The following is a 57,671-nucleotide window of genomic DNA, read 5'->3' on the forward strand; positions in this document are numbered from 1 at the left end:
CCTTCGTTAAGTAACACCTCAGCAATACCACCCATGCCAGCACCACCGATGCCAACAAAATGGATAACTTTTACGCGACGCATTTCAGGAATTTTCATAGTTATTTCATTCATTATTTCACCAATGCCTTACAAATATTTGCAACCGTTTCGGTAGCATCGGGAGTTGAAGCTGATTTACTGGCTTTTGCCATATTGCGTAGCGCCATATCGGAGCTAAACAACAAATTTAATTTTTGCGCCAATACCGTGGCATTAAACTGATCTTGCGGCAGTAATTTAGCACCGCCTTGTTTAACCAAATACTCGGCATTTTTTGTTTGATGGTCATCTACCGCATGTGGCAGTGGAACAAAAATAGCTGGCTTACCTGCCATTGCTAATTCAGAAACCGTTAACGCACCCGCACGACAAATCACTAGGTCTGCCCAATCATAAGCAGCCGACATATCCTCGATAAAATCTGCTACTTTTACTTTGTCTTTATTAACACCATATTGTTCATAAGACTCAGTTATGGCAGCACTATTGCCACTACCTGTTTGATGCCATACATCAATGTCTTGTAACTTAATTTGGCTTATCGCTTGTGGTACGGTATCGTTTAAAATTTTTGCGCCAAGACTACCGCCAACCACTAACACTTTTTTTGTGATTACACGCTCATCGCAGGTATATAATTTACTAATATCACTACGCACCGGGTTACCGACAACTTTACTGGTAATAGGCGCGGCAAATGCATTTGGAAACGCGCTTAATACCTGTGTCGCTATTTTGGCTAAATAGCGGTTCGTCATTCCAGCAACAGCATTTTGCTCATGCAAAACCAATGGCACACGTTTTAACCAGGCGGCAACACCACCAGGCGCGCTTGCGTAGCCGCCCATACCAAGGACAACATCAGGTTGTACTTGTTTTAATACTTTCAGCGATTGAAAAATAGATTGCAGTACTTTAAATGGCATAGTTAGCCAAGATTTAATACCTTTACCTCTTAAGCCCGCAATATTGATAAATGAAATATCAATGCCATTTGCAGGAATCACCTGTGCTTCCATACGATCACTCGTACCAAGCCAATGCACATGCCAACCTTGTGCTTGTAAACTTTCGGCAACAGCAAGCCCAGGAAAGATATGACCTCCAGTTCCACCTGCCATCACTAAAATAGTAGGACGTTTAGACACTACTTACGCCCTCCATTAAAAACTTGTATATTTTCGGCGATGAAAAACGCTGGGAAGATATGACCTACCCAATCGCCACCTGCCATCACTAAAATTGTAGGACGTTTAGACACTACTTACGCCCTCCATTAAAAACTTGTAAATTTTCGGCGATGAAAAGCGCTGGGAAGATATGACCTACCCAATCGCCACCTGCCATTACTAATATAGTTGGACGTTTAGACACTACTTACGCCCTCCTTTTGAGGTTGCTTGAATCGACTGCAACCGTAACTCATGATCGATGCGAATTAATACCACTATCGCCAAAGTCATGACTATCATTGAGCTTCCACCATAACTAATTAACGGCATGGTTAACCCTTTCGTTGGTAAAACACCTGCACTGGCACCAACATTAACTGCCGTTTGAAAGCTCATCCAAATGCCAATGGAATAGGCAAAGAAACCTTCAAAATACTTCTCTTTTTCTAATGCTCGTCTGCCTAACAGTAATGCTTTAATCACCAACGTTAAACAAAGGCCTAATAAAATAACAATACCAATAAAGCCAAATTCTTCACCGACAACAGCCATAACAAAGTCAGTATGTGCTTCTGGTAAATAATCCAGTTTCTGTACGCTGTTACCTAGGCCTTGACCAAAAAATTCGCCGCGACTGTATGCCATTAATGATTGGGTTAATTGATAACCTGTCCCAAACTCATCTGCCCAAGGATTCAAAAACGATAGAAGCCTTGCTAATCTGTAGGGTTCGAAAACGATCAACATCACAATTGCACTTAATACTGCAGCAACAATTGCAATAAATTGCCATAATTTTGCACCTGCTAAAAACAACAAACCAAGTGCAGTAGCTGCCATCACAATTACTGTGCCTAAATCTGGCTCTAATAATAACAAAAATGCCAACAAAAATAACACTAATAATGGTTTAAAAAAGCCTTTAAAATTCTCTCTAACTTCATCACGCCGTCTCACCAGGTAAGCTGACAAATAACAGAAGAAAAATAGCTTAGCGGGCTCTGCTGCTTGAATGTTTATCGGGCCGACCATAATCCAACGTGTTGAGCCATTTACGGTGCGACCAACAATGAGTACAGCAACCAATAAAAACATTGCCAATAGTAGTAAAACCCAGCTCGACTTTTGCCAATGGTGCATTTCTATCCTGAGGGCAATGGCGGCAATAAATAAGCTCATGACAATGTAAATGGCATGACGAATAACGAAGTGAAAAGGGTTATTAAACAATTTTTCACCAATCGGCATCGAAGAACTGGCCACCATAATCAAACCAATCAGGTACATTGACATTGCAATAACAATGAAACCTCGATCAAAGGTTACTTGGTTTTTCGCCGTTTGACTTTCAAACAACCAAGAAGGTAACTCAGGAAGCCTAATTGAAGGCATTGAAATAGCCATTAACTTGCCCCCCTGATTGCTTCAATAAACATATCACCGCGTTGCATATAATTATTAAACATATCTATGCTGGCACACGCTGGCGAAAGCAAAACCATATCACCTGCATTGGCAAGTTTGCGACTTGAGCTTACCGCCTCTTGAATGGTAGCAACTTCAATACTATCCGCTTTTAATGCCGCTATTTGACCGCCATCTTTACCCAGAGTAACTAAGTGGTCTACCTTGGCAAGTGCCGGTTTAAGTTCATTAAAATCAGCTCCTTTACCATCGCCGCCGGCAATAAGAATTAACTTGTGGTGGCTACTTGCTAGCCCTTCTATGGCCGCTAACGTTGCGCCAATATTGGTTGCTTTTGAGTCATTAACCCAAATAATGTCGTCACCACTATCAACTTGTTTACAGCGGTGGTCTAACCCTTCAAATGATGCCAAGCCATTCACCATTCGATCTAAAGGCCAGCCGGCACAATAGCCTAATGCTAAAGCGGCAAGACAATTCAATTCGTTATGTTTGCCAACTATAGGCAATTGATTACAAGCGACTAAATTTGTGGCACCAAAACATAAGTAGCGGACACCTGAAACGCTGGCAATACCAAAGTGACCATCCGCAGGACTATCTAAACCAAAACTAACATCTGTTTTGCATTGGTCAATTGGCTGAGATAAATTTTGTTCACGAGTTATAACTCGACGCTTACTTTGGTCAAAGATTTTATGCTTGATTTGTGCATAATTTTCGATCGTTTGATGTCTGTCTAAATGATCATCGCTAATATTTAAAATTGTTGCCGCAACTGCCTGCATTGACGTCATCGTTTCAAGTTGGAAACTCGACAACTCTAAAATAACAAAATCTTTTTGTTGGTTTACAACGTCTAGTGCTGGCAAACCAATATTACCGGCAAGAGCTGCATCTATTTCACAGTACTCAGCTAAATGGGCAAGTAATGAGACAACAGTTGATTTGCCGTTAGAGCCTGTAACTGCAATGACATTGCTGTTACTCAACTGGCAAAACAATTCAACGTCGCCAATCAATTCACTGCCTGCTTTGCGATTTCCCGCTATTTCAGGCAAGTTAATATCAACGCCAGGGCTCGCGATAATTAAATCGGCATTCGCTATGGCATTGCTATCCCACTGGCCACTGATAAGTTTAACGTTGCTATTTATTTGATTTAACTGCTCAACACCAGGCGGTTTTGCTCGAGAGTCATTTACGACAAAACTAACATGTTGAGATGTCAAAAAGCGCGCACAGGATAAACCCGTGGCGCCTAAGCCAAGCACTAAAATGTTTTTATTTTGCAGTAATGCCAATGTTATCATTTAGCGGTTAAAACCTTTTTATTTTTGTTTGTTAACGTAATTTCAGTGTTGCTAAACCAATTAGCACTAATACCACTGATATGATCCAAAAGCGCACGATTACCCGCGGCTCTGGCCAACCTTTTAATTCATAATGATGATGTATAGGCGCCATTCTAAATATGCGCTTTGCTCTTAATTTGTAAGAGCCTACTTGCAAAATTACCGACAATGTTTCCACTACGAAAATACCGCCCATAATAAATAGTACTAATTCTTGTTTAACCAGCACGGCAATTACACCAAGTAATGCGCCTAGCGCAAGCGAGCCAACATCGCCCATAAATACTTGTGCTGGGTATGTGTTAAACCATAAAAATCCGAGACCGGCCCCGACAATAGAGGTACACACCACCACAATTTCACTTACCTCACGAATATGAGGCAAATTCAAATAAGCAGAAAAATTAACGTTACCGGTTACGTAAGCAAATACTGCAAATGCACCAGCAACCAAAATTGTCGGTACGATTGCCAAACCGTCTAAACCATCGGTTAAGTTCACCGCATTTGATGTTCCGACAATGACAAAATAAGTGAGCACGATATAAAACAAACCAAGTTGTGGCATCACTTCTTTAACAAAAGGAATTAATAATGTGGTATCGGCCGGTGCCGAAATCGAATATAGGTAAAACGCGGTACCTAAACCGGCAACGGTCTGCCAAAAGTACTTCCAACGGGCAATTAAACCATTGGCATCTTTGCGGATCACTTTCCGGTAATCATCAACAAAGCCAATCAAACCAAAACTTACCGTTACAAATATAACTATCTGTACGTAACTGTTGGTTAAGTCTGTCCACAATAAAACACTTAATAAAATTGTACCTAAAATCAGAATGCCGCCCATTGTCGGCGTACCTGATTTCGATAAATGGCTTTCAGGACCATCATCACGAACGGTTTGTCCTATTTGCATATTTTGCAAATAACGAATCAATTTTGGGCCAAGATATAACGACGCTATAAGCGCAGTTAGCGTGGCAAAAATAGCTCTAAAGGTTAAATATTGAAATACATTAAACCCAGAATAAAACTCAGTAAGGTACTGACCTAACCAAACTAACATGGTGAAACCTCATCTTTTGTTGACTTTTCGCGCCAATCTTTTATGTCTTTAACCACTAATTCCATGCGGGCACTTCGAGACCCTTTTACTAATACGGTAATAGCTTGATTTTCCTGTTCTAATAAATGTGCTAAATGTTCAACTAATAAATCACGAGATGAAAAATGCTTTCCATCCTGTTCAAATACGGCAGATGTACTTTGGCTAAGTACGCCAAGCGTTAAAATATTATCGATATGTTGTTCTAAAGCATGCTCACCAATTTCTTGATGATAATTACGCGCATCTTCGCCAAGCTCGGCCATATCACCCAACACTAATACAGTACGTCCCGGATAACTTGCCAGTAACTCAACCGCTGCTTTCGTTGATTCAACATTGGCGTTATAGGTGTCATCAATTAATGTAAAATTGTTTGGTAAATTAATTAAATTTAATCGGCCTTTAACAGGCGCCATATCGCGTAAGCCAAGTTTTATATCTTCAAGTGTCGCGCCAAACTCCAGTGCTATTGCAGCTGCAGCAACGGCATTACACACATTATGTCTGCCTGGTACAGGCACTTCGATATCAATAACACCTTTATGGGTATTCAAAGTAAAACTTGTACAACCCTTAATATTCATTCGAATATCTGTGCAATACGCGTCAGCTGGGTTTATGCACGAAAACTTACGAACATTTTTGCCCTCTAAACGCCATTGCCATTTATGCGCATAAGGTGTGTCCTGGTTGTACAATGCAACCCCTTGCTCACCCAAGCCTTCAAAAATTTCACCTTTTGCTCGAGCTACACCGCACAAATCGCCAAACCCCTCTAAATGGGCTGCAGCAATATTATTAATTACCGCAACATCGGGTTTAGTTAATCCTGTGGTATAGGCTATTTCGCCAATATGATTTGCACCAAGTTCTATAACGGCATATTCGTGGTGTGCTTCTAAACGTAATAAGGTTAATGGCACACCAATTTCATTATTAAAATTGCCATTTGTCGCAAGTACGGTACCTAAACGAGATAAAATGGCCGCGACCATTTCTTTTACCGTGGTTTTGCCGCTGCTACCTGTTATAGCAACAGTTTTAGGTGCAACTTGCGCTTTAACATAAGCGGCTAAATCACCAAGGGCTTTATAGCAGTCGCCAACAACAATTTGCGGTAGATTTCCATCTTGTTTCTCAGTCACTAATGCTGCAACACAGCCTATAGTCGCCGCTTGTTCAACAAAGCGATGGCCATCGAAATTTGGGCCTTTCAAGGCAATAAATAAATCACCTTGTTGCAATTGTCTTGAGTCAGAGCAAACGCTTTCAACAATAATTTCAGAATGTTTGTTAACGATTTCACCGTTAACAACGCCAGCTATTTCAGTTAAGGATAATGGGATCATGATTTTGCCCCTCCCTGGTAAAATTGACGAACAACTTCTCGCTCATGGTAATCGATGGTTTCATCGCCAATAATTAAATAGTCTTCATGACCCTTACCTGCACACAGGACCATATCTTTTTCTTTTGCACGGCTTAATGCAGAAATAACCGCTTGTTGTCTATCAATAATTACATCTACTTTATTTTTGGCTTTGATGCCCTGCTTAATATCAGCAGTAATTTGTGACGGCTCTTCACTTCTGGGGTTATCATTGGTTAATACAATATGATCCGCGTATTGATCGGCGATACTGCCCATCATTGGACGTTTGCCTTTATCTCGATCACCACCACAGCCAAAGACTAACCAAAGCTCACCCTGACAATGTGCTTTAGCCGATTCCAATGCTTTTTCTAAGCCATCAGGTGTATGTGCATAATCAACAACAGCCGTTGCTTTATCAGGAGCAAAGTATGTTTCCATTCGCCCAGTTACTGGCACTAGATGTTCAGTACATTTAGCAATATCACTAAGTTCAACACCCTTTACTAATAGTACTGCCATTGCTGCTAATAAGTTTGCAACATTAAACTCACCTAATAAGGCGCTGTTTATGTCACAGTTACCCCAACTAGAAGCTAACTTAAAGCTCACGCCTTGGTTATGACAAACAACGTTACTTGCTGATAGAAATTCGCTATTTTCCAATAAGTGTTGGTTTGCTTCATTAACGCTATACATTACCCGACGATTTTCTTTAGGTAACTCACCAAGCCAAGATTGGCAGTATTGATCATCAACATTTAATACCAACACTTGTTCTGAAGAACCTAAGAACAATTGCTTTTTAACATCGGCATATGTACCCATATCACCATGATAATCGAGATGGTCTCGACTTAAATTGGTAAAAACGGCAATATCAATCATATTAACGTCAATACGATTTTGACTTAATGCGTGCGACGAAACTTCCATAGCAACATTTTCAATGCCATCTGCACTGAATTGTGCTAATAATTGCTGTAATTTAGTCGGCCCTGGTGTGGTGTTATTTATATTTTCTAAGTCGTCTAATGTACCCGCACCCAAGGTGCCAATAATAGCGCTTTTATGATTATTTTTTGTGAATAATTGTGCGAGCAATTGGCAGCAACTTGTTTTGCCATTTGTACCGGTAACACCAATCAAACTCATATTTTTATGTGGTTCGTTATAATAGTAAGCACTAACCAACGACAACTGTTTATTCAATTCAAAAAAGTTAACAACTGTAGCCGTATTGCTCTGTTCGGTTACACTATATATAGTGCCGTGCTCGTTGCTATTTTTACATTGGGCAATGACTAAACTAGCGCCCTTGGCGACAGCTGATTTTATATACTCATTACCTTCAGAAAATGTCCCCGTAACTGCGGCAAAAATATCGCCTGCTTCGACGAACCTTGAGTCATTTACCAAATGTTTTGATTCAATATCATCGATATTAATATCAAACTTGGCTAACGCATTGGCAATTGAAAAAGCAGCAAAATAGCTAGGCATCATTTGCTCCTTTTGATTGTTTCTCACTAAACGTATTGCTCCATCGACTGATTTGCGTTTCGTCATCAGGCGCAATATTTAAATATTGTAATGAGCCAGCCATAACTCTTGAAAATACAGGCGCGGCAACTTCACCACCATGGTACAAATCTCCGCCTGGTTCATTGATAACGACCACAATGGCAAGGCGAGGGTCTGACACTGGCGCAACGCCGGCAAACAAACCTACATAATCATTACCGTAACCACCACCCGCAGCAGCTTTAATCGCCGTACCAGTTTTACCTGCAACGCGATAACCTTCAACTTTTGCTTTTTTACCACCGCCTTCGGTGACTACTTTTTCAAGCATTTCTAACACGGCTTGGGTATTACTTGAGTCAAGTACTTGCTCACCTTCATAAAAGCTAGGGTCTTTTAATACAGTTAATGGCATTTTAACTCCGCCATTGCCTACAGCAGAGTAGAACCTTGCTAACTGTAATGGGCTAATTGCTAAGCCGTAACCCCAAGATAATGTCGCCAACTCAAATTTTGACCAACGACTTCTATCTGACAACATACCTGAGCTTTCGCCGACAAGCCCTGTACCGGTATCTTCAGAGAACCCCATTTCAAAAAACTTGCCTAACAAAAAGTCCTTTGGCACATCAAGAGCCAGCTTTGTCGTGCCCATGTTTGATGACTTTTTAAGTATTTCGGTAAGACTCAGCTTGCCATAATTACGCGGGTCTGAAACCCGACGTCCACCGATTCGCATTGAGCCGGGAGACGTATTAATCACCGTATCAGTTTGCGCTGTACCAAACTCCAATGCCGTTAATACTGTTAACGGTTTCATGGTAGACCCAGGTTCAAAAATATCGGTAATAGCGCGATTACGAAAACGATGCGTTGCCGTGCCTTTGCGATTATTCGGGTTGTACGAAGGGCCATTCACCATAGCTAAAATTTCACCGGTTTTAACATCCACAACCACTACTGAGCCTGATGTGGCTTTAAACGACTTTATTGCCGCTTTTAATTCGCGATATGCCAGTGCCTGAATTCTTTGATCAATCGATAACACAACATCTTGAGGGTCCGTTGCATCTTGATTTTCAAGAATTTCAATCTTTCTACCTTTTGCATCTTTTATATATTTTTTCTTGCCAGCTTCGCCAGTTAAGCGATCGTTATATAAACGCTCTAATCCTTCAATCCCTTTATCATCAACATTGGTAAAGCCAACCAAATGGGCACTAATTTCACCCGCAGGGTAAAATCGTTTCGATTCTTTTCTTAAATAAATACCCGGTATTTTCAATTCTTTTACGTAGTTAGCCATCGAAGGCGACACTTGTCTGGCAAGATAAACAAAACGTTTTTTAGGGTTAGTGCCAATGCGAGATTTTAATTTATCAACATCTTTGTTTAACACTTGGCTCAGGGCATTCCAACGGCGAGTCATTTCTAAGCCGTTTTGTTCAATCACAATTTTAGGATCGGCGTAAATCGTTTGCACTGGTACTGAAATGGCTAATTCGATGCCGTTCCTGTCAACAATAGCACCACGGTGAGTATCATTAAGCATGTTACGATGAATGCGATTATCGCCTTTCGCAATTAACGAGCCTGGCTCGATAACTTGAATGTAAGCCGCGCGGGCAACCAAACCGGTATACACTAAACAAATTAAACCCAAGACAACATAAAACCGCCACGCGATGGTGGTCGGTTTGTAGTTATCTTGATTGCGTTTAGCTTTTTTAACCGTCATGGTATCTTTATTATTATTTCGTTTGTTGGTTTCGGCCGGTGCATATGCAACATCCTGTCGGCCTTGTATTCTATTTCACTATGTTCTGCTAAAGAGTTTTGCTCTAATTGCAGGTTACGCCATTCAATATCTAACTCATCTCTTTCGGTATATAGTCGTTCTACCGCTATCGTTGTTTGCCTATTTAAATGCGTTAAATAGATCACCGAAAACGCAGAAAGCAGCACCAACAACACTAAGCTATAGGTACCGCCAAATCGACGTATGTCTTGCCAAATTTCTTGGGTTAATACAAATTTACCCAACGCCATTGTTTATTCCTTGGCCAAACGTACCGCTACTCGTAATACTGAACTGCGCGAACGTACATTTTCGCTAACTTCAGTTTTACTTGGTTTAAGCTTTTTACCTACTAAGGCAAGTTTTTTACCTTTTTGAATTTCGTCTTCTGTGATCGGCATACCACGAGGTACTTTTTTACCTGTGCTATGTTTTTTCATAAATTGTTTTACTAAGCGGTCTTCTAATGAGTGAAAACTGATCACCACTAATCGACCACCTTCTTTTAATACATCAAGCGCGGCAACAAGCACATTCTCAATTTGCTCAAGCTCTGAATTGATGTACATTCGAATTGCTTGAAAACTTCTCGTTGCAGGATGCTTTTTAATTTCACGTTGCGGCGCAGCCGTTTTAATAATTTTGGCTAACTGACTCGTGGTCGTTAACTCTTCTTCTTCACGGGCATCTACAATGGCATTGGCAATACGCCAAGCATGCTTTTCTTCGCCGAAAGTTCTTAACACCCAAGTAATATCTTCTACATCAGCATGCATTAACCACTCGCTGGCAGTTTGTCCTTTCGTAGTATCCATACGCATATCTAATGGACCGTCTTTCATAAAGCTAAAACCACGACTTGCATCGTCAAGTTGCGGTGATGACACGCCAAGGTCTAATAAGATACCGTCGACTTTATCGGTAACATCCAAGTCACTTGCTATATCAGCTAAATTAGAAAAACCGTTATGTACTATTGAAAAGCGGGGGTCGTCAGCAAATCTTTGCGCAGACTCTATTGCTGACGGATCCCTGTCGACCGCTATCAATCGGCCATTGTCACCTAAGGTGTTCAGGATCAAACCTGAATGACCGCCTCGGCCAAAGGTACAGTCAATGTAAGTACCGTCTGGTTTTATATCTAAACCATCAACGGACTCTTGTAATAAAACTGAAATGTGTGAAAATTCTGTCGTCATATGTTTTCTTATAATGAAAAATCTTGTAGTCGTTCAGTTAATTCCAATGTGCCAGATTGAATATCATCAATGCCCGTTTGCATTTCAGACTGCCAATCTGCTTCATTCCAAATTTCAAACTTATTAAATAAACCAACCAACATTACACTCTTGTCTAAGTTGGCATGTTGACGAAGTACGCCGTTTAACAATAAACGACCATTTTTGTCGAGTTCACATTCAGTAGCGTTACCAAGTAATATACGTTTAATTGCACGTTCACTTTTGTTCATGTCTGATAAACGACTTAATTTCAGCTCTAATTCTTCCCACTCGGGTAAAGGGTAAAGTAGTAAGCAACGATTTTCTGTATGCAGGGTGCAAATCATTTTACCGTCGAAGTCAGCATACAAAGTCTCACGATACTTGGTTGGTATCGTGATACGATTCTTACTGTCTAAGGTTATGTTGCTTGCGCCTCTAAACATAATATTTGCTACTATCTGGATCTTATTTTTAACTGTTCATTTTTTAAACAATAGTTGAATGATCCACATTTCTCCACTTTTTCCCACTTATGTACAGTTTAGTGATAACAGTCAATCATTGTCAAGTAAAGAAAACGCAATAAAATGCGGAGCAAGATCTATAAAAAATAAGGGTTAGCGCTAAGTTGCTTATTATGTGGAACTTTGTGGAACCTGAGGGTAAATATATCCCAAAAATTAATTTCAAATCGGCATGAATTATGACAAAAACATAGATGAATTGTGAACCCGGTGTAGCTTAGTGGGTTTTATCGGTTGAAAGGGTATTGATAATAAACGGCGCTACAAACAAACTAAACTGAATTGTTATATAATTCTAAGCCATAACAAAAACCTATCAAAGAGTTATTGTATGTCTGTTCAATTGCTACAATAATAGACAATTCATTTATCAGCATAAAAATTTTAGGGTATATCATGACCACTCGTAAACAATTAGCCAACGCTATTCGCGTGTTATCTATGGATGCAGTCCAACAAGCAAACTCTGGTCACCCGGGAGCGCCAATGGGCATGGCAGATATTGCCGAGGTATTGTGGAATGATTTTTTAAAACATAATCCCGAAAACCCTAATTGGCCAGACCGAGACAGATTTATATTATCGAACGGTCATGGCTCTATGCTGATCTATTCTTTGTTACATTTATCAGGTTACGACCTGGCACTTGATGAATTGAAAAATTTCCGCCAATTGCATTCTAAAACCCCGGGACATCCAGAATATGGTTATACCCCAGGTGTTGAAACAACGACTGGCCCGTTAGGCGCAGGTATTTCAAATGCTGTCGGTATGGCCATTGCTGAAAAAACCTTAGCCGCACAATTTAATAAACCAGATCATGAAATTGTCGATCATTTCACTTATTGTTTCTTAGGCGACGGCTGTTTAATGGAAGGTATCTCGCATGAGGCTTGTTCGTTAGCCGGCACATTAGGCTTGGGTAAACTTATAGCTTTTTGGGATGATAACGGCATTTCAATTGATGGCCATGTTGAAGGTTGGTTTACTGATAATACCCCTGCCCGTTTTGAAGCTTACGGTTGGCATGTAATCAGCGATGTTGATGGACATGACCCAGTTGCCATAAGTAATGCGATAAAAGCCGCGCAAGCAGAATCGAACAAGCCAACAATGATTTGCTGTAAAACAGTGATCGGTTTTGGCTCACCAAACAAGTCAGGTAGCCACGACTGCCACGGTGCACCGCTAGGCCATGATGAAGTTGCAGCTGTTCGTGAGTTTTTGAACTGGGACGAGAAAGAAGCCTTTGTTGTGCCTGATGAAGTTTATGCTGGCTGGGACAAGAAACAACAAGGTGTTGACAGTCAAAGTCAATGGGAAGCAGCATTTGTTGAATATAAAAATGCTCACCCTGAACTAGCTAGCGAGTTTGAACGAAGAGTAATCGCCAAAGACTTACCAAGCGATTTTGCCGAAAAAGCTGATAACTTTATTAAAGAAACGCAAGCAAGTATGCCTAACGTTGCTTCACGAAAGGCATCACAAAATACCATTGAAGCCTTTGGTGCATTATTACCAGAGTTACTGGGTGGCTCTGCCGACTTGGCCGGTTCAAATTTAACCTTATGGTCAGGTTCAAAAGGCATCACCAGCGATGACGCCTCAGGTAACTACTTGTTTTACGGCGTACGTGAGTTTGGTATGAGCGGCATCATGAATGGTATTTCACTGCATGATGGCTTTATTAATTATGGCGCAACTTTCTTAATGTTTATGGAGTATGCACGTAATGCTGTACGTATGTCGGCATTAATGGGCATTCAAAATATTTTTGTTTATACCCATGACTCTATTGGCCAAGGTGAAGATGGCCCAACTCATCAACCGGTTGAACAAGTACCAAATTTACGCTTAACACCTAATATGACCACTTGGCGTCCATGTGACGCAACTGAAAGTGCGGTTGCTTGGAAACATGCCGTGATGAAACAAAATGGCCCTTCAGCATTAGTGTTTTCTCGTCAAGGGTTAACGCATCAAATTCGCACAGCAGACCAAGTTGAGAATATTTCTAAGGGTGGTTACATCTTGCAAGATTGTGTTGGCACGCCAGATGCCATTTTAATTGCAACTGGCTCAGAAATGACTATTACCATTGAAGCTGCCAATAAATTAACTGAGCAAGGCCATAACATTCGTGTAGTTTCAATGCCAAGTACCAATGTGTTTGATGCTCAAGATGACGTTTATCAAGAATGGGTATTGCCAAGTACTGTTAATAATATTGTTGCAGTAGAAGCTGCACATAAAGATTTTTGGTACAAATATGTTGGCCGAAAAGGAGCAGTAATAGGTATGGAAACATTTGGTGAATCTGCGCCAGGTAACGTACTGCTTGAACATTTTGGCTTTACCAGCGAAAACGTTGTAAATACAGTGCTATCACTATTAAACAAATAGGACTTAATTAATGTCTGCAAGAACCAATTTACCCAGTTGGAAGTTTTTACAGGATCACGCAAAAAGCATGAAACTGCATCATATGCGAGATCTGTTTAAAAATAGCGATTATCGCTTTAATGATTTTAATTTAAAGTTACCGGCATTTTTGTTCGACTATTCAAAAAACTTAATCACTAAAGAAACGATGCAAGGACTATTCACCTTGGCACGAGATTGTGAACTTGAGCTGTGGCGTGAAAAAATGTTTAAAGGCGATCGTATTAACAGTACCGAAGATCGCAGTGTTTTACATGTTGCGTTACGTGATCGTTCAGGTACTCCGTTAATTGTTGATGGTGAGAACCTAACCGAGAAAGTTAATAATGCGCTTGAGCAAATTAACGAATTTTCAGAAAAAGTTCGTACCGGACAGTGGAAGGGATATTCAGGCAAACGTATAAAAGATGTGGTTAATATTGGCGTTGGTGGTTCAAATTTAGGCCCGCAAATGGTGACGGAAGCACTTAAGCATTACAGCGACAACAGTGTCCGTGTACATTATGTGTCTAACGTTGATGGCACTCAAATAGCCGACATATTAAGACCGCTCGATCCTGAAAACACGTTATTTATTGTCTCAAGTAAAACCTTTACCACCACAGAAACAATGACCAACGCGCAAACCGCGATGAAATGGTTAGTAACCTCAGCATTTGATGAATCAGCTATTGGTAAGCACTTTGTTGCAGTTTCTTCTAACAAAGTGAACGCTTGTGAGTTTGGTATTAAAGAAGAAAATATCTTTGATATGTGGGACTGGGTTGGTGGCCGCTTTTCTTTATGGTCAGCAATTGGATTGCCTATTGCTATCGACCTAGGTTTTGACAAGTTTATCGAATTGCTCGAGGGCGCTCATGAAATGGATATGCATTTTAAAAATGCACCATTAGAGCAAAATGCACCAGTGATCATGGCATTATTAAGTGTATGGAATTGCACCTTTTTAGGTTCTCAATCTCAAGCTATTCTGCCTTACGACCAACCTCTGCATAAACTCACCGCTTATTTGCAACAAGCAGAAATGGAAAGCAACGGTAAATCGGTAAACTGGCAAGGCAAAGAAGTCGATTACGCTACTGTCCCCTCTATTTGGGGTGAAATAGGTATTAATGGTCAACATGCTTTTTACCAGTACTTACACCAAAGTAATAATGTGGTACCTGCTGACTTTATCGGTTCTGTTGAATCTGTGACGCCGGTACAAGGACACCACGATACGTTAATGGCTAACTTTTTTGCACAAACAGAAGCGCTGATGAGTGGTGTAAATGAGCAACAGGTTCGTGAAGATTTAAAGGCCAAAGGCCGCACGCAAGAATACATAGATAAAGTGGCCCCACATAAAGTACATAAAGGTAATCGACCAACCAATACTATTTTATTAGATAGAATTGAACCTAAATCATTAGGTAGCCTAATTGCCTTGTATGAAAACAAAATTTTCAGCCAGGGGATCATCCTGGAAATTTGTTCATTTGACCAATGGGGCGTTGAATTAGGTAAAGGCCTGGCAAACCGCATTTATGATGAAATTAAAGATGAAAGTTTAGTGGCTAATCATGATAGTTCCACCCGTGAACTTATTAATTATTACAAGCTCATCAAAGCTAAAAAATAGCCATCACTAAAATATTAAAGAAGCACAGAGACAATTCTGTGCTTTTTTATTTAAGTTACTGCTATGATTAACATAATTAGTTAACAATATTTATATTAGAAGTTACTTTTTATGTTTAGCCAATCCCTTATCGCTTCCATTATATTGCTTATTGCATTGCTCGTTTTTGTTATAAAAAAAATACGTTCACAAACTCAACAGGACATTGCTGACTTACTTGGCAACAAAAAATCGAAACAATTAGTGGTAGGGGCTGTAGGGATCTTTTTACTGATAATTTCAGTAATTGTCGTTTATGGCATGGATAAAATTAAACAGCAAATTAAAGAACAAGCTGTTGCCTCTCTTGAAACCGTTGTTGTCACAACAAATTCATCACTCGATGCTTGGTATGAAGGGCGCATTGCCGCGCTGCACGTTTTTACTGAAAACGAAGAAAATATTGCTTTGGCAGAAAAACTTATCGCATCAAACAAAGCAACCTTAAAAAGCAATATTCATTTAGGTAAATTGCGAGATAATTACAATGCACTACCTGAAGAGTATAAGCATGTTGGTTTTTTTATTATTTCAAAAGATTTTCAAAATTTTGGTTCATCACGAGATCAAAATTTAGGAGAATTAAATTTAATTTACCAACAAAAACCTGAACTTTTAGCCAGAGCATTTAATGGCGAGTCCATTGTGATCCCGCCAATCATTAGCGATATTTCCTTACACAAATTACAAAAAGGCTTGGGCGCTCATAACACTACGATGTTTATGGTTGGCCCTCTTATTAATAAGCAAGGTGACATATTTGCAGCCTTCGCTATACGAATTGATCCATATAAAGAGCTGTTTAGAATTGCGGCCAGTGGCCGTGTTGGAAAATCCGGTGAAACTTACTTTGTTAATGATGAAGGATTATTAATTTCAGCCAGTCGCTTTGAAAAACAACTGGCTGAAATTGGTTTATTAAAAGGTGGCCAGTCGAGTATTTTAAATATTGAACTGCGAGACCCTGGTTATCAGCTTACAGCTGACTCTCCCTACAGCAAAGGCGATAAAGACAGTCCTTATATACTAAGTGCCGAACAGATAATCAACAAACAAGACGGTAAAAATAGTGACGGCTATCGAGATTACCGTGGCCAAAATGTTATGGGTGCTTGGCAATGGAATGAAGGACTAGGTTTTGGCATTGTTTCAGAAATCGACCTTAAAGAAGTAGAAGGTGGTTATAACGAATTACGGATAACAATTGCAGCGGTATTGCTCACCATCATTATTCTAACGTCATTACTAGCCAATATTGCGGCTAATATTGTAAAACGTATGAACAACCGTTTAATTAAAGCCAATTCAGATCTTGAAGGCAGAGTAATAGAGCGAACCAAAGAACTTTCAGATAGAGAAAGTCGATTATGGGATTTATATCAAAACTCTCCTGTTGCTCATGCCACCGTATTGCACAATGGCAAATTCAGTAAACACAACAAAGTATTCTCAAAATTAACCGGTTACCAACAAGATCAGTTTGATGATTTACATTGGCAAGATTTATTGCCTGCCGATGATGGCGCTAAGGGCGGATTAAAGATTTTTCAAGACGGTTGCAATGGCATCATCAGTAACGATATCAATATCACCATAATCAACGCAAAAGGCAAAGAATTAATCATTGCTGCCTCTGCAGTACCTGATAGTAATAATGAAGAAGTACGCTTTTCGCTTGTGGATGTTACTGAACGTGAAGAAGCACTCGTTAAAGTGTCTGAAAATGAAAATCAATTCCGCTCTATCGTGTCTAACTTAGCTGGCGCTGTATTTCGTTATGAACTCTTTGAAAATTGGCGAGAGCACAGTCCATTATTATATATTACCGATAAAATAAAGCTGATCACCGGCTTTGAACCTGATGACTTTTTAGGAAGTAACCCGAAAAGAGCAATAAGTACAATTGCTCATCCTGAAGATTGGCCTGACGTAGAAAAGCAGGTAGAACTATCTATTAACAGTGGCAAACCGTTCCTGGTAACTTTCAGACTTTATGACAAAAATAAACATATCCATATCGTTCAACTTAGAGCGACAACCGTTACAGATGCTAAAGCTAAAAGACGATATTTTGATGGATCAATTGTCGATATAACTGAACAGGAACAACTGAAAGCCGAATTAAAAGACAGTGAGATCCGCTTCAAAGCAATTTTAGAAAGTGTCGCTGATGGCATTATAGTTATTGATCAAAAAGGGATTGTGCAAGAGTTTAGCCCAGCTGCTGAGCGTATATTCGGTTATAAATTTGATGAAGTTATTGGCCAAAACATCAATATGCTACAGCCTGAAACGATTGCCATAAAACATGATGAAATTCTAGAAGGTTATCAAACAGAAAAATCATCCACTGTCGTTGACCAAGTAAGAGAGGTTGATGGTAAGCGCAAAAACGGTGAAATCTTTCCAATGGATTTATCGGTTAAGGCTGGTGTACTGGGTAAACAAAAAGTATTTATTGGCGTTATCCGAGACATCACCGAACGACATCAGCAAGAAAAACTTTTGAAAGAAAGTGAAGAGCGCTTAGACGCTGCAACTTATGGTGCACGCATAGGTTTGTGGGAGTTTTTCCCTGAAAAAGTAAATGCTCGTGTCAATACTATGTGGGCCACTATGTTGGGGTATGCGCCTGGCGAAATAATGGAAGATGATAAAAAATGGTCTTTCGTTAAAGGTGGATTGAAAAAATGGCGAGAGCTTGTTCACCCGGATGACAGAGAACAAGCTGAACAATACATGCGCGATTACATCTCCTCAGATAACCAAGAGTTCAGGCACGAAGTTCGCATTCGCTGTAAAGATGGTCAGTATAAGTGGATATTGGATATTGGTCGCACCACTGAAACAAATGAACAAGGCATGCCAACTCGTATTTCCGGTGTACATATTGATATTACAGAGCGTAAAAAACTAGAGCTCGATTTTGAACAAGCAAGGCAAGTTGCCGAAGATGCAAACAAGGCTAAATCTGACTTCTTAGCAAATATGTCACACGAAATTCGCACACCAATGAATGCAATAATTGGCATGTCGCACCTTGCACTAGAAACCCAGCTCGATAGACAGCAGCGTAACTACATTGATAAGGTCCATCGTAGTGCGGAGTCATTGCTTGGTATTATTAATGACATACTAGACTTTTCTAAAATAGAAGCTGGCAAGCTGGATATCGAGAACGTTAACTTTAACTTGGGCGATGTACTAGAAAACCTTACTAACTTTGTCAGCATTAAAGCAGAAGAGAAGCAATTAGAATTATTATTTGATATTGAAGCTGGTTTGCCTATGAATCTTACCGGCGACCCACTACGTTTAACACAAATTTTAATCAACCTAGCTAATAATGCGGTTAAATTCACTTCTGAAGGTGAGGTTGTACTCAGTATCAGTAATAATTTTGTAAATGAACAATACGCTGAGTTGAAATTCTCTGTTGAAGACACCGGTATTGGTATGACAGAAGCGCAACAAGCTAAATTATTTCAGCCATTCACCCAAGCTGATGCCTCAACGACAAGAAAGCATGGTGGAACAGGTTTAGGCCTGGCAATTTCAAAGAAACTGGTACGCTTAATGGGCGGGAAAATTTCGCTTGAAAGTGAGCTAGGCAAGGGCAGTACCTTTTCATTTTCGATAACATTCAATCGCCAACAGCAGAGCGAAAGAAAGAAAATAACCCCAGCAAAACAAGTTACCCGTGTTTTGGTTGTCGATGATAATGCCCATGCCAGGGAAATATTTTCTAAAATGGTAACCTCTTTAGGTTATGAGGTAGAAGTTGTAGCAAATGCGGCTAAAGGGCTTGAGTTACTTAAAGACTCTGATTTACGCAAGCCGTTTGAGTTGCTCTTAATGGATTGGCAAATGCCAACCATGGATGGTATTGAAGCCATCACTATTATTGAAAATAAATTAAATTTAAAACATCCACCTACCATTTTCATGGTAACCGCATATGGTCGTGAAGAATTAAACATGCAAATAGACAATTTGAATGTCGCCACCATTTTAACTAAGCCATTAACTACTTCGTCATTAAATGACGCTATTGTCGATTCAATAGGTGCAACACACTCTGACATACAAGATAATAATTCTCGTCGAGATAAATCTAAAGATGCTATCAGCTTATTACAAGGTGCAGATATTTTAGCGGTTGAGGATAACGAAGTTAACCAAGAGTTGATAATGGGCTTATTAACCAATAATGGTATCAATTGTAGTATTGCCAACAACGGCTTAGAAGCAATACAAATGATTGAACAACAAGTCTTTGATGGCGTTTTAATGGATTGCCAAATGCCCGTTATGGACGGTTATACTGCAACTCAAAAACTCAGAGAAAATCCTAAATTTTCTGAATTGCCAATTATTGCGATGACCGCAAATGCAATGGCAGGAGATAGAGAGAAAGCAATAGCAGCTGGAATGAATGATCATATTCCTAAACCGATCAATGTCGCTTCTATGTTTCAAATTATGGCAAATTGGATAAAACCTTTAAAACTCGAAGTAGCAGGCACTGAGGCGGAGTTAGAGCCAATAACGATTTATTTACGTGACTCACTACAAACTATCGATATAGAGGATGGTTTAACCAGGACCATGGCCGATAAAAAACTTTATCTAAAACTGCTCAACAAATTTAGCGAAGGCCAGCAGCACTTTATCGAACAATACAATGATGCCTTAGATGACAACGATACAGAGTTGACGACTCGCTTAGCGCATACCTTAAAAGGCTTGGCTGGCAATATTGGCGCGAAACAGCTGTTTGAAGCCGCAGAGTTACTCGAAGCTCAATCAGCAACCAACCAAGTAACAAGCAGAAGCGTACAGGATGTTGAAAATAAACTCAGTCAGGTTTTAACTGAATTAACGCCGGTGCTTGCAGTTAACAAATACAAGCAAGTTGAACAGGCAACTGCAACAAATGTAGACGTACAGCCTGTTTTAGCAAAGCTTGCCACGATGCTTATTGATTATGATACTGATACTGGTGACTATATCAATGAACACGAAGTGACTCTAAGAACGATAGATACAAACGGTTGGTTTAAATCATTACGTCTAGCCATTGAAGGGTATGATTATGATCAAGCCACCGATTTGGTCAATCAGAAAATAGAGAATTAATCAGTATATTTCAAAAACTACCCTAATGGGGATAGTGTCCTTTGACCAAAGTCCTATATATTAGTTTGCAATAATGCTCTTTAATAAGAGCATTGCTGTTACTTTTGCAAAGAAGTAATAAAGACTCACTAATTCCAATCTTTCTATATCATTGCTCGCCAAAACTGGTCCGACCTGATATGGTGATTTACATTATTATTTATTTGTTAAGAGGATTGCCTATGCGCATTGTAGAAATATTACTCGTTGAAGCTCCACACAAGCCAGGTTATATGGCTAAAGTTCTTGGTGTAATTGGTGAGTTTGGTGCGACAGTTGAAGGCTTGAATGCGGTTAGACGCCTTGATAAAGATACCATTTGGGAAGTTACGGTTGAATATGATGATTCACTCAGCATTGATTCTTTATTTGAACAAATAAATTTGCTCCCCGATACCTTCATTACGGGTAAATCAGATCGAGTATTTGATCGTCACAAACAAGGCAAAATTCAAACAGTCTCCCGTATTAGGATTGACTCACTGGAAATATTACGTGACTTATATACGCCTGGTGTAGCAAGGGTTTGTCAAGCCATACAACAAACTCCGAGTAAAATTAAAGAATTTACCAACATTCAAAATACTGTCGCAATCGTGACTAACGGCACAGCTATTTTAGGGCTCGGTGACATAGGTCCAGAAGCTGGTCTGCCGGTAATGGAAGGTAAAGCAGCAATCCTTGCCGAAATTGTTGGCCTATCTGGGGTACCAATTTTAATCAAAGAAAAGGACCCGCTTAAAATTATTGAGATTGTTGAAGCTATTGCCCCATCTTTTGGTGCGATATTACTAGAAGATATCAAAGCGCCAGAGTGTTTTACCATTGAAGATGAACTGATAAACCGAGTACCAAAACCAGTTTTTCATGACGACCAACATGGCACGGCAATGGTCGTATTAGCGGCATTATTATCTGCAACAAAACAAACTGGCGTTGATTTAAAAGATAAAGTCTTTGGTCAAATAGGCCTAGGCGCCGCTGGCATGGGAATTTGCAATTTACTTTCAGAGTACGGTGTAAAAAAAGTAGTTGGTTGTGATCTCAATACCGACGCTCAGAAAAAGCTACGCTCATTAGGTGGTACGCCAATGAGTCTTGATGAAGTAATGCAAACCGCAGATGTTGTCGTTGCTACAACAGGTGTTAAAGGCCTAATAAAACCTGAAATGGTTCGTGAAGGCCAGATCATTATGGCATTAACAAACCCTGATCCAGAAATTGAGCCAAGCGCTGCTCTTGAAAACGGCGCTCTATTTGCCACGTGCGGTAAAGTGGTAAATAACATGCTTGCCTTTCCTGGTTTATTTAAAGGTACATTAGATGCGGGGGTTATTAATATCACCCATCAAATGAAAATTGCCGTGTCTGAAACACTATCAAATTTAGCAAGAGATGGCGCATTAGTACCGGCATCTTTAAACAAACTAGCTCATCAAAAAGTTGCTGAAGCGGTATATCAAGCCGCAATAAAACAAAAGAATGAGTATCTTTAAAAACCACTTTGAAACTGCTGGAGGCTGTTGATATCGCTACGCGATTACGGAATGACGGCGTAAATTTTAAAATTTAGATAAAGAAAACCCGATGTACTTTCATACATCGGGTTTTGTTTTATTTGTTGAGTTGGCCGTATAAGCCGGGTTCTGTTACTTCCGAAGAAGCGACAATCATTCGTCTAGGCTATAAATCGCTTTATAGCTCAAGCAACCTACCCGGTTCCAACGCGAGCCACGCCGGTTGGCCCCCTATTTGGTCTTGCTCCGGGTGGCCAGTAGTTTTAGCACCCCTGCTGCGAACTATTGAAATATTATAAAAGCAAAAAACCGCAGCTAACTTTTGTTAACTGCGGTTTTCAATAATTGTTGAGTTGGCCGTATAAGCCGGGTTCTGTTACTTCCGAAGAAGCGACAATCATTCGTCTAGGCTATAAATCGCTCTATAGCTCAAGCAACCTACCCGGTTCCAACGCGAGCCACGCCGTACGGAACCCTATTTGGTCTTGCTCCGGGTGGAGTTTACCCTGCTGCGAACTGTTACCAGTCGCCCGGTGCGCTCTTACCGCACCCTTTCACCCTTACCGGCAGTAAACTGCTGGCGGTCTTCTCTCTGCTGCACTTGTCGTCGGCTTGCGCCGCCCAGGTGTTACCTGGCACCCTGCTCAATGGAGCCCGGACTTTCCTCCCCTTAATCTGTCTATCATCAACTTGCGCATCAGATACAACGATTAAGCAGCGATTGTCTGGCCAACTCGGCGGGGATTGTACAGAATAATTAGGTTTAGGTCTAAATTATTTTATTTAAGCTCAAGTGCGATTTGGTACAAGGCATTTTTCTTCACCCCATGTATTTCTGCAGCAATCGCACAGGCGGTTTTTGGCTTCATTTCATTAAGGAGAAGTTTCAAGGTTTTTATCGCGACTTCTGGGATGTCATTAGGGTCAATATGCGCCCCTTCAATAATCAGTACCATTTCACCTTTTAATTGGTTTGGATCTTCATTTAGCCAAGTTAGAATATTTTCAGCCGAATCTGCATGAATAGTTTCAAAGGTTTTAGTTAACTCTCTGGCAATAACAATTTGACGGTCTCCGCCTAATACATCATTAATATCTTGGACGGTGTCTATTGCCCGGCGCGGTGCATCATAAAACACCATAGTTCTTGGCTCACTGGCAAGTTCACTCAGTTTGCTTTGGCGGGCACCCGACTTTGACGGTAGGAAGCCTTCAAAAGTGAATCTATCAGTAGGTAAACCGGCAACCGATAATGCAGCAATAGCAGCGCAGGCTCCTGGTACAGGAACTACTGGTAAATTTTGCTCTCTAAGATGTCTTACAACATGAAAACCTGGGTCAGAAATAAGAGGGGTGCCGGCATCAGAAACCAGAGCAATACTTTTACCCTGTTGTAGTAACTCTGCAATATATTCTTGGCGTTGGCGCTCATTATGATCATGCAATGATAAGGTTTTATTTTTAATGTTATAGGCAGATAGCAGGCGGCCAGTATGGCGCGTATCTTCACAAGCAATGATATCTACTTGGCTAAGTATTTCTATTGCTCGTTGACTAAGATCTAATAAATTGCCTATTGGCGTTGCTACCACATAGAAAGTGCTAGAATTAACAGTGATTTGACTCATAAATATATTGGTACCATTTGAACTCAGCTATTGCTCAACAGTGAGCATGCGGTTTATTATATACTTGTTGTCATTCACTATAAAATATTCATTTATACTAATTACCTAAACGGACCAATTGCCGGTGATAAAAATAACGAGTTCAATGAAAAACGCTTCTCTAATACTTTCCTTATCTGCCCTAAGTTTATTATACGGCTGTGCTGCGCCTGTTTCGAAAACACCAAGCAAACAAGTTACAACACCAATAACTCCCGAAGTTGAAATTATAGAAGACAGCGAGCGCTCCGCTCTTGATTTATTATCGGCAGCAAGTACTGAAAGCAATAATCAAGCAACCATTTTACTTTTACAGGCCTCTGCTAAATTTATTTATGAACAGCAGCTTGAACAATCACTGCATATCAGCATTGAATTAAGTAAGTTAGAGCTAAGTAAAGGGCAAAAAAATTATAACCAACTAAATATGGCAGAAGCGTTATTTGAACTGGGGTATATTGATTTAGCGGCAGCAGAGCTCGCTAAAATTGACACCGAAAACCCGGTTAAGAGACAACTTTTCCTACAAGCTAACTTAAATATACAACAAGACTTATTAGTTGATGGAATTATCAGTTTCTTAAACTATCATCAACAGTTCCCCGTACAAACTGTTGATGAAGCCGCGTATGTATCATCACTATTTAGCCAGTTAACACCTTGGCAAAAGCGAGCATTAACAAAGCGCAGCGCTACCGACCTTACTGGGTGGCTCGCCTATACAGAACTTGTTGCTAATAATGCATACAGTTCATCTGCATTGAATTCAGCTTTGAATAAGTGGCAAAACAAATACCAGCAGCATCCAGCAAACTTATTAACCGCTGATCTAAATGCCTCGGTATTGGAAGTTGAGAATGCATCTGCCTATAAAAATATTGCCGTGTTAATTCCGTTATCAGGTAGAGAAGCACCGCTAGGTAAAACCATCCAAGCCGGTATTATTGCAGCGTATCAAGCACAACCTGAACGACAATTAACGTTTATTGATACTAATGCTGAAAATATGGCTGATATTGTCAATAATTTACATGACTTCAAACCAGAGTTTGTTATTGGTCCATTATTAAAAACGCATGTTGACAGTTATTTAGCCACTAACCTGCAACAAACAGATAATGGTTATTTAGATGACCAGTACCATATAAATAACTCAGTAGAAGTTCCTATTGCCGCACAACAGATTGATACTATTACAGGTTTACAAAATAATCCCACAGAACAATCTCATACTTGGAATACCTTGTTATTAAATTTGCCTGAAAGTTCATTCTTAAGTGAACAGCAATTTGCCCTATCGATGCTTCCTGAAGATGAAGCTAGCCAAGCCGCATTTTCACTGAGCCAACAAGGCTATAAATCAGCGTTAATATTAAGTCAAAATACTGCTATTGGGAAAAGAATGGCAAACAGTTTTGCCCAGCAATGGCAAAGACAAACCAACATTGATGCCAGCATAATCTACTACCCAAGTGGTAAAGAAATGCAACAGGCTGTTAAGAAGGGTTTAGATGTAAACCTTTCTGACGAGCGCATTTATTTAATGCGCAATAGAATAAAAGAAAACGTAAAGGCCGAAGCGAGAAACCGTCGCGATGTTGATATGATTTACATGTTCGCCACCCCAGATCAAGCCAGGCTGCTAAAACCTTATATTGATGTAAATATCAGTCCGTTCGCAAACGCTATTCCAATGTATGCCAGTTCAAGAAGTTACAACGTTGATACTGACAGAAATACCAGGCGAGATCTTAATGGGCTAACCTTCACTGAAATTCCATGGTTATTACCATCTAAACAAGTAAATCCTTTAATGTCGGCAGATGCCAAGAAGATATGGCCAAATAGAAATAGTCAACTTGAACGTATTTATGCAATGGGTATTGATGCTCTACAATTAGTAGATAAAGTTAAAGCCATGCAACTTGTCCCTATGTTAAGACATAAAGGCGAAACAGGAACTCTGCAAATGGATGCAAATAGAATTATTAGCAGAACGTTATCCTGGGGTAAGTATCGTACGTCACGGATACAGAATGTTAATATGCAGTAAAATAACCACTAAGCTTCAAGGTGATATCTATGAGCAAGCTGCTCTAGATTATTTACTAAAACAAAAACTGACGCTGATTGAACGTAATTTCAACTGTAAACTAGGTGAAATCGATTTAATTATGCAAGAGCAGGAATTTATCGTCTTTATTGAAGTCAAATACCGAAAATCAACAAACTTTGGCGAGCCGTCTGAAATGGTTTCACCAGCTAAACAAAAAAAAATTTGTAAAACAGCAAAAATATACCTGCAAAAGCATGGCTTGAATGAATATAATACCCTGTGTAGGTTTGATGTAGTAAGTATTAAAGGACCCGCTGCATCCACTGAAATTACCTGGCTAAAAAATGCCTTTAACGGAGTTTAATAATGTTAGAACGTGTAAAACATAATTTTCGCGAAAGTATTGAAACTAAAATAGCGGCAAGCGAAGAACTTCCTATCGCCATCGAAAAGGGCGGCATGGTAATGGTAGAGTGCTTATTAGGCGGTCACAAAATCTTATCTTGTGGTAATGGTGGCTCTGCTGGTGATGCTCAGCACTTCTCGTCAGAACTGTTAAATCGTTATGAAACTGAGCGCCCAAGCTTACCAGCTATTGCGTTAACAACTGACAGCTCAACCATTACATCAATTGCCAATGATTACAGTTATGAAGAAGTGTTCTCAAAGCAAATCAGAGCGCTAGGAAATAGCGGTGATGTATTACTGGCTATTTCTACCAGTGGTAATTCAAAAAATGTCATTAAAGCGATTGAAGCAGCCGTTGCCAGAGACATGAAAATTGTAGCCCTAACCGGAAACGACGGTGGTGAAATTGCCGGACTACTTGGTGAGAACGATGTGGAAATTCGTGTACCATCGGGTCGAACTGCTCGTATCCAAGAGGTACATTTATTAGCAATCCACTGTTTATGTGAAATTATTGATACGACACTTTTCCCTCAAGCAGAAAGTTAAAGTTAATTAGAGAATTATAACAATGAAAAAACTCGCTATTGCAATGATCAGCTTAACCTTACTACAAGGTTGTGCCGTAGCTCTTGTTGCCGGTATAGGTGCCGGTGCTGCATCAATAAATGATCGCCGTACCTTAGGTGCTCAGGTTGATGACCAATCTATTGAAGTTAAAGCGCATAGCTTAATTGCAGAAGTTAAAGAACTCGATGAAAAAACTCGTGTGCAAGTAGTAAGCTTGAATGGCACAGTTTTAGTTGTTGGCCAATCTCCAAATAAAGCCTTAAGAACGCAAGTGATAAATATTATTTCTGGTATTCAAGGCATTAGAAAGGTGCATAATCAAATTCGAATTGCCAACAAAACTAGCTATGGTACACGCACAAATGACTCTTGGTTAACGACGAAAGTAAAAACAGAATTGCTTGCGTCAGATAAAATCGATGGCACTGCTATTAAAGTAGTAACAGAGGACTCTGAAGTGTTTCTAATGGGGCTGGTTAAAGCTAATGAAGCCAATGTCGCAGTAGATATTGTCCGCCATGTAAACGGTGTTAGCCGCGTTTATAAAGCATTTCAAACTATGTAGAAAAAACATTAACGAGATTAATAGAAACGAAAAGCAATGTACCAAAGCGTCTCTGGATGACGTTATTTCTTACTCTATTTAAGTTGGTAGTGAATTTATAAAAATGGGAATAACTGCATTGCAATTATTCCCATTATCAAAAACATTTCAGGCTTTTCGTGTCTCGTTTCTAGCCTCTCGTTTTTCTTACTTTACGATAGAGAGTGTTGGTTTGCCCTTTTTCTCAGGCTTAGCAGCTTCAGCTTGCTCAACGATACCTTCAGCCTCTTCAGGATACTCCACAGAAAACGATGAACCTACACCGTTTTCTCGTGTGTATATGGCACCTACAGCTTCAAAAGGGACATATAAGTTTTGTACTTTACCGCCAAAGCGAGCACTAAACTCTATTACATCACCTGCCATTGAAATTGCACCAACGGAAGCAGGAGCAATATTAAGTACAATCTGGCCTTCATCAATATATTGCTCTGGTACCATCACTTGTGGATAGTTAGCGTCAACAGCAATATAGGGAGTCAGATCGTTATCAAGAATCCAATCGTAAAAAGCCCTAATTAAATAGGGCTTATTTGACGTCATTTCAACAGTCATAGCAGCTTAAGCTGGACGACCAAAACGTAATTCACGTTCGGTTTCAGTTAATGATGCCTGGAATGATTCACGATCAAACAAACGCAACATGTAGTTTTTCAACTCTTTACTACCTTGACCTGATAATTCAATACCAAAAGCAGGTAAACGCCATAATAGCGGCGCTAAGTAACAATCGACTAAACTAAATTCTTCACTCATAAAATATGGTGCTTCATTAAGTACTGGAGCAATACTTAGTAGGCTCTCTCGTAAGTCATTACGAGCCTTATCTGCTTCATCAGCACTACCGTTAAGGATAGTTTTAGCAAGGCTATACCAGTCACTTTCAATGCGATGCATCATTAAACGACTGCGACCACGAGCAACCGGGTAAACTGGCATTAGTGGTGGATGAGGGAAACGTTCATCTAAGTACTCCATAATGATCTTAGCTTCATACAAAGCTAGTTCGCGATCGATTAAAGTTGGTACTGTTCCATATGGATTTAAGTCAATTAAATCTTCTGGCAAATTGTCCATTTCAACTAAATGAATATCTACACCTACACCTTTTTCAGCAAGTACGATACGAGTCTGGTGACTGTACATATCATCGGCATGTGAAAACAGGGTCATGACAGAGCGTTTATTAGCGGCTACAGCCATATATCCTCCAAAGAATGTTTAAAAAGTTTAATACCAACAAATAAAATTGATATAACTACTGGATAACGCGTTGTTCTTATTAGCTATATATAGGTAATAAGTACGACAAAGGGGCTCATTACTTTTAACGTACAATTACGTTAACAGTATAGCCCCAATAATATTATTTTAACGAACTAATATTGATGTACGGCAATTAGTGCACGTCGCGCCAATATTCTTTCTTCAATAAGTAACTAAAGATGAATAAAATTACTAGGAAACCAAGAACCCAGTAACCTAAACGATGACGCTCAACTTTGCTTGGCTCACCGGTATATTCTAAAAAGTTAACTAAATCACGTACCACAACATCATACTCAGCCGGTGTTAAAGTACCCGGTTGAGTAAGAACTAAATCAGAATTAGCAAGTGGACGTTGTTCTGCTACAGGCAATTGTAACATAGCTTTTGCTTCAGCGCTTAACTCTTGTACACCTTGTAACTGTTGGAATACATGCGGCATACCAACGTCTTTAAATGTAGCATTGTTCACGCCAAATGGACGCTCACTATCGCTGTAGAAAGAACGAAGGTATGTGTATAACCAATCAGTACTTCTAAAACGAGCGGCTAATGTTAAATCTGGTGGCGCAGCACCAAACCAAGCCGCTGCTTCTTTATCAGGCATAGTATTAGTAATATGATCACCAACCTTTTCACCAGTGAACATCAACGTTTCAATGCCTTCTTGTTCATCGATCTCTAAATCGGTAAACGTACGGTTATAACGTTGGTATTGTAATTGGTGACAACCTAAACAATAGTTCATAAAGGTTGCAGCACCATTGCGAAGTGACGCTTTATCAGTAATATCATTATTTGCATGATCAAGTGGTGCACCACCACCTGCTGCAAATGCTAATGTTGGTAATAAAGTAAATAGAGCAATTAGTATTTTTTTCATTATTTAGTCACCCTTTCTGGAACTGGTTTAGTGTTCTCGTCTTTTGAGTAGAACCAAAGTGCGATAAAGAAACCGAAGTAGCCAAATGTTGCAATACGGCCAATTAAGTTAGCTAAATCAGATGCTGGCATTGTACCTAACACGCCTAACACGATAAAACACACAGTAAATTGTACTAAATTTGCAAAGTGGATTTTGCTACGGAAACGGAACGATTTAACGATACCACGATCAAACCAAGGTAAGGCAAATAACATACCAATAGCAGCAAACATTAATAACATGCCCGCTAACTTCTCAGGAACTACACGCAAGATTGTGTAGAAAGGACCAAAATACCATACTGGCACAATGTGCTCAGGGGTTTTCAAACCATTTGCTGGGGTAAAGTTTGGCGCCTCAAGGAAGTAACCACCGCCTTCAGGGAAGAAGAACATTACCCAACAGAATAAGATTAAGAATCCAACAACACCCATGATATCTTTAACAGAGTAGTATGGATGGAATGGGATAGCATCTACGATGTCATACTTACCTGAGTATGCTTCGTGGAATTCAAATTTGCTTTTCTCATCTTCTGGAACAGAACCTTTTTTCTTCTTAATGTTCGTGCCATCAGGGTTATTAGAACCTACTTCGTGTAATGCTAGAATATGTAAGAAAACCAGAACAACTAGCACTAACGGTAAAGCAACAACATGCAATGCGAAGAATCGATTTAACGTCGCACCAGAGATAACGTAGTCACCACGGATCCAAGTTGTTAAATCATCGCCAATAACAGGTATTGCACCAAATAGTGAGATAATTACCTGTGCGCCCCAGTAACTCATGTTACCCCAAGGTAGCAAGTAGCCCATAAACGCTTCAGCCATTAATACCAAGTAGATTAACATACCGAAGATCCACAGTAATTCACGTGGTTTTTGGTAAGAACCGTACATAAGGCCACGATACATATGCAAATACACAACAATAAAGAATGCTGAAGCACCTGTCGAATGCATGTAGCGTAAAAGCCAACCGTAATCTACATCACGCATGATGTACTCTACAGATGCAAATGCACCTTCGCCTGATGGTTCATAGTTCATTGTTAACCAAATACCCGTTACGATTTGGTTAACAAGTACTAGCATTGCTAATGAACCGAAGAAGTACCAAAAGTTAAAGTTTTTTGGCGCAGGATATTGGGCTAAATGCTTATTCCATGCATCTGTTACTGGTAGACGTGCGTCTAACCAAGCCATAAAGTTTGCAAACATTATGCGTCTCCTTTGCCGATACCAATTATTAAGGTACCTGCTGATGGGAATGAATGCTCAGGTACCACTAAGTTAAGTGGTGCAGGAACGCCAGCAAATACACGACCAGCCATATCAAATTTAGAACCATGACACGGACAGAAGAAACCGTAATCTACGCCTTCAACTTGCTCAGAGAAATCACCTTTTTGATACGTTGGTGCACAACCAAGGTGAGTACAAACACCCTCAGCAACAAGGTACTCAGGGTTAATTGAGCGGTATTGATTCTGTGCATATTCAGGTTGTTGCTCTTCAGCTGATTCAGGATCACGCAATTGGTCTTCATGACCACCTAGGTTATCGATGATTTCTTGACTGCGACGTACGATATACACAGGTTTACCACGGTATTCAGCACGAATTAGCTGACCTGTGGCAATTTTGCTTACATTAACTTCAACTGGAGCACCGGCAGCTTTAGCTTTGGCACTTGGATTCCAGGAAGCGATGAATGGCACAGCTGCACCAGCAACGCCTGCTGCACCAACTACCGAAGTAGCTGCTGTCAGGAAACGTCGACGGCCGTTATTCACGGGCGCATTGCTCATTTCATTTCTCCAATTATTAGACATAGTTTTCAATTTTGTTTTATCAGCCAAGTCACTAAGGAATAGGCCATTTATATAGAATTTGAGGTAATTAATTACAGCAATTTCTATTACATCTCATCAATTTTTACTCAACGGTAACTATATAAGACAAAATGTATAAAAAATTTTTATACATGATAAAGAAATGACGCTTTTATTACAAGGTAAAACCTTATACCAATTGCACTAATTATTTGTCTTTTCAGAGAAAATTAACATGGCAAAATGCAAGGTAATGTGTGAATAGAATGGCAACTGACAAATCAGGATAAATAACGCAGTGATTATGCTATTTGAATTTGTCTTTTAGGAGGTTAAAATAGGCATAACAACGGTAAAATACCTATGTTATATAAGACTGTTTGGCTGCACAGGGAGTGCTGAAAAGAGAAATAAAAAAGCCGACATAAATGTCGGCTTTTTGCATATACAAACGGTAAAATTAACGTTTTGAGAATTGTGGACGTTTACGTGCTTTGTGTAAACCAACTTTCTTACGTTCAACTTTACGAGCATCACGAGTAACGTAACCAGCTTTACGTAAATTAGAACGTAAAGTTTCGTCGAACTGCATTAATGCACGAGTGATACCGTGACGGATTGCACCAGCTTGACCAGAAATACCACCACCAACTACAGTGATGTTAAGGTCAAATTTTTCAACCATTTCTACTAACTCAAGAGGTTGACGAACAACCATACGAGCAGTAGGACGACCGAAGTAAACTTCGATGTCACGATTGTTAATTGTGATTGCACCGTTACCAGCTTTCATAAACACACGAGCTACAGAGCTCTTGCGACGACCAGTACCGTAATATTGATTATCAGCCATTGTCTATAACTCCAAAACTTTAGGTTGTTGTGCAGCATGCATGTGCTCAGCACCTGCATACACTTTTAATTTACGGAACATGTCACGACCCAATGGGCCTTTTGGTAACATGCCTTTAACTGCAAACTCGATAGGACGTACAGGAGCTTTTTCAACAAGCTGTTCAAAGCTTAATTGCTTAAGACCACCAACGAATCCAGTGTGCGAGTAGTAAATTTTACCTTTCGCTTTGTTACCAGTTACTTTAACTTTGTCTGCATTGATAACAACAACATAGTCGCCTACATCAACACTTGGAGTGTATTCTGGTTTGTGCTTGCCACGTAAAATAGTAGCAATTTGTGTAGCGATACGACCTAAAGTTTTACCTTCGGCATCCACTACGAACCATTCGCGTTGAACGCTTTCTGGTTTAGCTGTAAAAGTTTTCATTAAAGAAACCCATTTTAAATAAAGTTACATAAATTAATAATCAGTTATCTGATTATCGGTTTAAATAGACTACGCAATTACCCCTTCGAGTATCGAGCCTGATGCTTTTTCAAGCGTTGTAACGTTGGGAGCCGCGAATTATATAGATAAACGCATAAAAGATCACCTATATTTTTAAAACAATTGAAGTTTTTTGTTATTTATTGTGTTTAAAACTAAAAAACACGAGAAACAAGCGGATGGAGAAACGAAAGGCAAGTATTTTATCTTGGTTCAATATTGTAATAGAGATCTTGAAATAAATTCAGGAAGAACAGAGTTCAGCGGGCTCATTTTAAAATCCAGACTTCGCTTCTAGTTTCTCGTAGCTCGTTGTTCTTCCTAGCCTCTCGTTTTATTTATTTAAGGCAAATGTTCCGATGCTAAATAATCATGTGACTGCATTTCCTGCAACCTAGATAGGCAGCGCTTAAATTCAAAATTTAGCCCTCCATCAGTATAAAGCTCGTCCATGGCAGTTTCTGCTGAAATAATAAGTTTTACATTACGTTCATAAAATTCATCTACCATAGCGATAAACCGACGAGCACTGTCATCAGAGTCACGGCTCATTTGCGTAACATTTGCTAAAAGCACGGTATGATAAATCCGGCTTAACTCCATATAGTCACTTTGACTACGAGCAGTTTCACAAAGTTGATTGAATTCAAAATGAACAACGCCGTCAGATTCTTCAATGGTATTTAGTGCGCGATTATTAATTTCAATCGTATTACCGACACTTCCTTCTTCAACAGATAGCTGTTTAAAATAAAGGTGCAAATTATTTTCAGCCTGCTTATCAAGTGGAAAATGATAAATTTCAGCTTGCTCTAGCGTTCTTAGTCGGTAATCAATACCACTATCAACATTAACCACTTCACAGTTTTCATTAATTAAATTAATGGCAGGTATAAAGCGCGCTCGTTGCAAACCATTACGGTATAACTCATCAGGGATGATGTTCGAGGTAGCAACCAAGGTGACATTATGACTGAACAACTCTTCAAATAATGTACCTAGCAACATCGCATCGGTGATATCTGATACAAAAAATTCGTCAAAACAAATAATGCAGGTTTCAGCGGCGAATTTTTTAGCGATAATTTTCAATGGGTCAGATTGCCCCGTTAAGCCTTTGAGTTCTTCATGCACCCTGTGCATAAAACGATGGAAGTGCACTCGCATTTTATTGTCAAAAGGCAAGCAGTCATAAAAGGTATCTACCAGGTAAGTTTTACCTCGCCCTACTCCGCCCCAAAAATATAAACCGCGTATTGCTTGTGGCTTAGTTTTACCATAGGTTTTAACCCAACCTTTTAATACTCTTTTAAAACCTGTGACAGGTAACGGTTTTGTTTGTAAATCATCGTACAAACGCTGTAAATGTTTAACGGCATTTTCTTGAGCAGCATCAAAAGCAAACCCTTCTTGCTCAAGATCTTGTTGGTATTTTTGGTAAGGTGTTAACTTGATCATACTATTTATTACTTTTTATGCTGTATTTCATTGAAAAATTACAAAAAAATACCGACTAAGTGATGTGAAACGTTAAATTTACAGCTATTATAAAAGAATAAGATTTGCATTGGCATCTTTATCTCAACATTCCCTTTTCAAATATTCAAAAGGAAACATTATGGAATTTCTTTATCTTTTCATCGGTGCAGTTATCGGTGGTGTTGGTGGCTTCTTTGTTAGTAAAAAATTATCGGCTACCGAACAAGACTACAATAAATTAGAACAACAGGTGAATGAAAGTAAAACATCACTTGAACAATACAAACAAGAAGTAGCGGCTCATCTTGATAGCTCAGCACAATTGCTTGCGCAAATGAATGAAACGTGTAAAACAGCCATGACGCAAATGGAAAAAAGCACGCTATTGCTGAACAAAGCAAATAGTGAAACGAATGCCATGCCGTATTTTTCGAAAGAAACTGAAGAACAACTTCGTTCGAATCCACAAAAGGTAAAGTCTTCACGTTCTAGAAAAAAAGAACAAATCACCGAAGCACCTCTAGATTATTCGAGTGACCCAAGTGGACTATTTAACGATGACAAACAAATTGTTACAAATAGCCCAAGTTAATTAATCCCTTCTTGGGAACTTTAGTTTTACCGTTAAGTCTTCATAACAACCTTGTTATTATCTTTAGATCAGTTTTATTAAGCTGATCTAAATTTAAAAATTGAAATTTAAATATTTGATCATATATCAATATTTAGGAAATAATTTTTGGAGTCTCAACAAATGAAAAAAAACTTTTCTTTAACCCCTGTAGCCCTGTTAGTTGGTGCACTAGCCTTTTTACCTACTCATTCAAATGCCGCTCTGCCAGTCCAGGTTGACGGTCAAGAAATGCCTTCTCTAGCGCCTATGCTTGAACAAGCAACACCTGCAGTGGTTAGTATTACTGTGGCAGGTACCCATGAAGTAAAACAAGGTCAGGATCCTTTCAAATTTTTCTTCGGTAAACGACGCGGCCAACAACCACAAGAGCGCCCCTTTAGAGGATTAGGCTCCGGGGTAATTATTGACGCTAAAAAGGGTTATGTTGTTACCAATAATCACGTAATTGATGAAGCTGACGAAATATTGGTAAACCTTAAAGATGGTCGCCAATTTGAAGCTAAAAAAATAGGTAGCGATGCCCAAAGTGATATTGCTTTACTGCAAATAAAAGCTGAAGATTTAAAAGAAATTAAAATTGCCAACTCTGATGATTTAAGAGTAGGCGACTTTGCTGTGGCTATTGGTAGCCCCTTCGGTTTAGGTCAAACGGTAACTTCGGGCATTGTCAGCGCCCTAGGTCGTAGCGGTTTAAACATAGAGCAACTCGAAGACTTTATTCAAACTGACGCCGCTATTAATAGCGGTAATTCCGGTGGTGCTTTAGTAAACCTGCGTGGTGAACTTATTGGCATTAACACCGCCATTCTTGGCCCTAGTGGTGGCAATGTCGGCATTGGCTTTGCTATTCCCTCAAGTATGATGCAAAACCTGATAGACCAAATAATTGAACACGGAGAAGTTCGACGCGGCGTACTGGGTATCACCGGTAATTCAATTAATGCTGAACTTGCTAAAGCAATGGACTTGGATATAAATCAAGGTGGCTTTGTCAGCCAAGTAGCACCAAAATCAGCCGCTGAAGAAGCAGGGATTAAAGCTGGCGATATCATCATCGAAGTTAATGGCCGAAAAGTTCGTTCATTTAATGAGTTGCGCGGAAAAATTGGCTCAATCGGGGCTGGTAAAACTGTAGAGTTAACATTAATACGTGATGGCGACAAAAAGGAAGTTGAAGTTACATTAAAAGCAGCGCCAGACGCCAACATTGCCGCAGCAAACTTACACCCTATGCTAAAAGGTGCAAAGCTTAGTTCTAATACAAAAGGCTCTGGTGTTGTCGTAACAGATATCGCTGAAAACTCTCCTGCAGCAGCTGTAGGATTAACAAAAGGTGACATCATTGCCGGAGTTAACCGTGTAAGGGTTGATAATTTAGCCGCTTTACGAGACGCACTCGTTGAAATAAAAGGCGTTGTGGCTTTAAATGTTATTCGCGGCAATACCGAACTATATTTAATGATGCGCTAGGCTCTACTGGTTAAAGTGAGTCATAAGATTAAGATTGGAGGAATTTTATTCCTCCTTTTTTTTTACTTCATGGATGAAGGAATGAAAATTACCATGGACCACTCCATCACATCCATGTGCTCGCGGCATATACAACTTCCATGCTGAAAAGGGCTTTAAATTTGTAGTCCTACATCAACGGAATTTAGTAAAGTTCGCTTTGTTCATTTAAAAATAAGTGCTAGTATCTAATGCATCAATTACTCTATTTTGCCGCATATTTTGAAATTAATTCCTGCACTTACCTATATTTTACGCGCGACCAGTTACGGACTTTTAACCGCTGTAGTTTTGCTGATACTCGTTCCTGATTTGCGTGATGGTAATAACCTTTCTTTTAACATTTTCTCACCAGTAAATGATAAACCTAAGCCAATTTCATTTTCTAGCGCAGTTGCAAAAGCAGCACCTGCCGTAGTTAATATTTATTCTGAAACAATAGAAAATGATACGCGTTATCAAAATCGATCTATCCAACGTGTTAAATTAGGTTCAGGCGTAATAATGGATACACGCGGATATATTTTGACTAACTACCATGTTGTTAGAAATGCCAATATCATTACCGTCGTTTTACAAGACAGTACAGAATTAAGTGCAGAGCTGATCGGCAGCGATGAACTTACTGATTTAGCTGTTTTAAAAGTTCATGCAACCAATTTACCTGTAATTTCAGTAGATGAAAACCTCGTGCCTTTAGTTGGCGATATGGTTTTAGCAATTGGTAATCCATTAAACTTAGGTCAAACAGTCACCCAAGGGATAATCAGTGCAACGGGTCGTACAGGCCTAAGTAGTACAAGTTATAGAGAGTTTTTACAAATGGATGCCGCTATCAACGATGGCAACTCGGGTGGTGCACTTGTTAATTCAAATGGTGATCTTGTTGGTATCACCTCTGCACAGTTTACTCGACTTAATCCGCAAACCAATATACAAGGGATTTTCTTTGCCGTTCCATATAAACTTGCCGCCAAAATTTTACAGGAATTAATTAGTAATGGTCGAGTAGTACGTGGTTGGCTTGGAGTAAGTTCTCAGCAGTATAATCCACAACTTAAAGGTTTCGTTATTGGCAGCCTTACACCTAATAGCCCGGCTCATTTGGCCGGTCTGCAACAAGGTGATGTAGTATTTAAAATCAATGATCAAGAGATTGTTAGTATTAACCACGCGTTAGATATTGTTGCTGAAACAGATCCTGGAATTGTCCTTAACTTTTCGATTTACCGTCAAAATAACTTAATGACGGTACCGGTTAAGATTTTAGAATATAAAGAATCTAGAAAATAGGATAGTAATACTGTGCCACGATCACAGGATGTGATGGAGTGGTCCATGGCGATTTGCATTCCTTCTTCCCTGAAGTAAAAAGGTTGGCGATGCCAACCTTGTTGATGGTAAACAAGTTTTAACTTGTCACTTTAAAACGTTTTATATCTGCACCGAGTTGCTGTAATTTATCTTCAATGTGTTGATAGCCTCTATCAATATGATAAATACGATCGACAATTGTTTCACCACTTGCAACTAAGCCGGCAATTACCAAGCTCGCAGACGCGCGTAAGTCTGTTGCCATAACCTGTGCTGCAGTTAATTGCTCAACACCAACTGAAATAGCGGTATTACCTTCCAATTTGATGTCAGCTCCCATACGTTGCAACTCAGGGACATGCATAAAGCGATTTTCGAATATCGTTTCTACCGTTGTTGCTGTGCCATCAGCAATTGCATTTAAAGTTACGAATTGAGCTTGCATATCGGTTGGAAATGCTGGATGTGGCGCAGTTCTAATATTAACTGCTTTTGGCTTGTCATTCATTTCTAGGCCGATCCAATCATCACCGGTTGTCACCGTTGCACCAGCTTCTTGTAATTTACTGAGTACGGCATCCAGTGAGCTTGGGTCTGTATTTAGACAACGGATTTTTCCACCTGTTACAGCTGCCGCGACTAAGAATGTACCTGTTTCAATTCTATCAGGCATCACCGAGTAATCAGCGCCAGATAAACTCTCTACACCTTCAATGGTTAAGGTATCGGTTCCTTCACCTGTGATTTTACCACCCATCGCATTTATGAAATTGGCTAAATCAACAATTTCCGGCTCACGTGCAGCATTTTCAATGATGGTTGTTCCTTCAGCCAAAGCTGCAGCCATCATTAAGTTTTCAGTACCAGTAACACTTACCGCATCCATAAAGATGGTTGCACCTTTAAGGCGACCATCATTTTTGGCAACTATGTAACCATTTTCAACATTGATATCTGCCCCCATGAGCTTCAACCCTTGAATATGCAGATCAACTGGACGCGCGCCAATAGCACAGCCTCCAGGCAACGATACTTCAGCATGGCCAAAACGAGCTAATAGTGGTCCCAAAACTAAAATAGACGCGCGCATAGTTTTTACTAAATCATACGGCGCTAAGCAATTGGAAATATTACTTGCATCAAAGTCAATGGCGTTATCAGCAGACCATGAAGCTTTAGCACCTAATTCAGCTAAAAGCTTAATGGTTGTTTCAATATCATTTAGCTTTGGCACATTACTTATTTGCAAAGGTGTTTCTGCTAATATTGTCGCGAAAAGGATAGGCAAAGCGGCATTCTTTGCGCCGCTGATGGTAACGTCACCGTGTAACTTATTACCACTATTTATACGAAATGCTTCCAAAGGGTACTCGATCTTATAATTTTATGATGGGATATTAAACATTTTTTCACGTTGCCATTGGGCGTTGGTGAAAGTTTTAATGGTTACTGCATGAATTTGGCCTGAATTAATAGCGTCAGCCAAAGGTGCGTATACAGTTTGTTGCTTTTTAACTCGACTCATTTCGTCAAACATATCAGCCACAGCAATTACTTTGCATTGAGAGCCATCAAAAGTTACGTGTAAATCATCTAACGTAAGCTGCTCTTTAAGAAGGTTTTCAATATCTGAAACGTCCACTTAATTTCTCCACTTTTTAAATTTTTTTGCGATTAAGCTGAAATAGGTAACAGGGTATCAACCCCACTTAGTTTTGCGAGTTTAACTAATTCTATAGGCACTTGGGAATAGGTAATTTCAGTTTGCTGTTTATTAGCATACTCGATTAATGCAAGCAGCCAAGCTAAACCAGCAGTATCAAATTTACTTACCTTAGATAAATCAATGTCTTGTAATTTATTTTTGGTCAGTTTTGCGAAAGTACGCTCTTGTTTACCTGCAATGCTTTGCCTAGTTAACTGCCCAGTTAACTCAGTTTTTTCAGTCGTAATTATGTTTATATTAAATTGAGTTGCCACAATTACTCACTAGCCTCTTGCTCTTTAAGCTTAGCGTCCACATCTTCGTCTTTCTTGAAAACAATTTTTCGGGCACTTTTAACTTTAAGCATTTCGGTAACTTCAGCAACACCATTTTGCGCCAATATGCTACGTAATTCTTTTTGCTTTGCATCGAGCAAACTAATGCCTTCAGCAACTAGATCGAATGCTTGCCACTCATTGGTTTTCGAGTTTTTTCTCACTTTAAATTTAATGTTAATTGGTGGTCGATTTTCATCGATAATATCAACACCTACCATTACAATTTTTTGTTTATCAATTTTTTTAGCTGGTTCAAACTCGACTCGTTGATGTTCATACAGCGTAAACACTTGCGCGTAAGACGTAATTAAATACTCTCTAAAAGCAATGATAAAACTTTTAAGATCTTCTTTTGAGGCCCCTTTACGGTAATTTCCAAGTACCTTTAATGCGGCATATTGGTAAAAAATATGCGGCATTAACTCTTCACGAACGATGTCTTTTAATAATTCTGGATTTTCTTTAATCTGCTTTTCTTCACGAGCAAAACGGTCAAAGGTTATTTTTGACACTTCCTCAATCATTACATAAGGATCTGTTTTGCTTATTTCAGATACATTAGCACTGGCTAAAAAGCTAATTGAGGCTAATAAAATTACTGAATACTTAACTAATAATTGCTTCATTACTTTTCCCTTTGATTAATCTTCACTGCCTTGACTAAATAAGAATTGACCAATTAACTCTTCTAATACAATAGCAGGTTTGGTGTCTTCAATAAAATCACCTGGCTGCAAAATACCAATGCCCAGTTCTTCATCAATAAAACCAGGAGATAATCCTACATATTGCTCGCCTAATAAACCGGCAGTTAGTATGGAAATAGAGGTAGCTTCAGAGAAGTTACTGTACTCGCTATAAATGTCCATTGTGACAATTGGCACATAATCTTCTGGATCTAACTTAATGCTGTCTACTCGGCCAACAACAACACCACCAACTTTGATTGGAGAGCGCACTTTTAGCCCGCCAATATTGTCAAACTTAGCGTATAGTTGATAAGTTTCTCCATTACCTTTTATACCTGAATCTGCAACTTTTAACGCCAGCATAAGTAGCGCAGCAATACCCAACGCAACAAAGAGACCAACCAATAATTCAATTTTTTTCGACACCATGTCAAACCACCAACTCTTTAAAAAATAGCTTGTTAATTATGTTTAATTTGCAAACATTAACGCTGTTAAAATAAAATCTAAACCTAAAACAATCAAAGACGACTGCACTACAGTAGAAGTAGTAGCACGGCTAATACCTTCTGACGTAGGTACACAATCGTACCCTTTGTAAACGGCAATCCAAGTCACTACAAACGCAAATGTAATTGATTTAATGATGCCGTTGAGTACATCATCACTCCAATCCACCTCAGCCTGCATAACCGACCAGTAAGTACCTGAATCAACGCCTAACCAATCAACACCAACTAGGTGACCGCCTAAAATACCTACCGTTGAAAATATTGCAGCTAGAAGTGGCATGCTGATCATACCTGCCCAAAACCTCGGTGCGATAACACGACGTAATGGATCTACCGCCATCATTTCTAAACTACTTAACTGTTCTGTCGCTTTCATAAGGCCAATTTCAGCCGTTAATGCTGAGCCTGCACGGCCAGCAAAAAGTAAAGCCGTAACAACAGGGCCAAGCTCTCGTAATATCGATAAAGCGACCATTGGCCCTAAGCTAGCCTCGGCACCATAACCTATAAGTATAGTGTACCCTTGTAAAGCTATCACCATACCAATGAAAGTACCTGATACAATGATGATCAATAATGATAAAACACCCACTGAATACAGTTGATGTGCGAGTAACGGCCAGCCCTTTTTCGGGTTTGGTACTTGTATAATCGCCGAAAGTAACATCATCATGGCTTTACCCAAGCCAATAATAATATTTATAACGGTATGACCTAATGCTTGAATTCTATCCAACACTAAGACTGTTCTCCTAATAACTGGCTTTTATAAGATTTGGCCGGAAAATGAAATGGCACAGGACCATCGGCTTCGCCCTTAATAAACTGTTGTACTAACTCTGATTGTTGCTCAAGAATTTGCTCCGGCGTACCTTCACCAATAACTTTTTGTTCAGCAACGATATAAATATAATCAGCAATACTCATCACTTCAGGAACATCATGTGACACAACGACGGAGGTTAAACCTAAGGCATCGTTCAAATCTTTAATTAATCGTACAACAACGCCCATAGAAATAGGGTCTTGGCCAGCAAATGGCTCATCGTATAATATTAATTCAGGATCTAGTGCGATAGCGCGTGCTAATGCTGCCCTACGTGCCATACCACCAGATAATTCACTAGGCTGTAAGTGCATGGCGCCACGCAAGCCTACGGCTTCTAATTTCATCATCACCATTTTTTCAATGATGTTTTCAGGTAATTTACTGTGCTCACGAATAGGAAATGCAATATTTTCATAAACTGACATATCAGTAAATAACGCGCCCGATTGAAACAGCATGCTCATTTTTTTGCGAGCTTCGTATAATTTAGAACGAGAAAGTTTAGGAATATCTTGCCCATCAAACAGGATTTGGCCATTACTTGGTTTAAGTTGACCACCAATAAGTCTAAGCAGTGTCGTTTTACCGATACCACTTGGCCCCATAATTGCGATCACTTTACCTTTTGGAATAACTAAGCTTATATCATCATAGATGCATCGCTCTTCCCTGTGAAAGCTTAAGTTTTTTATTTCTACCAGATTTTCAGACATAGCGTGTATTGAGAATTAGTATCATTATTATTCAGATTTTACCTGAGCTTATTAATAACTGCATTATATATTAGTAAGCAATTGTTAATAACATATATATTTTCATTAAAACGTTCTATTTATTAGGATAATTAAAATGAAAAAGCAAGAAAACACAGATTATAGGCAAAAAAAGGATGGCTAAAAGAAAGTATAACGATGAGACCTACTGATTTAACGAAAAGTTCCAGATGCAGAAAAATAATTTTCGTGTTTTTTAAATATACCACCCAATAAAAAATACGGCCAATCAACTTAGCACCAACTAGGGTGGCATTAACTTGATTGGCTCAATTCATAAGCGCGTTAAAAATACGTACAGTGGTTATTAAAAGTGTAATTACTTCTTTATAAGTGAACGCCAACACGGAAAATTATTGCATCACCATATCCATCTACACCTAACTTATTTTGAAAGTATCGATATTGAATGCCGGTATAAACGCGTTCAGTGATGTCATACCATAAACCAATGCCACCATTTAACCCGGTTTCACCATATTGGTACTCGGCATAATCTTTGTTACGGTCCACTTCAATTTCATTCCAGTTGGTTAGCATAAATTTTTCACCGGCGATGGTAAAGTTCATGCCCATATTCCAGCCAATCATCGCACCGTTCATACCATTAATATCATCAAACGATGTATCACTTTGCCCTGATTTAACTTCATGAACACCAATAAACGGTTTAAACCAAAAGTCAGGCGATGACCAGCCCACATAACCAATTCCTATGACTGTATTTTGCTCACTGATATCACCAAAACCTGAATCGTTATAATCATAAACTTGACCATAGGCAGTTATGTTACCAAGGACTTTATAGTGCGCACTGACTTTAAACGCATTTGAACGTAAATCAGAATCCATATTGAGCTTTTCCATTTCATAAAAACCGTATATTTCACCCCATGAAAAACCAGCCCCCGCTTCAATACCAAAAGTAATATGATCTTCACGGGTCTCGCTTATATCACCACCATTCCAACCTTCAGTACCATTAGTCCATGAAAGTCCATCAAAATAGGCATTTGCAAAACCATACTGATATTCAGCTTGAGCTGTAGTGGCAGCCATAGCGGCGGTTGCCATTAGTGCAATAATAAATTTACGCATTATATTCTCGTATTGTCCAAGTGGAGGTACTTTAAAATTGCGCGCATTGTACTGGTTATTTTGTATACGGCTCGCGTTGAAAGGTTATTTAATGTAATGAGAAATCGATATTCAGCATGGCTAAAACGAAAAGTATCCTAAATACAGCGGATTAGTTGTGAAAATGATTTACGCTTGATTACAAAAATCTTCAACATTTTGACTTTAAATATTGAACTTTTGCCAAAAACATTAATTTTTAACGTTTAAACGCCAAACAAATGAAAAAATTTTAATAAAAAGCCAATTTTTTCCAATAAACCGGTGATTTAGTCTTTTCATTTGCTTCATTAGGGGCGACAATTTGAGGATAGGGTCTGTAGACCTAATAATTGGAGCACTAAATGTTCGTTGAAATACTCATCCTTCTCATTTCTTTAACTGCATTGGTTATCAGTGCCGATAAGTTTGTGTTTGGCGCTGCCGCCATAGCAAGAAACTATGGTATCGCACCGATGATTATCGGTTTAACAATTGTTGCTATGGGCTCATCCGCACCTGAAATGCTGGTAGCAGCGACAGCTGCAATGAAAGGTTCTTCTGATACAGCCATTGGTAACGCAATTGGCTCTAATATTACCAATATTGCTTTAGTATTAGGGTTAACAGCTCTATTCAAACCTTTAATGGTTTCCTCACTGACTCTCAAACGTGAAATACCAATACTGTTGGTCATCACCATTATTGCCAGTTATATGTTGTTTGATCTGCAGTTTACCTTTACTGAAGGTGTGATATTAATGACTGGTTTTGTTTTGTTTATTGTTATTTTATTGATCGTAACATTACGACAAAGTAAAAAGAGTAAAATTAGCGATCCGTTAATCCTCGAAGCAGAATTAGATATTCCCGAAAATGTAAGTTCATCCAGTGCCTTATTCTGGCTCACTTTCGGTATTATTTTATTACCACTAAGTGCTCACTTTTTAGTTGAGTCAGCAACTGTTATCGCCAAATCTGTAGGCATCAGTGATCTTGTCATCGGTTTAACAATTATCGCGATTGGTACCAGCTTGCCCGAACTTGCCGCAAGTATAATGAGTTTAATCAAGAAAGAAGATGATTTGGCATTAGGTAATATTATCGGCTCAAACATTTTCAATATTTTAGCTGTTTTAGCATTACCTGCTTTAATTGCACCAGGGGCTGTCGATAGTGAAGTAGCATCACGTGACATTCCGTTCATGTTAGGAATAACCTTTTTAGTATTCTTATTATGTTTTAGTTTGAGCGGGCAATTTAGAATTACCCGTTTGAAAGGATTGGTATTGTTTATTGGCTTTATTGTTTATCAATACCTAATCTTTAATCAGTTTGTTTAAGTGAGTTTATCAATGCCCCACGCCAGTAAATTTAAAGAACTTGCAGCGCAAGTTATCGATATAGAAACAAACGCAGTGGCTAATCTGCATACTTATATTGATGACCATTTTGCCAAAGCCTGTCAATACATGTTCGATTGTAGTGGCAGAGTTATAGTTATCGGTATGGGAAAGTCAGGTCACATAGGCGGTAAAATTGCAGCGACTCTTGCCAGTACGGGTACACCAGCATTTTTTGTCCACCCAGGTGAAGCAAGTCATGGTGATTTGGGTATGGTAACCAGTCAAGATGTCGTGCTGACAATTTCTAATTCTGGTGAAACCGGCGAAGTATTGGCAATACTGCCGGTAATAAAACGCATTGGTGCTAAATTAATCGCAATGTCAGGTAACACTCAATCGACTTTGGCAAAACTTGCAGACGTCCATATTTGTATTGATGTTCCACAAGAAGCATGTCCACTGGGGTTGGCTCCAACGTCGAGTACGACCGCAACCTTAGTGATGGGTGATGCTCTGGCTGTGGCGCTATTAAATGCGAAAGGTTTTACTGCCGACGACTTTGCTTTATCACATCCTGGCGGTAGTTTAGGTAAGCGTTTATTGTTGCGCTTAGCTGACATAATGCACAGTGGCGAACGACTACCAGTTATTAATGAAACGGCACTTATAAAAGAAGCACTGGTAGAAATTTCTAGCAAAGGCTTAGGCATGACAGCGGTAGTTGATGATAGCGGAGTTTTAACTGGCTTATTTACCGATGGTGATTTACGACGTATCCTTGATGAAGAAATAAACATTCATAAAGACAATATAGCCAGCGTAATGACCAAAAACCCGATTGTAGCAACTAGCGAAATGTTAGCAGCTGAAGCGCTCAAAGCGATGGAAGATAAAAGTATCAATGGCTTAATAATAGTTGATAAAAACCATCAACCTATTGGTGCGATGAATATGCACGACATATTAAAAGCGGGAGTCATTTAACCTTATGAACCAAACAAACTCTTTAACCAGTACTCTTTACGGGCAAGTAGACAGCAAAATTATTAAGCAAGCAGCACAAATTAAGTTATTGGTTTGTGATGTTGATGGCGTTTTTTCTGATGGTCGAATTTATTTAGGTAATGATGGCGAAGAGCTAAAGGCATTTAATACTAAGGATGGTTTTGGCATAAAAGCTCTTGGTCAAAACGGTGTCGATGTGGCTGTGATCACTGGTAGAAAATCCAATATCGTTGAAAAGCGTATGACCGCTTTAGGCGTAAAATTCATTGTCCAGGGTGAAGAAGATAAATTACCGGCATTGATGAACATCGCTAAAAACTTGGAACTAACTAACGATCAAATTGCCTATATAGGTGATGACGTTCCAGATTTACCTTGTATAGAAGCTGTTGGATTAGGAGTAGCGGTAAACGATGCTCATCCTTTAGTTAAACAAGGCGCAAATTATGTTACCTTTATTAACGGTGGTTTTGGAGCTGTCAGAGAACTTTGTGATCTCATAATGCAAAGTCAAAACACATTACAAAATGCTAAAGGAAGCAGCATATGAGTCGATTGCACACTATTTCAACGATTATATTTATCATCGCATTATCCATTTATGGTTACATGCAATGGCAAAAATCGAATGAGCCTATTGTGCAAATTGTAAAACCTAAAGATGAGCCAGACTTTGTCGCAACAGAATTAAGTTCAAACCAATATGATTCAATGGGTAATTTAACTCATACTATTTATGCTGATAAAATGTCTCATTATATGGATAATACGGAAACGCTCTTTCTAGCTCCTAAATATACGCTATACCCCACAGATGGTAGTGCAGTTTGGCATTTATCAGCTAATGAAGGGCGTTTGGGCGAAGATAATATCTTATTACTCAATGATAGAGTACGATTGCTTTCTGAGGATAAAACAAGTTTTATTTCAGAAATACACGGCAAATCTTTAAATGTAGATTTAACTAATAATATCATTACTTCTGAGCAGACTATCCTTTTAAAAGGTAAAGACTTCACTATGTATGGCTCTGGATTGCACGTTGATATTAACACCACTAAAATGACTTTGAATGAACATGTACAAACAATTTATAAAAAACATGCCTCATAAATTACTGCTCGGCATAGCATTATCATTTACTTCAGCAACAGTTGTTGCAGAAGAAGCTGACTTTAAACAAGAGATTGTAATTGTTGCGAAAAAGCAATCTAGCGATTTAAAAAATAAGATTGCCAGCTATATGGAAGATGTAAAAATCACCCAGGGCACACTAAGTATCGAAGCCGATGTAGTGAAAGTAACCAATCAGGAAGGGACTGATCTTAAGCATTATTTGGCAACAGGAAACCCAGCTCGGTTTAGCCAAATTCTTGATGATGGCCAAAAAATTGAGTTGCAAGCAGATGAAGTATCATACTCTCCCCATACGCAAACCATAACCATTAAAGGTAATGCATCGGTTAGCCAAGAAGGCAGTATGGTTAAAGGCGATATAATCACCTATAACATTGCAACTGAGCAGTTGAGCGCGGAAAGTACCAGCACAGTTACAACAATTTTAAAGCCGGAAGTGAAGCAAGAAACTCAAGATGCAGAAACTAAAATTAACAATGAAGTAGAGCAAGATAAAGAACAATAATATGACCTCAACTTTAAAAGCACAAAACCTTGCCAAATCCTATAGCGGCCGAAAAGTAGTAAAAAGTGTCAGCTTAACGGTTAACTCAGGCCAAATCGTTGGACTGTTAGGTCCTAATGGTGCGGGTAAAACTACCTCGTTTTATATGATCGTAGGTTTAGTGCCAAGTGATGAAGGATCTGTTGTATTAAATGATCAAGACTTAACGTTATTACCTATGCATGAAAGAGCTCGACAAGGCATAGGCTATCTCCCACAAGAAGCATCTATTTTTCGAAAGCTTAGTGTCTTTGATAACATCATGGCCATTTTACAAACTCGTAAAGATCTAGACGATATTGCCAAACAAGAAAAGCTGGAAAGTTTAGTTGAAGAATTTAATATTGGTCACATTATTGAAAATACTGGACAAAGTTTATCTGGTGGTGAAAGGCGTCGTGTAGAAATTGCTCGAGCGTTGGCTGCGGATCCAAAATTTATTTTATTAGATGAACCGTTTGCCGGTGTAGACCCTATTTCAGTAGGCGATATTAAAAAGATTATTTTACAGTTAAAAGAACGTGGTATCGGAGTACTTATCACCGACCACAACGTACGAGAAACCCTCGATGTGTGTGAACATGCATATATTGTAAGTCATGGTGAATTAATCGCTGAAGGTAATGCCGAACAGGTTTTAAGTAATCAACATGTTCGAGATGTCTACCTAGGTGAGAAATTCAAGCTATAGTTATATTATAAGACGTAGCTTAGAGCGAATTAATACCCATTCGTTTCTCGTGTAATCAGTAGTTAACTTGCATAAACTAACTTTATGCAAATTTGGAATTTTTTCAAACAATGAGACCTAGTCTTCAGCTCCGTATGGGGCAACACTTAACGATGACCCCACAATTGCAACAAGCGATAAAGCTGTTGCAACTATCTACGTTAGATCTTCAACAAGAAATTCAAGAAGCCCTCGATAGCAATCCTTTATTAGAGGTTGATGAATCGGCTAATCAAGAAGAAAACAATGCTAATTCTGACTCGCACCTAGATAGTAAACCAGCTACTGCAGATACTCCTGACGGAAGTGAAGATGCGCAGCCTACGCATGATGAAATAAGTACCTCTGAAGCATTAACTCAAAATGAAATTCCACAAGAGCTATCCGTAGATTCAACATGGGAAGAAAGCTTTAGTGCCGGTACGTCGAATACGGGACTTGGTGGCGTCAGTAATGATGATTATGTTTATCAAGGAGAAACGTCAGAATCTATCCAGGATCATTTGACCTGGCAAATGGAATTAACTCCGTTTTCAGATACTGACCGTACCATTGCCGTAACAATAATTGATGCCATTGATGACAGCGGCTACCTTACGGTAACCTGCGAAGATATTTTATCCAGCTTAGGCGACGATGAAGTTGAATTAGACGAAGTTGAAGCAGTGTTAAAACGCATTCACATGTTTGACCCTATTGGCTCAGGAGCCAAGTCTATTGCCGATTGCTTACTTATTCAACTTGCTCAGTTTAGCCCCGACACCCCCTTTATTGCAGAAGCCAAGTTAGTCATTAGCGAGCATATCGATTTATTAGGTAATCGTGATTTTAGACAAATCATGCGTAAAACCAAATTAAAAGAACCACAGCTAAAAGAAGTGATGCAACTCATTCACTCATTAAACCCAAGACCGGGCGATGCGATTGTTCAACAAGAAGAACAATACGTTATTCCTGATGTCAGTGTGTTCAAAAAAAATGGTCGCTGGGTGGTAGAATTGAACCCTGATACCGCGCCCAAAATTGGTATTAACAATCAATATGCCTCGTTAGTAAAAACAACTAAATCATCAGAAGACAGCCAGTTCATTCGCTCACATTTACAAGAAGCCAAGTGGTTTATCAAATCACTTGAAAGTAGAAACGACACATTATTGAAAGTTTCTAATTGTATTGTTCAGCAACAACAAGGCTTTTTTGAACATGGTCCAGAAGCAATGCGTCCAATGGTATTAAACGATATTGCCGAAGCTGTTGAAATGCATGAATCAACAATTTCACGTGTAACCACGCAAAAGTATATGCATACCCCCAGAGGTATATTTGAATTAAAATACTTCTTCTCGAGTCATGTCAGTACAGAGAATGGTGGTGAATGTTCATCAACAGCAATACGTGCGCTGATTAAAAAACTCGTCGATGCAGAGATAGCAGCAAAGCCATTAAGTGACAGCAAAATGGCTGAACTACTTAGCGATCAAGGTATCAATGTTGCACGTCGAACCATTGCAAAATATAGAGAATCGTTAGGTATTCCACCATCGAATCAACGAAAAAGTTTACTTTAAAACCAACAAAACAAGGATAAAGCTTATGCAAATTAATCTATCTGGCCATCATGTTGAAGTTACCGACTCTATGCGCTCATATGTGAGTGAAAAATTACAAAAACTGGAACGACATTTTGATCACATAAACAATGTCTATGTGGTGTTAAAAGTAGAAAAACTACAACAAATTGCAGAAGCAACCTTGCATGTAAATGCTGGCGAGATCTTTGCCTCAGCCAATCATGAAGATATGTATGCGGCAATAGACGGCTTGGTCGACAAATTAGATAGACAAGTTCTTAAACATAAGGCTAAGTTAGCCCACCATTAACTATGAAACTAGATCAATTATTAAGCCCTGACTGCACCCTATGTGCAGTACAGGGTAAAAGTAAGAAAAACATTCTTCAACAAATCAGTGCAATTGCAGCGAACAAAATTAGTAGTGCAAGCGCAAAAGAATTGTTGGAAAGCTTAAGCAAAAGAGAAAAATTAAGTAGTACTGGAATTGGTAATGGTATTGCTATTCCACACGGAAAAATCAATAACAGTGAAAGACCCGTAGCAGTATTATTGACAACAGATAAGCCGGTTATCTTCGACGCTATTGATGATAAGCCGGTGGATATCTTTTTCGCGCTGTTCGTACCCGAAGATCATTGTCAGCAACATTTAGAGACTTTGGCCAGTGTTGCGAAATTTTTTAGTGATAAAGAGAATAGTAAAAGAGTGAGACGTTGTCACAGCGCCACTGAACTTCATCAATTGGTTGTAAACAATTAGGTAAAAAATGAAACTAATCATCGTAAGTGGACGTTCAGGCTCAGGTAAAACCGTCGCGTTAAGAGTGCTTGAAGATCTTGGTTATTATTGTGTTGATAATATTCCGGTAAACCTATTACCCGCACTAACGCATACCGTTATTAATGACTATGAGAATGTTGCCGTATCACTCGATGTACGTAACCTGCCAGAAAACCCTGACGATGTTAAAGAGATCATAGATTACCTGCCTAATTCGGTAGAATTAAGTATCTTGTATTTAGACGCCGATGATAGTGAACTTATACGACGCTACAGCGAAACAAGACGTTTACATCCACTTATTCGTCAAAATATGGCACTTGATCAGGCTATTGCTCTTGAGAAAAAATTACTGGACCCAGTGGCAAGTAGAGCAAATTTATACATCAATACGTCAAAATTAACCCCTCATCAACTTGCCGATTTAGTGCGAGAAAGAGTACTGGGTTCAACGACCGGTAATTTAGTCATTGTATTTGAATCATTTGGCTTTAAATATGGCGTACCTTCTGATGCTGATTACGTGTTTGATGCAAGATTTTTACCTAACCCTTTCTGGGAAGAAGGACTAAAAGCCTACAATGGCTTGGATCAACCTGTACAAGACTTTTTGGCAAGCCAACCGATAGTCACAAAATTTATTTGGCAAATTAACTCTTTCATGATGACCTGGTTACCGCACTTAGAACGTAATAATCGTACTTATTTAACTATCGCTGTCGGCTGTACTGGTGGCCAGCATAGAAGTGTTTATATTGCCGAAACTTTAGCAAAACAGTTTAAAAAAGAGCACAAAGATATACAAATTCGTCACCGTGAAATGAGTAAATAACCATAAAAATGACGTCATTAACAATTGAACAAAGTGTCCTCATAGAGAATAAATTAGGCCTGCATGCAAGAGCTGCAACTAAATTAGCAAAATTAAGTAAAAACTATCAGGCTAAAATTACCCTAACATTGGAGAAAAAGTCGGCTGAGGCGGATTCAATTATGGGGCTGATGCTATTAACTGGTAGCCAAGGCAAAGAAGTGCACATCAAAGCCGAAGGGATTCAAGCCCGCGAAGCAATGACTGCAGTAATTCAATTGTTTTTAGACAAATTTGACGAAGACGAATAAAGCTGTAGTCTAATTTTAATAAAAATTAGCTGATAAAACCATTAGCTTACGTTAAACTTGCATTGATTTAGAATTAAAACAACAACCTTGCACAGGGTGATTCATGCCAGAGATATCAGAGCAAGAAATTAGCCAAAAACGTTTATTGGAAATTAATACCGCTTTAGAAAGTGGTATGTTCGTTTATGTGCGAAAAATGTTCCAGCATATGCCGCCTTTCGACATTGCCCTACTTCTCGAGTCATCAACTTCACGCAGTCGTAACGTACTTTGGCAATTAATTGATCCTGATTTACAGGGTGAAATCCTAGAAGAGCTTTCTGAAGAAGTACGTAAGGGTATCTTAAGAAACATGCAACCCGAAAAAGTTGCTGCTGTTGCTGAAGGTATGGACATCGACGATTTGGCTGAGGTTTTAAGAACCCTGCCCGACTCTGTTTATAAAGAAGTTCTAAATTCTATGGACTCGCAGGATAGAACACGAGTTGAACAAGCTCTATCTTACGAAGAGGATACAGCCGGCGGTATCATGAATACCGACACTATTACTCTGCGCCCAGATATCACCATAGATGTGATTTTGCGGTATTTGCGATTAAAGGGTGAATTACCAGAAGCAACAGATTCATTCTATGTTGTAAATCGCCAAGATAAGTTTATTGGCTCTGTTTCACTCGCAGATTTAGTTACGGCAAGACCAGAGCAAGCGATTGCTGAAATTACCGATTACGACACCATCGCAATAACCGTTGATACTGAAGAAATTGAAGTTGCCAAATTATTTGAGCGACATGACTGGTTTTCAGCGCCTGTAATTGATGAAACTGGCCGTTTGCTTGGTCGTATAACCATAGATGATGTTATTGATGTCATCCGCGAAGATGCCGAGCACTCAATGATGAGTATGGCGGGTTTAGATGATGAAGCCGATACCTTCGCCCCGGTGATAAAAAGTACGCAACAACGCTCCATTTGGCTTGGTGTAAATTTGATCACCGCCTTAATGGCAGTTGCTGTTTCAAGCATGTTTGAAGGGATATTAGCCGAAATGGCGATCTTGGCTGTTTTAAATACCTTAGTGCCAAGTATGGGCGGTGTTGCCGGCAATCAAACATTAACCCTGGTGATTCGAGGTATGGCACTTGGTCATATAGGTGATAATAACGCCCGTACTATCTTAAACAAAGAAATCGCAGTAGGATTTTTAAACGGACTGATTTGGGCATTATTTATCGCCTCAATCGTCGCTATTTGGAAACAAGATATCGTTTTAGGTGGAATTATTGCATTCGCCATGTTGATGAATTTAACAGTAGCGGGACTTGCTGGTGTTGCGACACCTTTAGTACTGAAGAAAATGAATATCGACCCCGCATTAGCCGGTAGCGTTATTCTAACGACAATAACAGATGTTGTTGGGATATTTGCGTTTCTTGGTACGGCAACTTTACTATTAGGTAGTTAAAACGAATCTCGAGTTCGAGATTCGTAATTCGAGTCTACTGCCCTGAAACCTGCATTTCTTCGATAATGATAGAGCCAGTTTTAATACTGCCGCGTAAATCATAATCGCTTCCGGTAGCAACAACCGCTTTAAAGATATCCTTTAAATTTCCAGCTATGGTAACTTCAGAGACAGGGTATTGTATTTGGCCATTTTCAACCCAAAACCCTGCAGCGCCGCGAGAGTAATCACCATTAACTACATTAACCCCTTGCCCCATTAACTCAGTCACTAATAAGCCTGTTCCTAATGTTTTTAACATAGCGTCAAAATCGCCATTATTAGCAGATATTAACCAGTTATGAATGCCACCAGCATTACCCGTTGAAGTAAGTCCTAACTTACGCGCTGAATAGCTGGTTAAAAGGTATGACTGTAACACGCCGTCGACAATAAACTCTCTATCCTGTGTTGCTATACCCTCTGCATCAAAGCTGCTACTAGCTAATCCGCGCAAAATATGTGGACGTTCTGATATGTTCAAATGCGATGAAAAAACTTGCTCACCAATAGCATCTAATAAAAATGATGAATTGCGGTATAAATTACCGCCACTTATCGCTGCAATGAAATGACCGAATAGACTATTTGCTACATCTGCTCTAAACATCACGGGTGTTTTTTGGGTATTAATCTTATGGCTATTAAGTCTTGCAACAGCCGCCTGCGCCGACTCTAAGCCAACTGCTTTCGCAGATTGCAATTGATCAAACTCACGACTAACTGTATAGCTATAATCACGTTGCATATCCTCACCATCCGCAGCAATCATCATACAACTTAAGCTATGGCGGGTACTTGGATAGCCAACGATTTGGCCATGACTATTACCGTAAACCTTGAACCCTTCATAACTGGCAAAATTAGCGCCATCAGAATTTGTAATTTTACTATCACTATTCAACGCGGTGACCTCAGCTTCTGTGGCAATGTCAATTGCTTCTTCGGTCGTTAGTGATTGGGGGTGATATAAATCTAGATCTTGAGGGTTAAATGCTATCAATTCTTTATCTGCAAGTCCTGAACAAGGATCTACCGATGTGTACTTGGCAATATTAATTGCAGCCTGAACCGATTGTTGCAGCGCCGTTTCAGACAAGTCTGCGGTAGAAGCGGAGCCTTTACGACCTTCCTTATAAACCGTAATACCTAACGCACCATCGTTAGTAAATTCAACGGTATCCACTTCTCCTAATCGAGTAGAAACGCTTAAGCCTTCTTGTTTGCTGATTGATACTTCAGCATCATCTGCACCTAAGGTTTTAGCCAATTCAAGAACTTTGGCCACTTTGTCTTTAACTTGTGAAATTGAGGTATTTATAGATTCTAGATTTTGCATTGATGCCATCAACAGTGAGCACTTTAAGAACATTTGGTCAGTATAACTTAAGCTCTAAAAGCACGAAAAAAATTAATTTAATAAGCATAACATACAGATATTAATTAACTTAACGTTATGTTGTATAATTAGTGCATTATTTTATTTTAACTATGACGATTTTATGAAAAAGCGCGGTAAAAAATTTATTGATGAAGACATCCTTATTGTCAGCAAAACTGAAATCAAGAATGACATGAAAGACATGCAAAAACTTGGTGAGCAAATTTGTAAACTCAATCATAAACAGCGAGCTAAACTTACTCTTAATGAAGAAATTGAAGCTGCATTAATTATCGCTGACAAAATTAAAGGTAAGCATGATGCTTACCATCGTAATGTGCAGTTTATTGCAAAACAGTTATTCGAGAGTGATTATGAAGCAATTCAAGCTCAACTTGATAAATTGAATAATAAGCATGCACAAGAGCATATCAATAATTCAAAACTTGAAGCAGTTCGCGATCAATTAATTGCTCAAGGTGATATAAAAATCGATGAAATATTAACTGAATATGATGGTTTTGAACGCCAGCGTATGCGCCAGTTAGTACGACAAGCGGCAAAAGAAGTAAAACAAGAAAAACCAGGGAAAAGCTTTAAAGAGTTATTTAAATACTTAAAAGAAAATATTGTTCTTTAAGTAAGTAAACATAAAAGGGGTCAGTGATATTTACTTTAGACGAAGTAATTATCACTGACCCCTTTTTCATTCTGAACTTTTTTGTTACTGCGTACCACCAATGGTCATTTCATCAACCTTCAACGTTGGTTGACCAACTCCTACAGGAATGCTTTGACCATCTTTGCCACACACACCAACGCCACTATCAAGTGCTAAGTCATTACCGACCATGCTTACTTGCTGCATCGCTTCTGGACCACTTCCAATTAATGTTGCTCCTTTAACCGGCGAGGTAATTTCACCATTTTCAATTAAATAAGCTTCAGCAGTGGTAAATACAAACTTGCCTGAAGTGATATCAACTTGACCGCCAGCAAAATTCGGCGCATAGATACCTTTTTTAACCGACTTAATAATGTCTTCTGGTGAGTGCTCGCCAGCAAGCATGTAGGTATTAGTCATACGCGGTAAAGGTAAATGTGCATATGACTCTCTACGACCATTACCTGTAGGCTTTACGCCCATTAAATGCGCATTATGCTTGTCTTGCATATATCCCTTCAATATACCATTTTCAATCAGTACATTGTATTGCCCAGGTGTACCTTCATCGTCAATGGCAACCGAGCCTCGGCGATCGGCAATCGTGCCATCATCAACAATTGTACAATGCTCTGACGCAACTTTTTGACCAATTTTTCCAGAAAAAGCGGATGAGCCTTTACGGTTAAAATCGCCTTCTAAACCATGTCCTACCGCTTCATGCAGTAACACACCAGGCCAACCGGCTCCGAGTACCACGGGTAACATCCCAGCTGGTGCGTCTATAGCAACCAAGTTCACTAACGCTTGCCTAACCGCTTCTTCTGCATAAGCATGATATCTAGGCTTAGTGCCTTCTAATTCAAAGAAGTGACTGTAGCCTGCTCGTGCTCCACCACCGGAGTTTCCACGTTCGCGGCGTCCATTAGCTTCAACCAACACTGAACAATTTAATCGTACTAACGGGCGAATATCTGTCGCATATGTTCCATCACTTGCCGCAACTAACACCTTTTCATAAACACCTGACAAGCTAACAATTACCTGCTGAACACGGCTGTCCTGTGCACGAGCAATGGCTTCAACCTCATGTAATAGATTTATTTTTTGCTCTTGCGTTAATGTCGACAACGGATCAATTTCACTATAAAGCTCCGTTATTTTCTGTGGGGCAAATACTTGAATGCTTTGGCTTTTACTTTCCTTCACAATTCCACGAGCAGCAGAGGCCGCTTTTAATAAGGCATTGCTATTGATGTCATCTGAATAAGCAAAGCCCGTTTTTTCACCGCTAATGGCTCTTACGCCAACACCACGTTCAATGTTATATGAACCTTCTTTAACAATGCCATCTTCAAGCATCCAAGACTCATGGCTTGATGACTGAAAGTACAAGTCGGCGTAATCAATGTCACGAGCACAAATGTGGTTTAGTGTTTTACTTAATTCTTCCTGACCAAGCTGGCTGGAATGTAATAGTTCTTGTTCAACAAGATTCATTTTAAATGTCCGTGTTCTTTATTATGTTAGGTTCAGTTTAACTGAAAATTGATTATGGCGAGCAACTGGAATATCTGCCCTTATTTTTTTAATGAGCTGTCGATCAAACTCACTACTCACATAGCCGACACCTTCGTCCTTCATTGCCACTATTTCCCCCCAAGGGTTAATAATCATCGAATGACCATAGGTTTGACGACCGTTTAAATGTTCGCCTTCTTGGCCAGCAGCAACGATATATACTTGGTTTTCAATTGCTCTGGCCTGTAATAATGCTTGCCAATGAGCTTGACCAGTAACCTTAGTGAAGGCGCTGGGTACACAAATAACATCTGCACCTTGTTCGGTAAGTGCCCTAAACAATTCAGGAAAGCGTAAGTCATAACATACCGTCATGCCTAATTTAAAACTAGGCAAAATAGATACTGATAGCTTTTCACCTTTTAGAGTCAGCGCTGATTCACGA

Annotated in this window: 55 protein-coding genes and 1 other RNA gene (2 of these 56 running past the window's edge); 24 read left to right on the forward strand and 32 right to left on the reverse strand. The window is 39.4% G+C overall.

Annotation, left to right across the window (positions count from 1 at the left end):
- The 11 genes from murC to mraZ all read right to left on the reverse strand — a co-directional run.
- Positions 1-113, reverse strand: the 5' portion of a protein-coding gene (gene murC / locus RI845_RS16265) for a UDP-N-acetylmuramate--L-alanine ligase (RefSeq protein WP_348387225.1). The gene continues 1,330 nt to the left of window position 1, outside the view; only the first 113 of its 1,443 coding nucleotides appear in the window; it begins with the start codon at positions 111-113; the stop codon falls past the left edge of the window.
- Positions 113-1,189 (reverse strand): undecaprenyldiphospho-muramoylpentapeptide beta-N-acetylglucosaminyltransferase, encoded by a 1,077-nt coding sequence (murG, locus tag RI845_RS16270; protein ID WP_348387226.1) that lies wholly within the window; start codon positions 1,187-1,189, stop codon positions 113-115. The genes murC and murG overlap by 1 nt, the downstream gene beginning before the upstream one ends.
- Positions 1,190-1,414: 225 nt before the next feature.
- Positions 1,415-2,617, reverse strand: coding sequence for a cell division protein FtsW (gene ftsW / locus RI845_RS16275; RefSeq protein ID WP_348387227.1), 1,203 nt, complete (start codon positions 2,615-2,617; stop codon positions 1,415-1,417).
- Complete coding sequence (murD, locus tag RI845_RS16280; RefSeq protein ID WP_348387228.1) at positions 2,617-3,951, reverse strand: UDP-N-acetylmuramoyl-L-alanine--D-glutamate ligase; 1,335 nt, start codon at positions 3,949-3,951, stop codon at positions 2,617-2,619. Before murD ends, ftsW begins: the two co-directional genes overlap by 1 nt.
- 31 nt (positions 3,952-3,982) lie before the next feature.
- Positions 3,983-5,062, reverse strand: coding sequence for a phospho-N-acetylmuramoyl-pentapeptide-transferase (gene mraY / locus RI845_RS16285; protein WP_348387229.1), 1,080 nt, complete (start codon positions 5,060-5,062; stop codon positions 3,983-3,985).
- Positions 5,056-6,453: a UDP-N-acetylmuramoyl-tripeptide--D-alanyl-D-alanine ligase gene (locus RI845_RS16290; RefSeq protein WP_348387230.1), complete on the reverse strand. Its 1,398-nt coding sequence runs from the start codon at positions 6,451-6,453 to the stop codon at positions 5,056-5,058. The genes mraY and RI845_RS16290 overlap by 7 nt, the downstream gene beginning before the upstream one ends.
- The gene (gene murE / locus RI845_RS16295) at positions 6,450-8,006 is read right to left on the reverse strand and encodes a UDP-N-acetylmuramoyl-L-alanyl-D-glutamate--2,6-diaminopimelate ligase (RefSeq protein ID WP_348387231.1); all 1,557 of its coding nucleotides are present in this window, start codon (positions 8,004-8,006) and stop codon (positions 6,450-6,452) included. Before murE ends, RI845_RS16290 begins: the two co-directional genes overlap by 4 nt.
- Positions 7,972-9,738, reverse strand: a complete 1,767-nt coding sequence (locus RI845_RS16300) for a peptidoglycan D,D-transpeptidase FtsI family protein (RefSeq protein ID WP_348387232.1) — start codon at positions 9,736-9,738, stop codon at positions 7,972-7,974. The genes murE and RI845_RS16300 overlap by 35 nt, the downstream gene beginning before the upstream one ends.
- Positions 9,735-10,049 (reverse strand): cell division protein FtsL, encoded by a 315-nt coding sequence (gene ftsL, locus RI845_RS16305; RefSeq protein WP_348387233.1) that lies wholly within the window; start codon positions 10,047-10,049, stop codon positions 9,735-9,737. Before ftsL ends, RI845_RS16300 begins: the two co-directional genes overlap by 4 nt.
- Positions 10,050-10,052: 3 nt before the next feature.
- Complete coding sequence (gene rsmH, locus RI845_RS16310) at positions 10,053-10,997, reverse strand: 16S rRNA (cytosine(1402)-N(4))-methyltransferase RsmH (protein ID WP_348387234.1); 945 nt, start codon at positions 10,995-10,997, stop codon at positions 10,053-10,055.
- A gap of 8 nt (positions 10,998-11,005) precedes the next feature.
- Positions 11,006-11,464, reverse strand: coding sequence for a division/cell wall cluster transcriptional repressor MraZ (mraZ, locus tag RI845_RS16315; RefSeq protein ID WP_348387235.1), 459 nt, complete (start codon positions 11,462-11,464; stop codon positions 11,006-11,008).
- Positions 11,465-11,941: 477 nt separating this feature from the next.
- Here mraZ and tkt point away from each other — a divergent pair, with 477 nt between their 5' ends.
- The 4 genes from tkt to RI845_RS16335 all read left to right on the forward strand — a co-directional run bounded on the left by tkt (position 11,942) and on the right by RI845_RS16335 (position 22,321).
- A complete protein-coding gene (tkt, locus tag RI845_RS16320) occupies positions 11,942-13,948 on the forward strand; it encodes a transketolase (protein WP_348387236.1) in 2,007 nt (668 codons plus the stop codon).
- Between the two features lie 10 nt (positions 13,949-13,958).
- A complete protein-coding gene (gene pgi / locus RI845_RS16325) occupies positions 13,959-15,608 on the forward strand; it encodes a glucose-6-phosphate isomerase (protein WP_348387237.1) in 1,650 nt (549 codons plus the stop codon).
- A gap of 111 nt (positions 15,609-15,719) precedes the next feature.
- Positions 15,720-20,786 carry a PAS domain S-box protein gene (locus RI845_RS16330; RefSeq protein WP_348387238.1) on the forward strand — a complete coding sequence of 1,689 codons (5,067 nt, stop codon included), beginning with the start codon at positions 15,720-15,722 and terminating at the stop codon, positions 20,784-20,786.
- 221 nt (positions 20,787-21,007) lie between these two features.
- Positions 21,008-22,321: a malic enzyme-like NAD(P)-binding protein gene (locus tag RI845_RS16335; RefSeq protein WP_348387239.1), complete on the forward strand. Its 1,314-nt coding sequence runs from the start codon at positions 21,008-21,010 to the stop codon at positions 22,319-22,321.
- Positions 22,322-22,687: 366 nt separating this feature from the next.
- Here the strand turns inward: RI845_RS16335 and rnpB are convergent.
- Both rnpB and rsmI read right to left on the reverse strand, forming a co-directional pair.
- Positions 22,688-23,079: RNase P RNA component class A (gene rnpB, locus RI845_RS16340), an RNA gene on the reverse strand.
- Between the two features lie 42 nt (positions 23,080-23,121).
- Entirely contained in the window at positions 23,122-23,970 is an 849-nt protein-coding gene (gene rsmI / locus RI845_RS16345; protein ID WP_348387240.1) for a 16S rRNA (cytidine(1402)-2'-O)-methyltransferase, read from the reverse strand.
- A gap of 145 nt (positions 23,971-24,115) precedes the next feature.
- Between rsmI and RI845_RS16350 the strand changes: the two genes are divergently transcribed.
- Genes RI845_RS16350 through RI845_RS16365 form a run of 4 tightly spaced genes read left to right on the forward strand, consistent with a single transcriptional unit; the run spans position 24,116 to position 27,608 of the window.
- The gene (locus RI845_RS16350; RefSeq protein ID WP_348387241.1) at positions 24,116-26,062 is read left to right on the forward strand and encodes a penicillin-binding protein activator; all 1,947 of its coding nucleotides are present in this window, start codon (positions 24,116-24,118) and stop codon (positions 26,060-26,062) included.
- Positions 25,983-26,429 (forward strand): YraN family protein, encoded by a 447-nt coding sequence (locus tag RI845_RS16355; RefSeq protein ID WP_348387242.1) that lies wholly within the window; start codon positions 25,983-25,985, stop codon positions 26,427-26,429. Before RI845_RS16350 ends, RI845_RS16355 begins: the two co-directional genes overlap by 80 nt.
- Positions 26,430-26,431: 2 nt before the next feature.
- Positions 26,432-27,022 carry a phosphoheptose isomerase gene (locus RI845_RS16360; protein WP_348387243.1) on the forward strand — a complete coding sequence of 197 codons (591 nt, stop codon included), beginning with the start codon at positions 26,432-26,434 and terminating at the stop codon, positions 27,020-27,022.
- 22 nt (positions 27,023-27,044) lie between these two features.
- Positions 27,045-27,608, forward strand: a complete 564-nt coding sequence (locus RI845_RS16365) for a BON domain-containing protein (protein ID WP_348387244.1) — start codon at positions 27,045-27,047, stop codon at positions 27,606-27,608.
- A gap of 186 nt (positions 27,609-27,794) precedes the next feature.
- On the opposite strand, the gene RI845_RS16370 is transcribed toward RI845_RS16365, so the two are convergent.
- The 8 genes from RI845_RS16370 to zapE all read right to left on the reverse strand — a co-directional run bounded on the left by RI845_RS16370 (position 27,795) and on the right by zapE (position 34,478).
- Positions 27,795-28,190 carry a ClpXP protease specificity-enhancing factor gene (locus tag RI845_RS16370; protein WP_348387245.1) on the reverse strand — a complete coding sequence of 132 codons (396 nt, stop codon included), beginning with the start codon at positions 28,188-28,190 and terminating at the stop codon, positions 27,795-27,797.
- Positions 28,191-28,208: 18 nt separating this feature from the next.
- Positions 28,209-28,850 carry a stringent starvation protein SspA gene (sspA, locus tag RI845_RS16375; protein ID WP_348387246.1) on the reverse strand — a complete coding sequence of 214 codons (642 nt, stop codon included), beginning with the start codon at positions 28,848-28,850 and terminating at the stop codon, positions 28,209-28,211.
- A gap of 196 nt (positions 28,851-29,046) precedes the next feature.
- The gene (locus RI845_RS16380) at positions 29,047-29,796 is read right to left on the reverse strand and encodes a cytochrome c1 (RefSeq protein ID WP_348387247.1); all 750 of its coding nucleotides are present in this window, start codon (positions 29,794-29,796) and stop codon (positions 29,047-29,049) included.
- Positions 29,796-31,061: a cytochrome b gene (locus tag RI845_RS16385; protein ID WP_348387248.1), complete on the reverse strand. Its 1,266-nt coding sequence runs from the start codon at positions 31,059-31,061 to the stop codon at positions 29,796-29,798. The genes RI845_RS16380 and RI845_RS16385 overlap by 1 nt, the downstream gene beginning before the upstream one ends.
- Positions 31,061-31,651, reverse strand: coding sequence for a ubiquinol-cytochrome c reductase iron-sulfur subunit (petA, locus tag RI845_RS16390; RefSeq protein ID WP_348387249.1), 591 nt, complete (start codon positions 31,649-31,651; stop codon positions 31,061-31,063). Before petA ends, RI845_RS16385 begins: the two co-directional genes overlap by 1 nt.
- A gap of 484 nt (positions 31,652-32,135) precedes the next feature.
- A complete protein-coding gene (gene rpsI / locus RI845_RS16395; protein WP_348387250.1) occupies positions 32,136-32,528 on the reverse strand; it encodes a 30S ribosomal protein S9 in 393 nt (130 codons plus the stop codon).
- Positions 32,529-32,531: 3 nt separating this feature from the next.
- Positions 32,532-32,960 carry a 50S ribosomal protein L13 gene (gene rplM / locus RI845_RS16400; RefSeq protein WP_348387251.1) on the reverse strand — a complete coding sequence of 143 codons (429 nt, stop codon included), beginning with the start codon at positions 32,958-32,960 and terminating at the stop codon, positions 32,532-32,534.
- Between the two features lie 402 nt (positions 32,961-33,362).
- Positions 33,363-34,478: a cell division protein ZapE gene (gene zapE, locus RI845_RS16405; RefSeq protein WP_348387252.1), complete on the reverse strand. Its 1,116-nt coding sequence runs from the start codon at positions 34,476-34,478 to the stop codon at positions 33,363-33,365.
- A 160-nt stretch (positions 34,479-34,638) separates the two neighbouring features.
- Here zapE and RI845_RS16410 point away from each other — a divergent pair, with 160 nt between their 5' ends.
- The 3 genes from RI845_RS16410 to RI845_RS16420 all read left to right on the forward strand — a co-directional run bounded on the left by RI845_RS16410 (position 34,639) and on the right by RI845_RS16420 (position 37,935).
- A complete protein-coding gene (locus RI845_RS16410; protein WP_348387253.1) occupies positions 34,639-35,091 on the forward strand; it encodes a YhcB family protein in 453 nt (150 codons plus the stop codon).
- A 162-nt stretch (positions 35,092-35,253) separates the two neighbouring features.
- Positions 35,254-36,603 (forward strand): Do family serine endopeptidase, encoded by a 1,350-nt coding sequence (locus tag RI845_RS16415; RefSeq protein WP_348387254.1) that lies wholly within the window; start codon positions 35,254-35,256, stop codon positions 36,601-36,603.
- A gap of 261 nt (positions 36,604-36,864) precedes the next feature.
- Complete coding sequence (locus tag RI845_RS16420) at positions 36,865-37,935, forward strand: trypsin-like peptidase domain-containing protein (protein WP_348387255.1); 1,071 nt, start codon at positions 36,865-36,867, stop codon at positions 37,933-37,935.
- Between the two features lie 118 nt (positions 37,936-38,053).
- On the opposite strand, the gene murA is transcribed toward RI845_RS16420, so the two are convergent.
- The 8 genes from murA to RI845_RS16460 all read right to left on the reverse strand — a co-directional run bounded on the left by murA (position 38,054) and on the right by RI845_RS16460 (position 43,900).
- Positions 38,054-39,319, reverse strand: coding sequence for a UDP-N-acetylglucosamine 1-carboxyvinyltransferase (murA, locus tag RI845_RS16425; protein ID WP_348387256.1), 1,266 nt, complete (start codon positions 39,317-39,319; stop codon positions 38,054-38,056).
- Between the two features lie 21 nt (positions 39,320-39,340).
- Complete coding sequence (locus RI845_RS16430; RefSeq protein ID WP_348387257.1) at positions 39,341-39,598, reverse strand: BolA family protein; 258 nt, start codon at positions 39,596-39,598, stop codon at positions 39,341-39,343.
- 32 nt (positions 39,599-39,630) lie between these two features.
- The gene (locus RI845_RS16435; protein WP_348387258.1) at positions 39,631-39,936 is read right to left on the reverse strand and encodes an STAS domain-containing protein; all 306 of its coding nucleotides are present in this window, start codon (positions 39,934-39,936) and stop codon (positions 39,631-39,633) included.
- A 2-nt stretch (positions 39,937-39,938) separates the two neighbouring features.
- Entirely contained in the window at positions 39,939-40,625 is a 687-nt protein-coding gene (locus tag RI845_RS16440; protein ID WP_348387259.1) for an ABC transporter substrate-binding protein, read from the reverse strand.
- A gap of 15 nt (positions 40,626-40,640) precedes the next feature.
- Positions 40,641-41,117, reverse strand: coding sequence for an outer membrane lipid asymmetry maintenance protein MlaD (mlaD, locus tag RI845_RS16445; protein WP_348387260.1), 477 nt, complete (start codon positions 41,115-41,117; stop codon positions 40,641-40,643).
- A 42-nt stretch (positions 41,118-41,159) separates the two neighbouring features.
- Positions 41,160-41,939 carry a lipid asymmetry maintenance ABC transporter permease subunit MlaE gene (gene mlaE / locus RI845_RS16450; protein ID WP_348387261.1) on the reverse strand — a complete coding sequence of 260 codons (780 nt, stop codon included), beginning with the start codon at positions 41,937-41,939 and terminating at the stop codon, positions 41,160-41,162.
- Positions 41,939-42,742: a phospholipid ABC transporter ATP-binding protein MlaF gene (gene mlaF, locus RI845_RS16455; protein ID WP_348387262.1), complete on the reverse strand. Its 804-nt coding sequence runs from the start codon at positions 42,740-42,742 to the stop codon at positions 41,939-41,941. The genes mlaE and mlaF overlap by 1 nt, the downstream gene beginning before the upstream one ends.
- Before the next feature lie 387 nt (positions 42,743-43,129).
- Positions 43,130-43,900, reverse strand: a complete 771-nt coding sequence (locus RI845_RS16460) for an outer membrane protein OmpK (protein WP_348387263.1) — start codon at positions 43,898-43,900, stop codon at positions 43,130-43,132.
- A 383-nt stretch (positions 43,901-44,283) separates the two neighbouring features.
- On the opposite strand from RI845_RS16460, the gene RI845_RS16465 reads away from it, so the two are divergent.
- The 12 genes from RI845_RS16465 (at position 44,284) to mgtE (ending at position 53,621) form a co-directional block, all read left to right on the forward strand.
- Positions 44,284-45,261, forward strand: a complete 978-nt coding sequence (locus tag RI845_RS16465; protein WP_348387264.1) for a calcium/sodium antiporter — start codon at positions 44,284-44,286, stop codon at positions 45,259-45,261.
- A gap of 12 nt (positions 45,262-45,273) precedes the next feature.
- Positions 45,274-46,248 (forward strand): KpsF/GutQ family sugar-phosphate isomerase, encoded by a 975-nt coding sequence (locus tag RI845_RS16470; protein ID WP_348389554.1) that lies wholly within the window; start codon positions 45,274-45,276, stop codon positions 46,246-46,248.
- A gap of 4 nt (positions 46,249-46,252) precedes the next feature.
- Positions 46,253-46,819 (forward strand): 3-deoxy-manno-octulosonate-8-phosphatase KdsC, encoded by a 567-nt coding sequence (gene kdsC / locus RI845_RS16475; RefSeq protein ID WP_348387265.1) that lies wholly within the window; start codon positions 46,253-46,255, stop codon positions 46,817-46,819.
- Positions 46,816-47,382 (forward strand): LPS export ABC transporter periplasmic protein LptC, encoded by a 567-nt coding sequence (gene lptC / locus RI845_RS16480; protein ID WP_348387266.1) that lies wholly within the window; start codon positions 46,816-46,818, stop codon positions 47,380-47,382. The genes kdsC and lptC overlap by 4 nt, the downstream gene beginning before the upstream one ends.
- On the forward strand, positions 47,342-47,911 hold the full coding sequence (lptA, locus tag RI845_RS16485) for a lipopolysaccharide transport periplasmic protein LptA (protein WP_348387267.1): 570 nt from the start codon (positions 47,342-47,344) through the stop codon (positions 47,909-47,911). Before lptC ends, lptA begins: the two co-directional genes overlap by 41 nt.
- A gap of 1 nt (position 47,912) precedes the next feature.
- Positions 47,913-48,641 (forward strand): LPS export ABC transporter ATP-binding protein, encoded by a 729-nt coding sequence (lptB, locus tag RI845_RS16490; protein WP_348387268.1) that lies wholly within the window; start codon positions 47,913-47,915, stop codon positions 48,639-48,641.
- A gap of 110 nt (positions 48,642-48,751) precedes the next feature.
- Positions 48,752-50,248: an RNA polymerase factor sigma-54 gene (locus RI845_RS16495; protein WP_348387269.1), complete on the forward strand. Its 1,497-nt coding sequence runs from the start codon at positions 48,752-48,754 to the stop codon at positions 50,246-50,248.
- 25 nt (positions 50,249-50,273) lie between these two features.
- Entirely contained in the window at positions 50,274-50,561 is a 288-nt protein-coding gene (gene hpf, locus RI845_RS16500) for a ribosome hibernation promoting factor (protein WP_348387270.1), read from the forward strand.
- Positions 50,562-50,563: 2 nt separating this feature from the next.
- Positions 50,564-51,013: a PTS IIA-like nitrogen regulatory protein PtsN gene (ptsN, locus tag RI845_RS16505; protein WP_348387271.1), complete on the forward strand. Its 450-nt coding sequence runs from the start codon at positions 50,564-50,566 to the stop codon at positions 51,011-51,013.
- A 7-nt stretch (positions 51,014-51,020) separates the two neighbouring features.
- Positions 51,021-51,866, forward strand: a complete 846-nt coding sequence (gene rapZ / locus RI845_RS16510; RefSeq protein WP_348387272.1) for an RNase adapter RapZ — start codon at positions 51,021-51,023, stop codon at positions 51,864-51,866.
- Positions 51,867-51,874: 8 nt separating this feature from the next.
- On the forward strand, positions 51,875-52,156 hold the full coding sequence (locus RI845_RS16515; RefSeq protein WP_348387273.1) for an HPr family phosphocarrier protein: 282 nt from the start codon (positions 51,875-51,877) through the stop codon (positions 52,154-52,156).
- A 103-nt stretch (positions 52,157-52,259) separates the two neighbouring features.
- On the forward strand, positions 52,260-53,621 hold the full coding sequence (mgtE, locus tag RI845_RS16520) for a magnesium transporter (RefSeq protein ID WP_348387274.1): 1,362 nt from the start codon (positions 52,260-52,262) through the stop codon (positions 53,619-53,621).
- A gap of 34 nt (positions 53,622-53,655) precedes the next feature.
- Here the strand turns inward: mgtE and pmbA are convergent, their stop codons facing one another.
- Positions 53,656-54,999 (reverse strand): metalloprotease PmbA, encoded by a 1,344-nt coding sequence (gene pmbA, locus RI845_RS16525; RefSeq protein WP_405054041.1) that lies wholly within the window; start codon positions 54,997-54,999, stop codon positions 53,656-53,658.
- 163 nt (positions 55,000-55,162) lie between these two features.
- Here pmbA and yjgA point away from each other — a divergent pair, with 163 nt between their 5' ends.
- Positions 55,163-55,681, forward strand: coding sequence for a ribosome biogenesis factor YjgA (gene yjgA / locus RI845_RS16530; RefSeq protein WP_348387276.1), 519 nt, complete (start codon positions 55,163-55,165; stop codon positions 55,679-55,681).
- Between the two features lie 84 nt (positions 55,682-55,765).
- On the opposite strand, the gene tldD is transcribed toward yjgA, so the two are convergent.
- Positions 55,766-57,205: a metalloprotease TldD gene (gene tldD / locus RI845_RS16535; RefSeq protein ID WP_348387277.1), complete on the reverse strand. Its 1,440-nt coding sequence runs from the start codon at positions 57,203-57,205 to the stop codon at positions 55,766-55,768.
- A 21-nt stretch (positions 57,206-57,226) separates the two neighbouring features.
- Positions 57,227-57,671 carry the 3' portion of a carbon-nitrogen hydrolase family protein gene (locus tag RI845_RS16540; RefSeq protein WP_348387278.1) on the reverse strand. Its footprint extends 386 nt past the window's final position, so 445 of the gene's 831 nt are visible here — the last part of the coding sequence; its start codon lies beyond the right edge, outside the window — the gene reads right to left on this strand; the stop codon is at positions 57,227-57,229.

This window comes from Thalassotalea nanhaiensis (genome assembly GCF_031583575.1).
Classification (GTDB): Bacteria; Pseudomonadota; Gammaproteobacteria; order Enterobacterales; family Alteromonadaceae; genus Thalassotalea_A; species Thalassotalea_A nanhaiensis.

Bases quoted from the DNA above. Each gene is read 5' to 3' on its own strand.
- ftsW (WP_348387227.1), bottom strand. From the start codon at position 2,617: ATGGCTATTTCAATGCCTTCAATTAGGCTTCCTGAGTTACCTTCTTGG.
- murD (WP_348387228.1), bottom strand. From the start codon at position 3,951: ATGATAACATTGGCATTACTGCAAAATAAAAACATTTTAGTGCTTGGC.
- mraY (WP_348387229.1), bottom strand. From the start codon at position 5,062: ATGTTAGTTTGGTTAGGTCAGTACCTTACTGAGTTTTATTCTGGGTTT.
- RI845_RS16290 (WP_348387230.1), bottom strand. From the start codon at position 6,453: ATGATCCCATTATCCTTAACTGAAATAGCTGGCGTTGTTAACGGTGAA.
- RI845_RS16300 (WP_348387232.1), bottom strand. From the start codon at position 9,738: ATGACGGTTAAAAAAGCTAAACGCAATCAAGATAACTACAAACCGACC.
- ftsL (WP_348387233.1), bottom strand. From the start codon at position 10,049: ATGGCGTTGGGTAAATTTGTATTAACCCAAGAAATTTGGCAAGACATA.
- rsmH (WP_348387234.1), bottom strand. From the start codon at position 10,997: ATGACGACAGAATTTTCACACATTTCAGTTTTATTACAAGAGTCCGTT.
- mraZ (WP_348387235.1), bottom strand. From the start codon at position 11,464: ATGTTTAGAGGCGCAAGCAACATAACCTTAGACAGTAAGAATCGTATC.
- tkt (WP_348387236.1), top strand. From the start codon at position 11,942: ATGACCACTCGTAAACAATTAGCCAACGCTATTCGCGTGTTATCTATG.
- pgi (WP_348387237.1), top strand. From the start codon at position 13,959: ATGTCTGCAAGAACCAATTTACCCAGTTGGAAGTTTTTACAGGATCAC.
- RI845_RS16330 (WP_348387238.1), top strand. From the start codon at position 15,720: ATGTTTAGCCAATCCCTTATCGCTTCCATTATATTGCTTATTGCATTG.
- RI845_RS16335 (WP_348387239.1), top strand. From the start codon at position 21,008: ATGCGCATTGTAGAAATATTACTCGTTGAAGCTCCACACAAGCCAGGT.
- rsmI (WP_348387240.1), bottom strand. From the start codon at position 23,970: ATGAGTCAAATCACTGTTAATTCTAGCACTTTCTATGTGGTAGCAACG.
- RI845_RS16350 (WP_348387241.1), top strand. From the start codon at position 24,116: ATGAAAAACGCTTCTCTAATACTTTCCTTATCTGCCCTAAGTTTATTA.
- RI845_RS16355 (WP_348387242.1), top strand. From the start codon at position 25,983: ATGCAAATAGAATTATTAGCAGAACGTTATCCTGGGGTAAGTATCGTA.
- RI845_RS16360 (WP_348387243.1), top strand. From the start codon at position 26,432: ATGTTAGAACGTGTAAAACATAATTTTCGCGAAAGTATTGAAACTAAA.
- RI845_RS16365 (WP_348387244.1), top strand. From the start codon at position 27,045: ATGAAAAAACTCGCTATTGCAATGATCAGCTTAACCTTACTACAAGGT.
- RI845_RS16370 (WP_348387245.1), bottom strand. From the start codon at position 28,190: ATGACGTCAAATAAGCCCTATTTAATTAGGGCTTTTTACGATTGGATT.
- sspA (WP_348387246.1), bottom strand. From the start codon at position 28,850: ATGGCTGTAGCCGCTAATAAACGCTCTGTCATGACCCTGTTTTCACAT.
- RI845_RS16380 (WP_348387247.1), bottom strand. From the start codon at position 29,796: ATGAAAAAAATACTAATTGCTCTATTTACTTTATTACCAACATTAGCA.
- RI845_RS16385 (WP_348387248.1), bottom strand. From the start codon at position 31,061: ATGTTTGCAAACTTTATGGCTTGGTTAGACGCACGTCTACCAGTAACA.
- petA (WP_348387249.1), bottom strand. From the start codon at position 31,651: ATGAGCAATGCGCCCGTGAATAACGGCCGTCGACGTTTCCTGACAGCA.
- rpsI (WP_348387250.1), bottom strand. From the start codon at position 32,528: ATGGCTGATAATCAATATTACGGTACTGGTCGTCGCAAGAGCTCTGTA.
- rplM (WP_348387251.1), bottom strand. From the start codon at position 32,960: ATGAAAACTTTTACAGCTAAACCAGAAAGCGTTCAACGCGAATGGTTC.
- zapE (WP_348387252.1), bottom strand. From the start codon at position 34,478: ATGATCAAGTTAACACCTTACCAAAAATACCAACAAGATCTTGAGCAA.
- RI845_RS16410 (WP_348387253.1), top strand. From the start codon at position 34,639: ATGGAATTTCTTTATCTTTTCATCGGTGCAGTTATCGGTGGTGTTGGT.
- RI845_RS16415 (WP_348387254.1), top strand. From the start codon at position 35,254: ATGAAAAAAAACTTTTCTTTAACCCCTGTAGCCCTGTTAGTTGGTGCA.
- RI845_RS16440 (WP_348387259.1), bottom strand. From the start codon at position 40,625: ATGAAGCAATTATTAGTTAAGTATTCAGTAATTTTATTAGCCTCAATT.
- mlaD (WP_348387260.1), bottom strand. From the start codon at position 41,117: ATGGTGTCGAAAAAAATTGAATTATTGGTTGGTCTCTTTGTTGCGTTG.
- mlaF (WP_348387262.1), bottom strand. From the start codon at position 42,742: ATGTCTGAAAATCTGGTAGAAATAAAAAACTTAAGCTTTCACAGGGAA.
- RI845_RS16460 (WP_348387263.1), bottom strand. From the start codon at position 43,900: ATGCGTAAATTTATTATTGCACTAATGGCAACCGCCGCTATGGCTGCC.
- RI845_RS16465 (WP_348387264.1), top strand. From the start codon at position 44,284: ATGTTCGTTGAAATACTCATCCTTCTCATTTCTTTAACTGCATTGGTT.
- RI845_RS16470 (WP_348389554.1), top strand. From the start codon at position 45,274: ATGCCCCACGCCAGTAAATTTAAAGAACTTGCAGCGCAAGTTATCGAT.
- kdsC (WP_348387265.1), top strand. From the start codon at position 46,253: ATGAACCAAACAAACTCTTTAACCAGTACTCTTTACGGGCAAGTAGAC.
- lptC (WP_348387266.1), top strand. From the start codon at position 46,816: ATGAGTCGATTGCACACTATTTCAACGATTATATTTATCATCGCATTA.
- lptA (WP_348387267.1), top strand. From the start codon at position 47,342: ATGAACATGTACAAACAATTTATAAAAAACATGCCTCATAAATTACTG.
- lptB (WP_348387268.1), top strand. From the start codon at position 47,913: ATGACCTCAACTTTAAAAGCACAAAACCTTGCCAAATCCTATAGCGGC.
- RI845_RS16495 (WP_348387269.1), top strand. From the start codon at position 48,752: ATGAGACCTAGTCTTCAGCTCCGTATGGGGCAACACTTAACGATGACC.
- hpf (WP_348387270.1), top strand. From the start codon at position 50,274: ATGCAAATTAATCTATCTGGCCATCATGTTGAAGTTACCGACTCTATG.
- ptsN (WP_348387271.1), top strand. From the start codon at position 50,564: ATGAAACTAGATCAATTATTAAGCCCTGACTGCACCCTATGTGCAGTA.
- rapZ (WP_348387272.1), top strand. From the start codon at position 51,021: ATGAAACTAATCATCGTAAGTGGACGTTCAGGCTCAGGTAAAACCGTC.
- RI845_RS16515 (WP_348387273.1), top strand. From the start codon at position 51,875: ATGACGTCATTAACAATTGAACAAAGTGTCCTCATAGAGAATAAATTA.
- mgtE (WP_348387274.1), top strand. From the start codon at position 52,260: ATGCCAGAGATATCAGAGCAAGAAATTAGCCAAAAACGTTTATTGGAA.
- pmbA (WP_405054041.1), bottom strand. From the start codon at position 54,999: ATGCAAAATCTAGAATCTATAAATACCTCAATTTCACAAGTTAAAGAC.
- yjgA (WP_348387276.1), top strand. From the start codon at position 55,163: ATGAAAAAGCGCGGTAAAAAATTTATTGATGAAGACATCCTTATTGTC.
- tldD (WP_348387277.1), bottom strand. From the start codon at position 57,205: ATGAATCTTGTTGAACAAGAACTATTACATTCCAGCCAGCTTGGTCAG.